Origin of the sequence: Bacillus sp. FSL W7-1354 (assembly GCF_038002405.1) — a bacterium.
GTDB classification, from domain to species: domain Bacteria; phylum Bacillota; class Bacilli; order Bacillales; family Bacillaceae; genus Bacillus; species Bacillus paralicheniformis.
In genome coordinates, this window is record NZ_JBBOCL010000001.1 from 397626 (window position 1) to 454436 (window position 56811).

Consider the following 56811-nt stretch of genomic DNA (forward strand, 5'->3'; position numbering starts at 1 on the left):
AAACGGTCGTCAGAATTGTCGTGTACAATGCCGGACCGATGGCCCCTGACACTTGATTGACCGTATTCATAATCGCCGAGCCATGTGGGTACAGCGGTTTGGGCACCTGGTTTAAACCGAGCGTCATAATCGGAGCCATCGTTAACCCGACGCCGAGTGTGAAGCCGGCGTACAGCATCATTCCCGCCGCCATCGGCGTATCGCTTGAAATATTCGTAAACAGCGAAAGGACGGCAATCACAATGATCAACCCGGTGATCAACAGCGGTTTAAAGCCAAGCTTATCAAACAGGCGTCCTGCAACAAGAGATGTCATCGCCAGGACAAGGCCGCCCGGCAGCATAAGAATGCCTGTATAAAGCGGTGACAGCTCAAGCGCCATCTGGAAGTAAAGCGGCAAAATCAGCATCATCGAAAACTGTAGCATCATCACGATCCACATCAGGATAACCGAGACGGAAAATATTTTTGACTGAAACGGCCTCATATCAAGCATCGGCACTTTCAATTTGAGCTGGCGCATGACGAACAATATTAATCCGATGACACCGGCTGCCAGTCCGATGATCACTTTCGGACTGCTCCAGCCTGCAGCTTCCCCGGCGTTGCTGAAGCCGAAAACGATTCCGCCAAACCCGACAGTCGATAAAAGAATAGATAATATGTCAATTTTCGGATACGTCAGTTCGGTTACATTTTTCAGGCGGAACGCCGCATAAAAAATCATGAAAACCGATACTGGCAGCATCATGAAGAAAACAACGCGCCATGAATAATGCTCGACAATATAGCCTGAGATGACCGGACCGATCGCCGGGGCAAATAAAATAACGAGCGTTAGGATTCCGGTCATCGTTCCGCGTTTTTGCGGCGGAATCAAAGTCAATATCACATTCATCACAAGCGGCAGTATCAAACCTGTACCTGAGCCTTGGATGATCCGTCCGGCGAGAACGAGCGGGAAGACCGGAGCGATTCCGGCCAGAAAGGTTCCCGCCGTAAATAATGTCATCGCAGACAGAAACAACTGCCTTGTCGTAAAGCGCTGCATTAAAAACGCAGTAATCGGCACGGCGATGCCGATCATGAGCATATATCCGGTTGACAGCCACTGGGCCGTATTCGCTGAAATGCCGAAATCGTCGATGATCTTCGGCAAAGCCACATTCATGACCGTCTCATTAATCAGAGCGAGAAAATTTCCGACGATTAAAATGGCGATAATCATGAAGGAGCCTTTTTTAGCATGTTCCATTTGCATTTCCCACCCTTTATGATCGTTTTAGTAAAAAAGGAATTTGTTCGGCGGCTGCACTGAGGGGCCGACCGTTTTTTTTCGTCACTGAGAGCACATACGCACCCTCAATCATCGCCTGTATCGCGACGCTCAGCGTCTCGGCCGTTTCCGGCGCGTAGCCTGACTGGAGCAGTTTATCCTGATAGACAAGCTGCCAGTCTTGATAAACCTGTTCACAAGTTTGGCGGAGCCTTTCGCTGAACGACCACGTTTCTACGGCGACGGATACGATCGGAATATCATCGTTTTCTTCCATGATGTATTCCTCGATTCCGTCAGCCATCATCTGGATATAAGATTGAAACGCCTTGACAGGATCAGCTTCTCGGCTGATCGCTGACAATATATACGCTTTGATTCTTTCCCCGGTTAATTGAATCGCCTCTTGCGCCAGTTCTTCTTTGCCGCCGGGAAAATAATAATAAAGCGATCCCCGCGGCGCTCCGCTTTCGGCTGTGATTTGGCTCAGACCTGTGGCATGGTAGCCTTGTTTGCGGAACAATCGTGAAGCCGCCCGCAATATTTTGTCGCGGCTGCTCATTTTTTCTGCCATCCTATCATTCCCTTATGATTTTATACTGATCGGTCTATATAATTTTAACGAAAAAAAAGACCTTTTTTGAAGGCCTGTTTTAAAAAAAGGACGATTTGTCCATATTCGGTTCACCGGGAATCCGCTGAAGGCTTAAGAAAGCCGGCAAGCAGCGGCGCCACAGCGATCACTGCCAAGATCGACAAAAGGCTGTCAGATATGAGGTGAACAAAAGTTGAATTGATGGTATAGAGTGCGAGCACCGTTAAATAAACGGCCAAAAAAACGTAGCCGAAGATTTTCTTGCGGAACGGTTTTTTGAGTTGAATAAAAAGAAACAATCCGGCCATTAAAATGATAAACGTCACAGTTCTATTCTCCCTTCGCGAATGTTTCTCAATCCTCGTATGTCCGGTTTCTTTCTTTGTTGTCTTCAAATGCCAGCTGAATGACGAATAAAAACAGACAGGCGATGATTTCCACATCCAGCGGGATGGTGATGCTGTCCATCAATTCATCAGCGAGATGGATGGCAAGCCACGTAAAAAAACATTCGATCATAAAGGTCAGAGCTTTATGACCGATCATAAAGCTCAAAATCTTTTCCGGGATTTCAAACAGCGCGCCGAGGCCAAAGGATAAAAGGATATACCAGAAGAGCGACCAGGGCGATTCGTATGTCACGCCGAAAATCGCGAAAAAGCCGGCAACGCCGAAATAATAAGACCCGAATAAGAGCGTAAACACAGTGAGGATCAACAGAAAGATCAGAGTCACTGCGAACATGGTACCGAGAGTTTTTTTAATCATTAAACATTCATTCCTAATCATGCAGTGTATATTCATGATATCAGAAAAATATCCGGTTGTGAGTTATTAATGAGATTTTGGGGTTAAAGTTTGTGTGGAAGGGGGGAGTGGAGAGAGCGTTCTGAAAAATTCCTAAGGTGTTTTTCGAGACCTAATTAATCGCCATATATCATATTTGGAGCGTTTTCATAAGGGCTGCAATCAAGAGGATAGGATCACAAATAAAAAAGGCTGCCAGCCGGCAACCTCACTTTGTTAAGCATATTTCGTATTTGCTTGTTCTAAAACCGACGTATTTACTAGAAGAATTATTTTCGTGCCTTAGGTGATTTTCGATTTTGGTTCAATTGCTTTAATCTTTTAAATCTCATAAAGAGATTTTTATTTTCCTAGAGGGAACATATTTACAACCGCTGCGACTCCCGGTACACTACATAAAAACAGGACAGGCAGGTGCAAAAAATCAAGAGATGAAGCAGGCTTTAACTGACCAATACGGCAGCTTTACAGAGATGGCAGAAAATGAAATAGAAGGAACCGATTATTCGGTGGCTGCGCGGGATGCAGGGAGCGCACTGCTTGTGATGGCTCCCCACGGGGGCGGGATCGAACCGGGCATCAGTGAAATTGTCAGGGCTTTTGCAGCGGGTTCTTCGGTTTATTTATTGGAAGGATTGAAAAGGCGCGGCAATAAGAGTCTTCATGTGACAAGCGCCCATTTTGACTGCCCGCTTGCCGTGCGAATGGCTGCAGGACATCGATACATACTGGCGTTCCACGGATATGACGAGCCTTTCCGCCGGCATACGCTCATCGGGGGGACAGATCGAAGGCGCGCCTTGTTGTTTGCGGAGACATTGGAGAAGCACGGATTTTCTGCGGAGCTGGCGGCTGAAAGGGGATATCTTTCAGGTACAAACCCTGCAAGCATCAACAATCGCTGCCAAACAGGGTTAAGCGTGCAATTTGAAATCAGCACTGCCCAGCGGAAGGCGATGTTTGAGCAATTCACATTAAAGGGCAGGCGAACGTCTCAAAATGAGGTGTTTTCCCGCTATGTCAAAGCTTTGAAGGCAGGAGCCCGCATCGCATATGGGCCGAGTGCAGCCGGGAGCTGAGCCGGCTGTTTTTTATTTTCTCAGCATATACGCCGGCCGGCTTTCTGCCGCGACCATTTTGCCGACGCCGTTTGCCGTTGTGTACGGGCGGCGGGTTTCCCGGCGGTAGCGTGCAAGTTCGTCTTCTTCTTTAAGGCGAGCAGCATTCGCTGATTCGCTCTCTTGGGAAAGGCTCGCCATCCATGCCTCATGAAACTGGATCCCGGCTTGCCGTTTTTCAAAGAGCTCGATCCGTTTGACAGCGAACGATTCCGTGACTTTAAAGAGGTCGGCGATCATTTTAGCGGCTTGGCATCGCAGCTGGGGAAAATCCATTTTTAAAAGCATAAAAGTAGGGACGCAAAAATGGTACATAAATTGATTGGCCTGGAATTCCTGCAGCTCCCTGAACATCTGATTCATATAAAGCTGGTTTCCCGCGTGCTTTAATACGTGGCATAACTCATGGGCAAAATCCTCCCACTGCTTTTCCTTTGAAAGGCTGCTGTTGAGAATGATGCTGTACATGCCGTCATGTTTAATCATCATGCTGTTGACATTTTCATAGTGAATCCAAATGTTAAAATGAGCGGCTATGCGATTCATATCAATGTGGTGGGGTTCAAAAAAACCAAACTTTTGAAACATATTTTTGACGTATTCTTCTAGGTGAGATAAGTAAAACTTCAATACGAGACACCCTTTCGAACAAATGTTCTGTTTTTAGCGGGAAAGAAAAGCCCGTCAAAGGGGCTGTCATGTTTTCATGCAGATCTATCATATACGATGAGCAGCCTCTTTAGCAAATCTTTCCCTTTTTTATCGTCTTAACTATTAAATCGGCGCTCACCAGGTAACGTTTAATAGAAATTCCTTTTTTATCCGTTTTGTTTATCTCCGGGCTTTCGTTTTTTCTCTTTTTCTTTTAAGTATTGAATGAACTCGATGGCCTGCTGTCTGCTTTCGGGGGAAAATTCCTGCATGTCTCGGTATGCAATTTGCAGATCCGGATCTGCGATTTCGTCTTCAATCGTTTTTTTCTTTTCCGTTCCTGTCAACAGATAGTCAATCGTCACTTTATAGTAATCGGCGAGTTTTTTTAATGTTTCATAGTCCGGCTCGCTTCTTCCGTTTTCGTAATGGGAGTAGCGGGCCCGCGATACACCGATCTGCTTTGCAACTTCTTCCTGTGTCCGTTTTCCTCTCAGGCTCTTCAGTCTGCCGCCTAACATAGAATGACCTCTCTTCCTCAATTCGGCATGTTTATCTCTATTATAGATACAAAATGTATCGAAATAAACATATGATAAAAAAAGTATCAAAAAAGTATTGATGATAAGAAGTGTATCATATATAATCAAATCATCAGATACGTATTGTATCAAAAACAGGGAGTGAGAACATGTGCGAAAACGGTTGATCGAAGAGCGTTGTAAGAGGGGATGGACCCAAAAGCAAGTGTCGGAAAGGCTTGGACTCTCCGAGGTTTATGTTCGCAAAATCGAAAGGGGAACACGCAATCCCGGCAGAGAAACGATGCTGAAATTCGAAACGCTTTACTCAGTGCCTGATCGATTGCTTTTTCCCGATCTTTTTCAGGTCTGTTTGGATACATATTGTATCAACGGAACTCTGTATGAAAGAAGGCGATGTCATGAATCTTGAACATCCGATGGTCACACACATTCGAACGCACGGCTATCCAAAGGAAGCCGACAGAGAGCAAATGCGAAGACATGGCGGACCCGCCGGATATCCACAAGGAGGCAGAATGGGTAAAATTGTGATTTCCTACAGCTCAGACCGTTTTGATCAATGGCGGCTCGGCGAAGCCGGGGGATTCATCGCTTTTACGAAAGACGGAAAGCCTGTATTCCAATTCGATCGTAAAGGCCAATACGAACGGTATCTCAGACTGAACCGCAGAAGGCACAAGGAAGGGGGAAAATGAATGTCCTGTCCTCTCGATCAAAGCTATCCCTTTTCCGTTTACTCAGGGCTTTTAACACCTGTGCACTACGAGAAAATAGGCAATGCCATTTGGCTGTTTTTATGGTGCATCAGTTCAACAACTAAGGAAATCGAACGCGATGGGATGACATGGGGCATCGTGCTCGGCAACAAACCGCTGAAAGCCGCAGAACTGGCTCTTCAATTCGGCGTCAACGAAAAAACGGTTAGAAGATGGCTCGCTCTTCTCGAACGAAACGGCTACATTGCAGTCACAAGAGCGCCTTACGGAATGATTTTGTCAGTCAGACATTCAAAGAAATTTGCCTATGCCAGCCATGTCCGGTCAGGCAGTTCTGTTCGGACAGAAGAGACTGGCCGTGCGGACATCCTTGTCCAATCCAATAAAGATATCACACAAATCAACACAAAACATAATATGACTTCCATAAAAACAATAGCAGACCGATTTGCCGCCCTTAGGTCTTTGCAGGAAGGAAAGCCTGTCCATCCCTCGTCAAAAGACTACCAGGCCATCGCCCGGATTGTCGCCCGCGGAGTGTCTCTTCCGCAAACAATCAAATGGCTTGAACAATGCTTTGAAGAGTATGAGGCGCGGCGCCGAAGCCGCAATGAAACGATCAAGGTCTTCAGCTACTGTGAAAAATATATAATCGGCCGGCTGGCTGAAGCGGAAGAGAAAATAACTGTCAGGAGGGAGAACAATGTCCAAAAGAACAATCGAAGAGATCATGGACGAACTGAGAAACAGGAGCTGTCTATCACAGGGGGACAAACCGGAAGAATCCGCCGCAAAACAGTATGACTGTCCGAAATGCAAAGATGAACTCGGATTTATCGAACGGCGCGGAACGATGGAAGTATGGGTATCATGCGCCTGCCGCGAATGGCGGAAAGCGCAAAAGCTGTTGAAATCGAGCGAAATCACCGAACAATTTAAAAACTTAAATTTTGCTCAGTTCAAGACGAAAGGAAAACACCAATCTGTAAAAGAGGCGTATGAATGCGCCGTTGAATATGTACAAGCTTACCGGGACATCCGGGAAAGCCGCAAAAACAGCATCGCGCTCTTGGGACGACCCGGTTCAGGGAAGACTCATTTGCTGACGGCCGCCGCCAATGAGCTGATGAGGAAGCATTTCGTACCCGTCCTTTATTTTCCTTTTGTCGAAGGATTCAACGATTTAAAACAGGATTTCTCATTGCTTGAGGATAAGCTGAACCGGATGAAGCGAGTCGAGGTGCTGTTTCTCGATGACCTGTTTAAACCGGTGGGAGGCAGGCCGCGGGCGACGGAATGGCAGATCGAACAGACATATGCTGTCGTCAATTACAGGTATTTGAACCATAAGCCGATCATGCTGTCCAGCGAGCTAAGCGTTGAAGAAATTGTCAGCATAGACGAAGCGCTCGGAACGAGGCTGGTTGAAATGTGCCAGGACTTTCTCGTCGTCCTGAACGGGAGCTCTTTCGGCATCAATCATAGACTGGAGGGGATGGTTTGATGTGCCCGCTATGTAACGGGAGAAAATCAGTCCACCAGGACGCAAGGATCGGAACGATGTTCTGCGCTTGTCCAAACTGCCGCTCTGAAAGCGGCGATTTGACGGATGTGATCAAACATCTGGAAGCGCTGATTGCAAAAATGAAAACAAGGGTGAAACAAGGTGCTTAAATGTTTAAAAGCGATGATTCTCATCATCTGGACAGCGGCAAAAAGAGACGCACAAATGAAACGATGGCACGAAGAAGACGGAAAGTGAGGAAGACAAACGTGAAGAACGAAAGTGCGACGTACAGCCCGTCACCATGGCGCGTTGTCAGAACAAATAGCGACCTGTACATTTATTCAGCTTACAGTAAAGCCGAAAAGAAACGGTTTCCTTATTCCAGCGGGCGGGTGATTGCCAAAGTCGCCAACTACAGCGCATATTCCAAGGAAAAAAATGCCCGCTTAATCGCCGCGGCTCCCGAACTTTTGACCGCAGCGAAGCTCACGCTTGCCTATTTGAAGCGAAAACGGCCCGCTCGCTCTAATTCAGTTGAGAATCAATTGATAAATATTTTAGAAAAAGTCGTCGCAAACGCGGAATTTGAAGAGGAGGAAAATAGATGAACCATCCGGCAAAGATACAAGATATCCACGATACGACGGTTGCAAGCCGCCTTAAAAAAGGAAAGGTGACAGTGATCGTTCTTGATGGAATGAACGGCACAGCTTGGCAGGCCGAGGCGCCTGAACACGGCAAAACCGTCATTGAAACGAGAAAGGGAGACCTCGCAAGGGTCGAATTTGAAATCGGCTATAAGCTATAGCTCTACAACTTGAATATTTGTCCAAGACGGAAAGCCTGCGGACGCTGATCAGATGCACATCTTACTGTGTGGCTGATTGGTGTCCTTTTTTATTACAAAAAAACGGAGGTACACCAAAATGGAAGATTTGCTTTTCGAATATAAAAGAGCGCTGAAAAACACGAAAAAACTGTATCGGGCCTATCAGGATGAACAAGGGCTGACTGCTGAACAATTGAAAGATAAAAAACTGATCAGAAACATGATGACCGATTTGGAATATGTGATCGACTGGCTTGAAAACGGAAGGGAGCCGGGAATCAGAAGGGCGATTGACAGGCGAGACGCTTATAAACGGATGCTACTGAAAGATCCGCTGATCATCGACACGTTCTCAGAACAGATTTCATTTGAACCGGCTCAAGAAGTGTCAGCGTACGATAAAGCCCGGATTGAAACCGCGCTGTCTGCCCTTACGGCACGCGAAAAAGAAATCTTCATTTTACATAAGGTCGAACAGTTTTCCTATGAGCGGATTGCCGCCATGCTCGGCATCAAAAAGTCTACTGTTCAAACCAATGTGAAACGGGCGCAGCTGAAAATCGCGAAACAAATCGAAAAGCCTCTCGATTGTATGGCATAACGATATATCTGTCTTTTGTCATACGTTTGCCACCTATAAGTGAAAAGAGAAAAAATATAACAAAACATACTGTTCTTAAATGGAAGATTCATATAGCGATGAAATATTACTGTTTCCGGGAATGAGAGGCGGTGAAGATGAACAATGCCAAGGAAAAGGGATCCAAAAAGGGATGAAGCTTTTCGTCTCTATCAACAATACGGGGGAAACATTACGAATCTCGCAATCGCAAGAGAACTCGGCGTTTCAAATCAAAAAGTCAGCGTTTGGAAAACCCGTGACCGCTGGAAAAAGGCTGTAAACGGGGAGGATACGAGCAGAGGAAAAGCAGATATCCGCAATGAAGGGCTGAATGAACGGCAGCGTCTGTTTTGCATCTATTATGTGAAAAGCTTCAATGCTACCCAAGCAGCGATAAAAGCAGGCTACTCCCCTGCCAGCGCTCATGTGACAGGCTGCCGGCTTCTGAAAAACGAAAAGGTGGCCGATGAGATCAGGCGGATCAAAAAAGAGATGGTAGGGGAGATATTCGTTGAGGCGATGGATGTTCTCCAAGTCTATGTGAAAATCGCATTTGCCGATATGACCGACTATGTAACTTTCGGCAAAAAAGAGGTACAGGCTGTCGGAAAGTCAGGACCGCTGTTTGATGAAGAAAACAATCCGGTTATGAAAGAGATCAGCTTTGTCGATGTGAAACATTCCGACCTCGTCGATGGTACAGTCATCACAGAAGCGAAACTCGGGAAAGAAGGAATCGCAATCAAGCTGGCCGATAAAATGAAGGCGCTCGAGAAGCTCTCACAGTATTTCGATCTTTTCCCTGATTCATTTAAGCGGAAAATTGAAAATGAGAAGCTGAAGCTCGCCAAACAAAAAGCCGACAAAGATGCGGAATCAGGACCCGTTGAAGTGATCATCACCAGAAAAGGTGATTCGGCTTGATTATAAAAGAAGTCAATCCGCATTTTGAAGATTATTTGTTTAACTGGGATCAGACGTTTCAATTTCTTGTCGGCGGATACGGTTCGTCAAAAAGCTATCATACCGCTTTAAAAGTTGTATTAAAGCTGCTGCAGGAAAAGCGCACCGCTCTTGTTGTAAGGGAAGTGTTTGAAACACACAGGGATTCGACTTTTTCTTTATTCGCAACCATTATCGATGAGCTGGGTGTTCAAACGGCGGCAGAGGCCGTTTCTTCTCCGATGCACATCAGGTTTGCAAACGGCAGCCGGATTATTTTTAAAGGGATGGACAACCCGGCGAAATTGAAATCCGTCAACAACATCTCGCTGATTTGGATCGAAGAATGTTCGGAAGTGAAGTATGAAGGCTTCAAGGAACTGATTGGCCGGCTGAGGCATCCTGATCACAGGCTGTATATGATATTGACGACAAACCCCGTCAGCCAGTCAAACTGGACGTACAGACACTTTTTCAAGGATGAGCGGAACAAGCGGTTTATTTTGGATGATGAGGTTTTGTATGAAAAGCGGGTCGCTGTCGTCGGTGATACGTTTTACCACCATTCCACAGCTGATGACAACCTGTTTTTGCCGAAAAGCTACCTCAAACAGCTTGATGATATGAAAGCATATGACCCTGACCTGTACCGGATTGCCAGAAAAGGGAGGTTCGGGGTAAACGGCATTAGGGTTTTGCCGCAATTTGAAGTGATGGAGCATGAGGAGGTCATGAGGCGGATCTCCGCCATTTCCAAGCCGCTGAAGAGAACCGGAATGGATTTCGGATTTGAGGCATCATACAATGCCGTCGTCCGGGCGGCCGTCGATCCCGACAAAAAATATCTCTATATTTATTGGGAGTACTACAAAAATAAAATGACAGACGACAAGACGGCCGAGGAGCTTAACGAATTCGCGGTTACGAAGGAGCTGATCAAAGCTGATCCCGCTGAGCCGAAAAGCATTCAGTTTTTCAGGCAGAACGGCTTCAACATGACAGCAGCCCGCAAGTTCCAAGGCTCGCGCCTGCAATATACGAAAAAAATCAAGCGGTTTAAAAAAATATTCTGTTCTGACCGATGTGCCAATACGATCTACGAATTGCAGCCGCTGACCTATGCGACGGATAAAGACGGCAATCTGAAGGAGGATCAGTTTACAATTGATCCGCACACACTTTCCGCGCTATGGTACGCGCTTGATGATTATGAAGTCACCGATTTGAAGGCTGAGCAGGAAGCGAGAAAACGGCCGAACAGGAAAAGGGGGAGATAGTGTATGTCCACTCAGCAAACGGTAAGAGCAAAAGTCATGAAATCCCGTTTTCACGAGCCTGTAACAAAACAAATATATGAAGATCAATTTTCGGAGATCTACGGAGATGAGATTATCGCACCGCCGTACAATTTGAAAGAACTGAAAGTCATTGCCGAATATTCTTCAATTCTCCAGCAATGCATTGACGCCTATAAAACGAATATTGCAGGGTTCGGGCTTGATGTCGAGTACGCTTTTGATTTTAATGGTGCGGATGTGACGCCCGATAAGAAAAAGGCTGCTGAGACCGATTGGACAAGGCTTGAAGATTTTTGCCGCCATCTTCATTTCGATGAATCGGCTGAAACGATTTTAAGCCATATGATAGAGGACCGCGAAAAAACGGGGAACGGCTTTTTGGAGGTGCTCAGAAACGGCACGGGGCAGCCGGCCGGAATTGAATATCTCGATGTCAAAAATATGCGCGTATGCGGATTGACAGAACCGATCGAAGTGGAATTCGCCTACATGGAAAACGGATCGCTAAAAAACATCAAAAGAGAAAAAAGGTTCCGTAAATACGTTCAGATGATTGATGGCAGAAAAGTGTACTTTAAAGAGTATGGCGATCCGCGCGTCATGGATATGACCACCGGAGCGTTTGACAGACAGACTCCGCCTGAACGAAGTGCGAATGAAGCGATCCATTTTAAAATCGGCAGCGGCGTCTACGGCGTTCCGCGCTGGATCGGAAATATTGTCAACCTGTACGGAGCGCGGAAAGCGGAAGAGCTGAATTATATGTATTTCAGACAAGGCCGGCACGTCCCGGCCGTCATTACGGTTGAAAACGGCATGCTCTCAGAGGCTTCGTACAGAGAGCTGCAGGAATACATGAACGACTTGGAAGGCGTTGAAAATGCACACAAATTTTTGCTGATCGAAGCGGAGGGGATCGCCCAGGAAAAAGACATTCACGGCAGCCAGGACATTACGCCGGTGAAAGTGGACATCAAATCCCTCGCCGAAATTTTGCAGGAAGATGCGCTGTTTCTTGAATATGACGAGAAAACCCGGAATAAAATCCGCTCTTCTTTCAGGCTCCCGCCTCTCTACACCGGTGATGCCCATGAATATAACAGGGCGACAGCCGACACCGCCCGCAAAATCACCGAAGAACAGGTTTTTGAACCGGAGCGGAAAATATTGATCGGCAAGCTGAATACGCTGTTTCTCCGTGATTTAAACATTTTCCACGCGAGGCTCCAGCTGAAAGGACCGGACTTTCGCGATCCGCTTGAGATTGCAAAAGTGCTCGGTCCTTTTATTCAAGCGGGAGCGGTATCTGCAAATGATTTGCGTGACCTGGCCGGCAGAGTGCTCGGCAAGACGCTCGATGAATGGCCGGAGGAAGAATTCAGCAGGCCGCTCGGTTACCAGCAAAGCGCAAAGCGTGCTGAAGCGGAAGCCGGAGCACTGCTGCCTGAACTGCAGGAAGCCGTCGAGACATTGAAACAGATCACTGAAAGGAGGTGAACACTTCGTGCCGAGAGAGCTTAAAAATGCCAAGATCAATTTCGTCAGTTATGTCGACAAAGCGGCGAACAAAAAGAAATTCTTTATGACGAAATCGAGTGAACCGCCGACATTTGAAAAGGAAGTCAAGCTGATTGCGAAAGCCGAGGATGAAAAGAAGCTCGTCTACGGCGTGGTCTACGAGCCGGACATTCAGGATGCCCACGGCGATTTTATGTCGGCTGACGAAATCCAAAAAGCCGCCCACGGTTTTCTGAAAAATGCCCGGAAGATCGACAAGGATCACAATTTCCAGGGAGGCGTCGGAGAAGTCGTGGAGTCCTATGTTGCGCCGGCTGATTTTGAAGTGAACGGCGAAACGATTGTGAAAGGCTCTTGGGTGCTGGTGACAAAAGCCGGCGATGAGATCTGGGAACAGATTAAAAAAGGAAGCATCACCGGCTACAGCATGGCGGGCACTGCCGAAACGGTCGAACACCCGCCCCGCGCCGGCTCTAAAACCGATGAGACCGGCAGTTTCTTTCAGCTGTTTAAGCAGTTTTTTGCCGGCGACAAACAAAAAACGGGAGAGGAAGAAAAAAAGATGAAACGATCAGAAGTTCAAGGAACGATTGAAGCCGTCTTGGTTCCGCTTCTCAAACGTCTTGACGATTTGGAAGGGGATAAAGCGGCGGAAGAAAAAGAGCAGCAGACAGACCAGGATGCACATGTGAAGGAAATCGTCGAGGACATGCTCGCCCCTCTGATTGCGCGCATCGAAGCACTCGAAAAGATGAGAGGTGCCTCAAAGCAGGCAGCGGCTGAAAAAGAAGGAGAAGAAGAAGTTAAAAAATCGATTTGGAGCGGATTGCTTTAATTTGGAGGAGGAAGAACATGAGAAATCAAGAGATTATTCGTAAAGCCGAGATGTCGCTTGCGACGTTGAAAAGCGGAGGATTAATGAATCCGGCGCAGGCTTCTGCATTTATTCGCATGGTGCAAAACACGCCGACAATTTTCAGCGAATCACGTGTGATTCAAATGGAAAACGACTCGCAAAAATTTGAAAAAATCGGTTTTGGCCAGCGGATTTTAAGAGCGGCTGATGAAGGTAAAGCATTGGCGAAGGACCAATTAACCGCACCGGTGACCAGCACAGTTGAACTGAATGCGAAAGAAGTCATTGCCGAAGTCAACATTACTTATGACACGCTCGAAAATAACATTGAAAAAGACGGCCTTCAACAGACGCTGATGCAAATGCTGGCGGAACGGGCCGCTGTGGATATTGAAGAACTGATCGTCAACGGTGATGTTGCGTCTTCAGATCCATACCTTGCTCAACTTGACGGAATCCGGAAGCAGTCCGTCTCTCACATCGTCGATGCAGGCGGGGAGCAAATCAGCCGACAGCTTTTCAAACAGGGACTGAAAGCTGTTCCGGCAAAATATATGCGCGTTCCGCAGGAATTCAGATTCTACACATCGCTCGGTCAGGAGATCGAATGGAAAGACCGCGTCGCAGACCGTCAAACCACTCTCGGGGATGCGGCTGTACAGGGCGGGCTTTCAACCGCTTTTGGCGTGCCTGTTAAAGGGGTCTCAAATATTCAGCCGTATGCGTACGGAGAAGGAGATGCAGCCGCCGAAGCATCAGACATTATTTTGACGCATCCGAAAAATATTATTCTCGGTTTCTCGCGCAATATCAGAATTGAAGTCGATAAAGACATTCGCGCGCGCAAATTTATCATTGTCCTGACGGCAAAACTGGACAGCAAATTCGAAGAAGAAGACGCGGTTGCAAAAATCGTCAATGTAAAAGAGTAAATGCCTGAGTCCGAACGTTTTCACTGAAAGCATCGCCAATCGGCGGGAAACGAGTCCGAGCACAAGCGAAAGCGCCCCGGACAACAGCTAAAAGCTCTGGAAGGATGTGATGAACATGCTGATCACGCCCGACGATATCATTCAATATTCCGTTATTGAAGCCGTGAAAAACCGGCCGCAGGAATTGCTGCGGCAGGATATCCTTGAAGCCGAAGCGGAAGCCGAGCAGATCACGGGGCATCGTTTTACAGATGAAAAATATGATCCGCTGCCGGAAAAGGCAAGGCTCGCTTTGCTGCAGCTGGCACAGTACTTTGCATTGAAAAACGGTGATGAATCGCTTTTGAAAGGCTACAAATCTGAGAAATTGGGTGACTACTCCTATACGCTCTCAAGAAGCGGTGGCCTGGCGAAGCCCGACGTCTATAAACTGCTCGAAGAATTTATTCTTGATTATGAATCTGTCCGATTCAAGGTGCGGCCGCTATGAGCTACAAAAGTCTATTAAGCGACCGTTGCGATATCTATCATTTAAAGGAAGATCATGCAGAGGAAGCAAGGTACGGCATTCCCGCGCCAAACCTGCAGCCGATTCGCACATACGGGGAAACACCCGATCTTCAAAACGTTCCCTGCTATTTTACGGAAAAAAATCAGTCGATCGTCCAGCAAGATCCCGAACAGGTCATTTATCATTCATATTTGGCCCATTTTCCGGCGGATGCAGATGTGCGCCTTCACGATCTTGCGGTCTGGAACGGTGTCAGCTACACGCTCCAGCAGCCGCGCAACATCAAAGGCCATCACCTGGAAGTCTTAGCGGTCAGGGATGAAAAACTATGAAAATCAAAGGATTGAAACAGCTATCGCGGACGTTGGAAAAAGCGGGGCAGAGCGGCTTTCGAACTGAAGCTGCCAAGTGGCTTGAACAGACGGGAACCGATTTTTTAGATCTGGTCCGCGACGAAATCGTACGCGCCGGATCGATTGATACCGGCAGCCTTATGCGCTCTTTCAAGCGAGGGGCTGAAGGGAACATATGGGAAATCGAAAAAGGCGGACTCACGCTTGAAGTCGGGACGGAGTTAGAGTACGCCTCATTCGTAAATGACGGCCATTGGACAGGCGGAAAAGAGGAAGTCAGGTGGATTCCGGGACAATGGCACAGCGGCCGATTTCAATACGATCCCGTTTCTTCGTCCGGCATGGTTTTAAAACGGCAATGGGTAAAGGGAACAGGCTATTGGGAGCATGCGCTTTACATATTTGAGCGTTTATTTGAAAAACGCCTGAATGAAGAGCTGCAAACATGGCTGAATTCCCTTTAAGGAGGTGAAGCTTTGAACGACGAAACGGGATCTGTTATGAATTTCTTTTATCAAGTCTTTCCTGTCGTCTGTTATGAAAAGGAAATACCCGACCATTTTCAAATACCGTCGCTATATTTTCCTCCCCCTTCTGTTTTTGATGAAAATGATACAGTTTCAACATTTAAAAAAGTCTTCACCCTGAATGTGAAACTGTTTCACCATGATTCACAGCAGGCCCACGATCATGCCGAGCGCATTGCAGACGCCGTAAGGGAAGCGCGACACATCATCCCGCTCATTGACCGGTCGGGTAAAGACACGGGAGACAGCTTGAGGATCAGCCGGATCGAGACGAGGATAGGGGATTCCGGCACCGCGTCCATTATTATTCAATGGAACAGCCGCTACTGGTACAAACGGGAAAACGAACTTTCTCTGGAAACAATCGATTTTACAAACGGGGTGAAATAATTGACAGTCAGCAAAAAAACAAAGACCGAAGCAAAAAAGGCGCCTCTTGAGGAACGAGAAGCGCTGTTCTACATCGAGGATCTGAGGGAGCACGCGAAAGAGCTTTTCGGCATTAAACCGGAAGTTCTCGACGGTGCTCTTTTTCATGTGAAAGAAGAGCAGATTTCAAAGCTTGAGGCAAGTCAGCTTATCCAAACATTTTTAGCCAAGGAGGTCATGAATTAATGAACGGCGGAACATTTACACCAGGCAAAGAAAAAGATCGTGCCGGCATTTATTTTAATTTTAAAACGACAGCAGAGGAGCGGGTTTCCATCGGGGACCGCGGCACAGTTGCCCTTCCTGTCGTCATGAGCTGGGGGGAGCCGAAATCATTCGTATCGATTTCCAGCATTGAAGATTTAAATAAAAAAGTGGGATTGAACATCGATGATCCGTCTCTTCTGCTTTTCCGCGAAGCGAAGAAAAACGCACAGACCGTTTTGCTGTACCGTCTGAACACAGGAGCGCCGGCGAAAGCCCAAATCGGCGAAACGCTGAGTGTAACGGCAAAATACGGGGGCGAGAAAGGGAACGACATTTCAATCCGCATTTCCGAAAATGTGCTCGATTCTAAAAAGTTTGATGTCACAACTTTTGTCGGAACAGATGAAGCTGACCGGCAAACCGTCAAAACGGCAGAAGAGCTTACCGCAAATGCGTACGTCGCGTTTCAAGGGGAAGGCGCGCTTGAACTGACAGCGGGCACAAAACTGGAAGGCGGAGAGAACGGAACAGCAAGCGTTGCCGATTACACCGCGTTTTTAGATGCGGCCGAAACGGAATACTTCAATACGATCGCACTTCCGGTTGCAGACAATGAACAGCTGAAAGCCACTTTTGCCGCTTTCATCAAACGCCTCCGCGATAAGCAGGGCCAGAAAGTCCAAGGCGTAGTCGCCGATTATGCCGGAGACGATGAAGGCATCATCAATGTAACGGGAGGCGTCGTGCTGGAAGACGGCACAGAAATCACGCCTGAAAAAGCGACGGCATGGGTTGCCGGAGCAAGCGCAGGCGCGACTTTTAACCAGTCGCTGACATTTGTCGAATACGAAGGAGCTGTTGATGTTCTGAACCGTCTGGATGAAGATCAGGTCATCGAACGTCTGAAAAAAGGCGAGTTTTTATTTACGTTTGATGCACGCGATCAATCGGTCAGTGTCGAAAAAGACATCAACTCTTTAACGAGTTTCACTGCCGACAAAAACAAAAAATTCTCGAAAAATAAAATCATCCGCGTCCTTGACGGAGTTAACAATGATTTGACCCGCGAATTAAAGGCTTTAATCAAAGCGCGAAAAGCAAGCGGCAGCGACATTCCTGCATCTGACGACGGTTTGCAGTACGTCAAAACGCTGATCATTCAGTATATGACGGCGCTTCAGGAAGCCGGCGGCATTACCGGTTTTGATTCTGAAAGCGATATTGCCATCACACTGAATGAAGACCGCGACGGGTTTTTAATCGATTTGGCCGTTCAGCCGGTTGATGCAGCAGAAAAATTCTACTTTAATGTGGAGGTAAAATAATATGGCATTAAAAGCGCAAAACACGATTTCCGGAAAAGAAGGCCGTCTTTTTCTCGACGGACAAGAGATGGCTCATATCAAAACATTTGAGGCAAACGTCGAAAAGAATAAAGCCGAAGTCAATATTATGGGCCGCCGCATGACGGGCCACAAGACAACAGGTGCAAACGGCACGGGGACGGCGACATTTTATAAAGTCACGTCTCAATTTGTCACATTAATGATGAACTATGTAAAAAAAGGCGATGATCCGTATTTCACGCTCCAGGCCGTCCTTGACGACCAGTCATCGGGCCGCGGAACGGAACGTGTCACACTGTATGATGTGAATTTTGACTCGGCCAAAATCGCAGGCCTTGACGTCGATTCAGAAGCGCTGGAAGAAGAAGTCCCGTTCACATTTGAAGATTTTGACGTTCCTGAAAAACTGAAAGATACGTTTTAAAAAAGAGCCCCGTATCCCGCTTTTCAAACCTAGATCGCAAAGGCTGGTCTTAAAGAAGGAAGCCGATTCAGTAGTCAGGACATATAACACCAAGCACTCTCGCCAAGCCGAGGGTGCTTTTTCATTGCCAATTTAAAAATTGAATGTTAAAGGAGCAAGCAGACATGAGCGAAAAACAAGAAGAAAAAGTATATGATTTATCCTTTTTTATGCCGGGACAAACCGTTGAAGCCGAGGAAATCAAAGTGCCGATCTCAAAGCGGTTCGTCGATAAAAAGGGCAATGTCATTCCGTTTGTGTTTAAGCCGATTACAACCGAGCGCATTGACGAGCTTGAAAAAGAAAATACGACTTATAAAAACATCAAAGGCAGGGGCCGCGTTGTCAAGGATCTCGACACCCAGCGCTTTTACGCCCGAATCGCCATTGAATCGACGATCTATCCTGATTTCCGTTCAAAGGAATTAAGGGAAGCCTATCAAACGGCCGATCCGGTCGAAGTAGCCAAACGCGTTCTGTCAGTCGGAGGGGAATATGCGAACTGGCTCAACAAAGCGATTGAAATCAACGGCTTTGAAGACGATCTTGAAGATCTGGAAGAAGAAGCAAAAAACTAATCAAGGATGGGAATAAAGAAGCGGTGTATCTCTATTTTGCGATGCACGAACTTCACTATTCTCCATCCCAGCTCCGGGAGCTGTACGAAGCCCCAAAACCGTTTAAGGCATTTTTATACGGACTCATCAGCTACAAACTTCAAATCTTGGAAAAAGAAGCGAGGAAAGGAGGTACATAATCCATGGCAAAACTGACGGCACGTTTTGAACTTGAAGACCGGGTATCTAAGAAGCTGCGAAGGATTCAGAAGGGGTTTAAAGACCTGGAAAAAAGACGAAAAAAACTCAGCCGCCCGTTCGCAATGAAAATAAAAACAAAAACAGCAGAGAAAACATTGAAAAAACTTAATGTTTTCTTAAAAGCCAACTTGAAATCATGGCAGCTAGAAATTTCAGCAGTTGATAAAGCCGGCAAAACAATTGACAATATTTCAAATCAGCTTAAGCAAAAGCTGCCTGGCAATTATCAATTTTCAATTGTAATAAATGATCAGGCAACACCGGGCATTCAAAAGATCAGAAGCATCATGTCTGATTTGTCATCAGCTGAATACTTCTTAACTGCAGCCGTTAATGACCGAGTCACCCCGGCTGTTCAAAAAATTTCCGGCTACATGAAGGGTGCATTGCAAAAAGGATACTCTGCAACGCTCTATGTCATTGATAAAATCACCCAGACAGCCAGCAGGATTTCCTCCTATTTGAAAAATCATTTAGCAAGGGAATATCAAGCCACCCTTACGATTAACGACCAGGCCACCGCGAAATTGAATGCCTTGCAAAAAAAGCTTAACAGCATCGAGGCCAAACGTATCCTTAAAATTGACGCAATTGTAAAAACGGAACAAAAAGAAGACAGCAAAGATTCGGATGGGAAAGCTGAGGCCGTATGGACTAAAATTCTAAAGTGGGGTAAAGAAAAATTTGGTAAATGGGTGGATGAGCTTCCAAAAAATATTTTGGACAAATCATTTGATGCCATCCTCGGTAAGCTGTTTAAAGGTGAAGAAAGTGGGGGCGGTTGTTGCTGCTGTGGGGGAGGCGGAGGTTCTATAATCAATGAACCTGCAACAAGCAGCAGGCCAGGAAGTGAAGAAACCTCCACTAATGGAGAAACAAGATCGGGAAGAAACAGATCCGGCGGCAAGTTTATGAAAGGTCTCCGAAAAGTGGGGAAAGTTGGAGGCAAAGCCCTCCCATATGCTGGAGCGCTTTTATCAGCAACTGAGTTAATGGATATGAACAAAGAAAACGCAGGCGAAAAAGTCGGTTCGGCAGGCGGAGGAATTGGCGGCGGTTTAGCTGGCGCAGCAGCAGGAGCTGCAATTGGCACAGCGATTCTCCCTGTGGGGGGAACGGCAATCGGCGGTGCCATTGGAGGTATGGTCGGAAGCATGGGCGGCTCAAGCATCGGTGAATATTTCGGGAAGATGTTCGATGACAATGGCGGTGTCGAGAAAGCATGGAATACGATAAAAGATAAATCGGCTGAGGCACTCGGAGCCGTTCAAGAAAACTGGTCGATGATAGCGGGATGGTTTACAGATAACGTTTGGAATCCTGTTGTCGGCAAGGTGGTCGAAGTGGCGACAGGGATCTGGAATCAGCTGACAACAGCCTGGACGATGATTCAGGAAACATTCATGACAGTTGCGGGCTGGTTTGCGGAAAATGTCTGGAATCCGGTTGTCGGCAAGGTGATCGAAGTAGCGACAGGGATCTGGAATCAGCTGACAACAGCCTGGACGATGATTCAGGAAACATTCATGGTTGTCGCCAGCTGGTTCGCAGAAAATGTCTGGGATCCGGTTGTCGGCAAAGTCATTGAAGTAGCGACAGGGATCTGGAATCAGCTGTCAACGGCCTGGACGATGATACAAGAGACATTCACGGCGGTCGCCGGCTGGTTTGCGGAAAACGTTTGGAATCCCGTAGTTTCAAAAGTCATTGAAGTAGCAACTGGAATTTGGAATCGTTTTCAATTTACATGGAACATGATCAAAAGAGTTTGGGGCGCGGTTTCCTCATGGTTTATAAATACGGTTTGGAATCCGATAAAAAATACGTTTTCAACCGTAAAAGAAGCCATTGGAGAAAAATTCCAAGCAGCCAAAAAAACGGTAACAGACATTTGGGAAGGTGTCGCCGGCTGGTTTGAGAAAAATATTCAAAAGCCAATTGTAAAGATTGCCGGATTGATCAGCGACGGTTTTGAGAAAGCATTTGGATGGGTAGGCAAAATATGGGATAAGGTTGGCGGCGGTATTGATGCCGTCATCAACTTCATGACAGGAGATAATCCTGATAAAAATGCAACAGGCGGCTACATCACAAAACCGACCATCTCCTGGATCGGTGAAGCCGGAAACGAATTTGTCATCCCGACGGAAAACAACCGGGGACGCGGGAAGATGCTGCTTGCCCAGGCCGCGACTAAGCTCGGCATGCGCGTTGTTGACGACATGGGGGCCGCGGCGGGAGACGGGGGAGCTTCTTCTCCGGTTTCAAGCACCGCTTCATATTCGGCTTCTGTGTCGCCTGCTGTCGGCGTCGGGAATATAACGGCAGAGGCGCAGGCTTTCGGTCGGGAATTCACCGGCGGCTTTGACAAAGGGATTGGCTCAAACGCTCCTTCCCTTGATCAATGGAAGCAAAAAAACATCAGCAAGCCGTTTAGCAGCCTGCCGGCAGAATCGTCTAATTACGGAAAACAGGCGGTCGCCGGGTTCGCTTCCGGGCAAAATGCTACCGCGACCGGAACGGGTGGTTTTCTTCAAGCAAAAGTAAATGCGCCTTATCAAACAACGGTGAAGACGTCATCTTCCTGGGGCGCAAATACAGTCAAAAACTTCGCTTCCGGGCAAAATGCAACACCGACCGGGACATCGCAGTATGTTGATAAAAATATCAACAAGCCGTTCCTTGATTCGAAACAGTCGGCTGCAGGCTGGGGATCAGGCATGGTCGGACACTTTATCAGCGGCATGAATGGAAAAGGCAGCGAAGTTTCTCAAGCTGCAAAAAACTTAGCGAAAAAAGTGGAAAAAGCGTTCCGCGAAGAGCTGGATATTCATTCTCCGTCCCGGGTCATGATGAATCTCGGGCGTTTTGCGTCGGTCGGGATTGTCAAAGGTTTAAGTTCTGTCGATGTCAAAAGTTTTGCGGAAAAACAAGCGGGCTCACTGGCTGCTGCGTTTTCCGGAATCGGCGCCGTCGGCGGAAATGTAAAGTCGTGGCTGATGCAGGCGATCATGGCTACCGGTTCACCGGCGTCGTGGCTGCAGCCGCTTTCTGTCATTGCTCAAAAGGAATCCGGCGGAAATCCGCGCGCCTCTAACGGCTGGGACATTAACGCCAAGCGGGGAGACCCGAGCAGAGGTTTGATGCAGACGATCGGCCAAACGTTTAATGCGTACAAAGGAAAAGGAATGAATGATATTTTCAATCCTGTTCACAACGCGGTAGCGGCCATCAATTACATCAAATCGCGATACGGGTCGCCATTTAACACGCCGGGGATTAAAAGCATGGCAAGAGGTGGAGCTTATAAAGGCTATGCCAACGGCGGCCTGATCACCAGCGAGCAGATCGCCCGCGTGGGTGAAGGCGGCAAGCGCGAATGGATCATTCCCGAAGAACGCGGCATCCGCGGCAGATATTTGCTTCAACGGGCTGCAGGCGCGCTCGGAATGGAAGTGCATAACCCCGCTGAAGGATCCGGTTCCATTTCAAGCGGTCAGGCGGCTGCAGCCACCGCAGGCGGGGCCCGATCCCGGCAGCCGGCTGGAAACGGCGCCAAAGAAGTCAACATCTATATTACCGGCGACAATCATTATCACAGTGAGCGCGACCAGGAAACATTGATTGCGAAAATCAAGCGCGCTCTTGTCGATGAGCTTGAACGGGATATTCATATTGGGACGAAAGGAAGCGTAGCTTATGACTAAATCCGTGTACGAATTTTGGCTGACACAAGGAAAGGAAAAGCTGCGCCTCCCTGTGCTTCCCGAGCAGCTTGACGTCAGCAATAATCTTGCGAACGAGTCTGTAAAGGTGTCAAAGTTCGGCGAGGTTACATTTATCAATGAACCGGGAGCAAAGACGATTTCATTTTCGTCTCATTTTCCGAAAAAGTATTCTCCGCTTGCGGAATATAAAGGGTTTCTTTCACCGGAGAACGCGATTCTCAAAATCGAGAAGTGGATAAAAGCAAAAAAACCGGTTCAATTTCTCGTCACGGGTACGAAGATCAATTTCACATGCAGCATCGAAAACTTTTCGCATCGTGAGGGTGAAAAGGATATCGGTGACCGGGATTTTGATCTCACATTAAAAGAGTATCAAACAGCATCACCTCGGAAGATCAAGCAAAAAAAGAAAACGAAGAAAAAACGGCCGTCCAAACCGGCTCCAAAAATATACACCGTCAAAAAAGGCGATACGCTCTGGCACATCGCAGGCCGTTTTTACGGAAACAGCCAGGAATGGCAGAAAATTTGGAACGCGAACAAACAGGCGATGATCAAACGAAGCAAGCGAAACATCAAACAGCCGGGGCACTGGATTTTTCCGGGGCAAAAGCTGAAAATACCATAAAACGAAGCGCCGGATGAACCGGCGTTTTTCTGTTAAATCAAAAGCAGGGGATAGCGATGATCGAATTATTTGTCATAAAAGAAAGCGAATGGTATGAACTTGTCACCGAAAGCGTCACCTTGGAAGGAGAAAGGTACCAGGCCCCTCGTTCGATCGAAGCGTCGATTGTGATCAAGCAGGGAAGCCATAAATATTACAGCGTGCAGGAAGGCGATACCGTTTTATTTAAATGGAAAGGAAAAGAACTGTTTCGCGGAATTGTGTTCAGCAGGGTGCCGAAAGAATATACGCTTACGTTTAAAGCGTACGACATGCTTCAGTACTTGGTGAAAAACCAGGATGTCTATGTATTCTCGAACAAAACAGCCGCTGACATTGTCAAACGAATTGCGAACGATTTTCAAATTCCCAAAGGCCCGATCACAAGCACCGGACATACGATTAAATCACTCGTCTTTAAAGACAATACGAGCCTGTATGACATCATCTTAAAAGCGCTGAGGGAAACAAAAAAGCAAACCGGAAAAAACTATCAGCTGTATGCCGAAAAGGGAAAGCTGTGTTTAAGAGCATGGCCCGAGCCGGAGGATATCTGGGTTTTGGAAACAGGTGTGAACATTACGGACTACGCTTACAGTACGTCAATCGATGAAACGGCAACCCGGGTGAAGCTGAGAAAGCAGAAAGATAACAAAACCTATACCGCATCAGCCAGTGATGAAGCCGGTATGAAAAGATACGGCATTCTCCAGTATACAGAAACGGTTTCGGATGATATTAACGAGGCGCAGCTGCGCGACCGGGCGAAGAAGATACAGGCTGAAAAGAAAGGCGTCAAAAAAGAGCTAAAAAGCATACAGGCGCTCGGTATACCGGAAGTCCAAAGCGGACTGCCGGTTTATATATCGATTCCGGAAGCGGGCATTAAAGAAACCTATTGGGTTGATAAAGATAAACACGATTTTGCAGGGACAAAGCATGTGATGACGATTGATGTCGTCGCGAAAAATACAATACCTGAAGGAGCGACTTCATGAAATTAAGCGATGCGATAAAAGAGCTGGCTCTTGGAGCCGTAAACGCTGAATCGCCTGTTGATGTCATGCCGGCTGAAGTCGTGTCCGCTTCTCCGCTCAAGCTGAAGCTCCGCAATCATGATAAATTGGTGATCCCCTCCGACTTACTGGTGGTGGCCAGGCATTTGACAGAACATACGGAACAGATCCGGATTGACGGAGAAGACAAAACGATTCGCTTTTACAGCCAATTGCATGCCGGCGACCACGTGATGATTGCCGCCATGCCTGGAGGGCAGTCGTTTTTCGTGATAGACAGAGTGTAGGAGTAGGAGGTGGCTCGGATGGCTCTTTCACCAGAAGTATCTTTTGAAGATATCGAGGATGACAGCGAAGTGATTGAGACTTCAAAAACGTACAAAATTGATTTTGAAACGGGCAGGATGACGGGTGATATGATTTCAGGACTCGAAGCGGTCGAACAAATGGTTTACATGGCGCTGAGAACTGAGCGCTACGCATACGCCGTTTACAGCCATAACATCGGAAATGAGCTGCAGGAAGTTCTTTCAGATCATGAAACGACCGACGCTTATAAAGAAATGGAGATACCGAGACTGATTGAGGAAGTCCTCATATATGACGACCGAATTTCTGCAGTAACCGATTTCGAGATTGAGCGTCAAGGTGATGCCTTCCATGTGTCTTTTTCGGTTGAAACCGATGAAGGGACATTGGAAATCGAGGAGGTGATAGGGGAAGATGTTTGAAAACCAGACATTTGAAGAGATTATGGAACGCATGCTTGAGCGGATTTCAGATGAAATTGACAAGCGTGAAAACAGCGTCATTTGGAATGCGCTTGCCCCGGCAGCTGCCGAGCTGGCGCTTTCTTATATTTGGCTTGATCAAGTGCTGAATTTGGTTTATGCGGATACGGCTGAGGCCGGTCTTGAGCGCTATCAAGCGTCCAAAGCCATTTGGGCAGCAGCCTTTACGGATGGCGTATCGGTTCCCCCCGGAACCCGCTTCTTTCTGGAAGACTTATATTTTACCATGCTCGAAGACGGCAAGCTTGAATGTGAAACGGCCGGGACAAAAGGAAACGCCAATCTGTCGGGGCGGCCTTTACTTCCGCTCGATACCATTCCAGGGCTTGAAAAGGCGGTTATGGGAAGTCTTGAAATTCCCGGCCGTGATGAGGAGACGGATGAATCGCTGTATGAAAGGTATTTGATCCGCGTCCGCCGCGAAGCGGTCAGCGCGAATCAGATGCATTACAAACAATGGGCCGAAGAAGTGGACGGCGTGGGCAAAGCGAAGGTCTTTCCGCTGTGGAATGGCGAGGGAACCGTAAAGGTTGTCATTACAAACGCGAAAATGGAACCTGCCTCTGATGCATTAATCGAAAGAGTCAAGCAATATATCGATCCCGATCCGGGAAAAGGGGAAGGTATGGCGCCGATCGGAGCTTATACTGCGGTTGAAAGTGCGGTCTGGAAAGACGTCAGCATATCTGCAAAAATCATTCCTGAATCAGGCCGGACGATCGATGAAGCCAAACAGGAAATTGCAGAAAAAATCACAGAGCTGTTTAAAGAAATGGCCTTTAAAGAAAGCGTCATCCGTCTCTCGCAAATCAACAACATGATCTATGAATCGTCCTCTGTCAGTGACTATTCGGAAGTCTTCATCAACGGGGAAGCGAAAAATCTGCAGTTGACAGAAACGGAAATTCCAAAGCTGGGGCAGGTGACCATCATTGAGCAAGATTGATGAAATGGCTTTTCATCTGCCGCCATACTTGACGGAAATCCGGGAGATCCAAGACATTTTAGCGGCCGAGGCGCCCGAATTTGAGAAGCAAAATCAAGAGATTTTCGATATAACAGACCAGCTTTTCGTCACGACGGCCACATGGGGGCTGGACAGGTGGGAAAAGATTTTGAATGTCAGACGCGAGGCTTCAGACGGCGTTGATATTCGAAGGGCACGACTGTTAACCAAGATGTCCAATATTCCGCCGATTACTGCGCGCTCGATCGAGCGCGCGGTTAATGCTTTTTTAAAACAGCCGTCCGCCTCCGTCAGACTGACGGCCGGACGGTATCATTTTTTGCTGAGCGTAAACGGTGAAGATCTGCAGTTTATACCTTCGATCATTCAAACCGTCAATCATATGAAGCCCGCCCATTTGGCTTATACATTCCGGGGCGGGTTTCATTATGAATATCGGCCGCCGAAAAGCATTCATAACAGACTCGTTTTAAGAAGCAAAAACGGATTTTTCGGTACGATACCGGTTTATTTGGACGGACAGTATCTGCTTGATGATTCATTCTACTTGAACGGTTTTCGAGAAATCGACGGTCTGCCCCGCAGGTTTAAACAGCAGCTCACACTGCGCCACAAGAAGCGGCAATACATCCGGTCCGCCTCGAGCTTGACGATAAAGGCGACCGCTGAAAACCGGCGGAAACAGCAAACAAAAGCAGGCATGAAAACCTGCATTAGCAATCAAAACAAACAGATCCAGTCCTTCAAAATCAGCTGCAAATGCGAGCATGAATTTAAGCAAGCAGGCTCGCTAGAAATGAGGGAGAAGTGGTGGACGTTAAACGGCGCATTTTTGCTCGACGGAACGAAGCAGCTGGCAGCAGCGGCGCAAAAAATCGCATTGTAAAGGAGAAATCAAAATGGCACAACAATTAACAGTGACAACGCTTTATGCGAGACAGCAAATGGCAAAAGCACGGGCTGAGGGGGGCAAGCTCACCAAAATCACAAAAATGGCTTTCGGAAACGGAGGTACAAACGATAAAGGTGAACCCGTTGCTTTACAGGGCAACGAACAGGCGCTGAAAAACGAACTCTTGCAAAAGGAAATCGACGGCTTTGTCTTCATGGAGCCGGCGAAAGTCCGCTATACATGCACTTTGGGAGAAAGCGAACTGGCAGGAGAGACGATCAACGAGCTTGCTCTTGTCGATGAAGCCGGAAAATTCACAGCGGTCAGAACGATGACAGACAAGCAAAAAGACGGCGACATCGAGTTCGTCTTCGAAATCGACGACATTTATTAAAGGAGCTGAAACAAGGTGGACATCCAAAAACCGAGACGCTTTGAAACGACAGACCGCGCCCATGCCGATTTGTTTAACGAAGCGATAGATCAGCTGAATGTGAACGATGAACGGATTGCAAAGCGGGCTGAAGAAGCTGAAGAAAAGGCTAAAACGTATACTGATGCACATGCCAGCGACCATTCGATTCACATCACTGACAAAGAACGGGAAAAATGGAGCGCAGGCCAGTTATATAAATTAACCGAAAATAATGGAAAAATCTTTTACAGAGGCAGTTCAGAAACAACAGATTTTAACACTTTAACAGAGACAGGCATGTATCTCATCTATAATGAAGGAATCAACTCACCACCTTCATCAAATCGGATATTTTTGCTTGTCATGAGCTTCGGCAATACTTTAGTTCAGGCTGCCTATGAATCGTACGAAGGGAAACAGTCGTATTTTAGATTTAGAAAATCCGATTCAACAACGTGGACGCCATGGCAGACCCATGAAACGACTAATGGTGCGCAAGCCAAGGTTGATGCTCATGAACGAAATACAAATCTCCATGTGAATGAAGATGAGCGGGAAAAATGGAACAATGCACAACTATATAAAATGACAAATGATAACGGAAAACGCTTAAAATTGGATGCCGGAACAGATGTGCTTGCGTTGCCCACGGGATTTTATTACGGCGTCAACAGTTCGCTCATTAATGTGCCAAACCCCAGTAATACAGGCTGGTTTAATTATGATGTTTTCGAAGGGGAATCGGGAAGGAAAACAATTGTTGTGACTGCAAGCTATCACTCGATCATGTGGTTTGGGATGGTTCATACAGACGGTCTGTTCCGAGGATGGAAGAGAGTAGTGACAGATGATGACTCAAACGTTGCTTGGCAGACCCCAACGTTGACAAATGGATGGAAACAGTATGGGTCACACAAAGTCCGGTTTTGTAAAAATGTTCTTGGTGAAGTCGAAATCATCGGATCAATAACGGGCGGGACGATTGGTTTTGATGTTCCTGCGTTTACGCTGCCTGAGGGGTTCCGTCCAATTCAAATGATGCACTTTGTTGGTGTTGCATCAAGTGTAGGTACGGGGTCAACACCCCAATATCACCGCACACTGATCGATACTGACGGAAGGGTATGCATTCAATCCAGTTCAAATACCGTAAATCCAAACGAGTTTATTACTTTCGGATTTAAGTTCAGGGCTGCACAGTAAAATCAATAGATTACTTTTTCAAAGAGGGGGGGTAATATAAATTGGATATCCAAAAACCGAAGCCTTTTCGGACGACGGACAAAGCCCACGCTGATTTGTTTAATCAGGTTATCGATCAGCTGAATACAAATGATGAGTCGATTGCACAGTTTGCCGCCGAAGCTGAACAACGTTCAACTGCCTATACAGACAGGCACACTTCGAAAAAGGATAACCCGCATGGTGTAACAAAAACCCAGGTCGGTCTGGGGGAAGTGATCAATAAAAGGCAGGCTACAAAAGATGAATTTGACTTGCATCATAACGATCAAACACGGCATGTTACTGAGGATGAAAGAGATAAATGGAACGGAAGCCAGATTTTTAATATTACCGGGGACGATGGACAAGCAAAGGTATATATAAGCGCTGAAGATGACTTTCAAACGGTTCTCCCACATTATACCGGGCTGGTACATTTTACGGCAGCTTCAGGAGCATCAAACGGACCAGGCGCGGCCGTTCGAGGAATTTGGACTTGCAACGCTTTAGGTAACTATGGTCAAGTGATCGCGTTTGACAATGCAAACAGAACCTATCGGAAAACAATATCCGGTGGCAACTGGACTGAGTGGACAGAATTAGTCTCCGTTGAGAGTCTTGAGGCAAAGCTGACGAACTTAACTTGGCACTTTCCAACGCTTTTAAATGAATGGGTTAACTATGCGGATAGCACGAAAGCCCGTTATACAAAAGATGCAACCGGCACGGTATTTGTAGAAGGTGCAATTGCAAAAGGAAAGATTGGTTTTAATATTCCTGCATTCGTGTTGCCGAAAGGTTATCGGCCGTCAGGCGCCTTTCAATTTGTAGGTGTAGCATCTCAACTGGGCATGTCCAATACTCCGCAGTATCATCGCTTACAGGTGAGTGTTGATGGTAATGTCGTGATCGAAAACTGCTCGAATACAGTAAATCCAAATGAATATATCAGTTTTGGATTTAGTTTTAAAGCCACATAGATTTTTAAAAAATCATTTAAACAATATGAGAGAGGGAATTAAAATGCTGGAAGCACCAGAACTGGATATCTTCCAAAAAGAAGTTCAGGAAATGAAAGCTGATCAAAAATCACTCGAACAGCGCGTCAGCACACTCGAACGAACATCAGACCGCCACGATCAGCAAATCATCTCGATTAACGAAAAGCTGAACAAAATCGAAGAGAATACAACTTGGATCAAGCGCAGCATCACAGGCGCGATCATTACAGCGGTCAGCACCGGCATCATCGGCGGAGCGATCGCTGTTTTTTATAATTTATTGCAGAAATAAGGGAGGACAAGATGATGAAACATATTGACAAAGGCACGGTCGTCAGGACGGTGCTTCTTTTTATTGCGCTGGTCAATCAGACGTTGATCATGTTTGGAAAGCCGGTTTTACCGGTCGCCGAAGATCAGATTCATACATTGGCGGATGCCCTGTATTCGGCAGGGTCTGCGGCTTTTACGATCGTTGCATCACTGGTTGCCTGGTATAAGAACAACTATGTGACGAGCAAAGGGAAAATGCAACAAGAGGTTTTACAGAAAAAAGGTTTAACGAAATGAAGCCGTCTTTGAGGCGGCTTTCTGAATTGAATGTGAAAAGGAATGATGAAGTTTGGTCAAAGTCATCAAGAACTTTGTAAAAGTCAATCAATACACCCGTCCCGGGCTGAAGCTTGCGGCAGTCAATGGAATTGTCATGCATTGGACGGCGACGCCCGGGGCTTCCGCTTTAAATGAGCGCAATTATTTCAATGGCACTTGCATTATTGACAAGCGTTATGCCTCGGCTCACTATTTTGTCGACCGCCATGAGGCACAGCATGTTATTCCCGATCAGGAAGTCGCTTATCATGCGCATGATCAAAACCGCTGCTATGTCAGCTTCCTGAAGCCGAATGCCAATACCATGGCGCTCGGGGTCGAAATGTGCGTGGAAAAAGACGGTACCATCCATGAGGAGACGATTCGCAATGCGGCGGAGCTTGTAGCGGATTTGTGCAAGACATACGGTTTGTCCACAGATCGGATTGTCCGCCATTACGATGTCACCAACAAAAGCTGTCCAACCCCGTGGGTGAAAGATGCCGGCCAATTGTCAGCTTTCCGTAAAAGAGTAGACGCCCTTTTGGGAACGAAAACCGTATCCGTGTCGGCTGCCTCCACCAGCAAAACAAGCTCATCGTCGGGCATTATACTCAAAAAAGGAATGTCAGGCGCTCATGTGAAAAAGCTGCAAACGCGCTTGATCGCGGCCGGTTTTTCGCTGCCCAAATACGGGGCGGACGGAAGCTACGGAAACGAGACGGTGCAAGCGGTTGCTTCTTTACAAAAGAAAGCGGGAATTAAAGCCGATGGCATTTACGGCCCGGCAACTGAAAAAGCCCTCACAGCCGCTGAAGCGTCAGCGGGAGGTAAGAGCAAGACATGGACTCTTCCCGCCGGCATTTATAAGGTGAAAAGCCCGCTGATGAAAGGAACGGCCGTCACACAAATTCAGACAGCCCTTGCGGCTCTTTATTATTACCCTGATAAAGGGGCCAAAAACCACGGGATCGACGGATACTACGGAGTGAAGACGGCAAACGCGGTGAAACGTTTTCAGTTGATGTACGGTTTGGGGGCGGACGGAATATACGGACCGAAGACAAAAGCGAAAATCCTTGCTCTCTTGAAATAAAGGAACTTTTAAAGTTCCTTTATATTTTTAAAATTTTCAAAAATATATATTCACAACCATGCTTGTATGGTAGTATGGCAGAGAGGAGGTGAGAGTCATGACAATGAAACAGTTAAACCCGCGGTCTGTCAGAGACCAAATCTATCAGATGCTGAAGGAAGAAATCATGAAGTTTCGGCTTGTGCCGGGTGAGCTGATATCGGAAAAAGAGATTTCAGAACGGTATGAAGTCAGCCGCACTCCGGTCAGAGAGGCTTTTTTGCAGCTGTCGAGAGAAGGGCTTCTCGAAGTCTATCCGCAGAAAGGAACCCGCGTATCGCTAATTGATCTTGATCTGGTGGAGGAAGCGAGGTTTATGCGGGAAAACCTGGAAAAGGCTGTAGCTGAACTGGCGTGTGAAGACTTTCCGGAGGAAGCTATGTTTAAGTTGGAGCAGAATGTGAAGATGCAGGAATTATCGATTGCACAGAAAAACTATGAAAGTTTGTTTGAATTGGATGAAGCTTTTCATCAGGCGATTTTTGAAGGCTGCGGAAAAGCGAATGTTTGGGCTGCGATTCAGCAGATGAACGTTCCCTTCCAAAGAATCCGTTTATTAAGGCTTGCCGCCGATTTTAACTGGAATACCATTCATCAGCAGCACGGGGCATTAACAGAAGCGATTCGAACAAAACAGAAGGCGAAAGCTAAGAAAATTGCCGAGGAGCATTTGCAGCTGGTCATCGTCGATAAACAGATGCTCATTAATGAGTTTCCCGGTTATTTCAAAAGTAAGCGCTTTTAAAGGAGTGGTGATGTGAAAGCTGCGGTGATGACGAAGCCATTTTCAATTGAATTTCGCGACGTTCCGCGTCCCGAACCGGCCAGCGGCGAAGTCCTTGTCAAGGTAAAGGCCGCCGGGATTTGCGGCAGTGATGTGCATTTTTACGACGGTTCAAATCCATATGCACAGTACCCTCAGATTTTTGGTCATGAGCTCGCAGGCATCATTGAAAAAACGGGGGCCGGGGTGAGGGAGCGATCCGCGGGCGAAAGGGTCGTAATTGAACCGGCTATTCCGTGCGGAGGCTGTTACCCTTGTCGGAAAGGGAGGACAAACGCCTGTGTGAACATCGATATGATCGGATCGGTTCGCAGAGGAGGCTTCGCTGATTTTATCATTGTCCCGGAAACGCATGTCCATCCGATTCCTGAGCAAATGGATTTTGCAGCCGCAGCGTTGTGCGAGCCGTTTTCCATCGGAGCGCAGGCGGTTCGGCGGGCAGCTATTCAAACAGGCGAAACGATTGTCATATTGGGAATGGGTCCGATCGGGTTAACGATTTTGGCACAGCTTAAAAAGCGCTTTGACTCCCGTGTAATCGCTGTCGATCCCGTACGGGAAAGGCTTGAGCTTGCCGAAGCATTCGGTGCGGATGCCGTTATACAGCCTGGTGAAGAGGATGCCGAGCAAATGATTCTGAAGCTGACAGACGGAGAAGGAGCGGGGATTGTGTTCGAAGCGGCCGGGATTCCCGCGACGATTGAGCAATCCGTCCATTTGGCAGCTGCCGCCGGGCGCATTGTCATTGTCGGCTTAACGGGGGAAAATGTGACGATTCCGGGTCTTCTTCTCACAAAGAAAGATATTGAAATTTACGGAACAAAACACAGTGTCAATCAATTTCCCGACGTCATTCAATTTTTGAATGAAAACCCCGAAATAGCCCGATCTTTTGTCACTGAGATCATGCCTTTTACAGAAATAGAAGAGGCATTGAAAAAAGCGAAAAACTGTCCCCATCAGGTCACAAAGATCATTTTATCTTATGGAATCGGTGAGGAGGAAGTGTGATGAAAATGGTTTTCAGATGGTATGGAGAAGGAAACGACTCCGTCACCCTTGAGCAGATCAGGCAAATTCCCGGTGTAGAGGGGATCGTTTGGGCGCTTCATCATCAGCCGCCAGGTGAAGAGTGGCCATTGGAAGAAATGTTAGAAGTGAAGCGGCAGTGTGAACAGCACGGTTTTCACATTGAAGTTGTTGAAAGCGTTAACATTCATGAGGATATTAAGCTCGGGCTGCCGACGAGAGATCTGTATATTGAAAAATACAAGCGAACGATTGAAAATTTGGCCAAAGCCGGCGTAAAAGTGATCTGCTACAATTTTATGCCTGTATTTGACTGGCTGCGGACCGATTTATACAAAAAAGCTCCAGACGGTTCCACCGCTCTGTTTTATGAGCACGCAAAGGTGCACACAATCGATCCTTTTGCGCTTGTCGATCAAATCGCCAAGCATCCCGAATTCACGATGCCGGGCTGGGAACCGGAGCGGCTGGAGCATCTGACAAGGCTGTTTGAAGCCTATCAAAATGTGACGGAGGAGGATCTGTGGAGCCATCTTCACTATTTTCTTGAACACATCATTCCAACTGCCGCACGCTGCGGAATCAAAATGGCGATCCATCCCGATGATCCGCCGTGGCCGGTTTTCGGACTCCCGCGCATCATGACTTCAGGAGAAAGCATCGGGCGGCTGCTACAGCTTGTCGATCATCCGGCGAATGGCGTGACACTGTGCAGCGGTTCATTGGGCGCAAATCCCGAAAATGATCTTACCGCCATGATCCATGCGTATGCCGACCGGATTCCATTTGCCCATATCCGAAACGTCAAAGTCTACGAAAACGGCGATTTTATCGAAACATCGCACAGAACAAAAGATGGCACAGTTGACATTTGCGGGATTGTCAAAGCCTATCATGAAACAGGTTTTTCAGGCTATGTGCGTCCGGATCACGGCCGCCACATCTGGGATGAAAAGTGCAGGCCCGGCTACGGACTGTATGACAGGGCGCTCGGTATCATGTATTTATGGGGCATATGGGATTCGCTTAATAGAGAAGAACAGGAGGCTTCAAAATGCTTGAAATCCATGAAAATTTAGCGGGAAAAACTGCGGTCATCACAGGCGGCAGCGGGGTGCTTTGCGGTGCGATGGCGAGAGAGCTCGGCCGGCAGGGTATGAATGTTGCCATTCTTAATCGAACCGTTGAAAAAGGAGAACTCGTGGCCGAAGCTATCCGAAAAGCCGGCGGCGCAGCGATTGCCGTTGAGTGTGATGTCATCAATCAACGAAGCGTTGAACGGGCGAAGCGCGTTGTGGCTGACCGATTCGGCGGCTGTGATCTATTGGTGAACGGGGCCGGCGGCAATCACCCCAATGGCACGACATCAGATGAAACATTCAACTCCGAGCATCTCTTCCAGGATAACATCAAGACATTATTTGATCTGAACTGCGATGATGTCGGTTCTGTTTTCAATTTAAACTTCCTCGGTTCTTTCATTCCAACACAGCAATTTGCAAAAATGATGCTGAACCAAAAAGGGGCATCCGTGATCAATATTTCTTCAATGAGCGCTCAAACTCCGATGACGAAAGTGCCTGCTTACAGCGCTGCGAAAGCGGGCATCGACAATTTCACGAAATGGCTGGCCGTCTATCTGGCCGAAACGGGGATTAGGGTCAACTCCATTGCCCCGGGATTTTTCCTAACCAATCAAAATGAACGGCTTCTTCTTGATCAAAACGGCGAATTTACCGACAGAGCAAAGAAGATCATCTCTCACACCCCGATGAAGCGTTTCGGCAGCCCGGAAGATTTGCTGGGGACGCTGCTTTGGCTGGCGGATGAGAATATGTCCGGATTTGTTACCGGTATAACAGTGCCGGTGGATGGCGGGTTTACGGCTTATGCCGGTGTCTAAACGATGCGATAAAGGAGGCCGATACATGAAGCAGATTGTGTGTGAAAAGCCTTATCATTTTAAAATGACGGATGTGAAAATACCGGAACTTAAGGATGGGGAAGCATTGGTCCGCATCAAACGGATCGGAATTTGCGGGACCGATTTTCACGCTTATTGCGGAAAACAGCCGTTTTTCTCTTATCCAAGGGTGCTCGGACACGAGCTGTCCGGTGAAATTGTCAGCATCGATGATACCGGCGGAACGCTTAAGCCTGGCGATCAAGTGTCAATTATTCCTTATTTGGAATGCGGAACATGCATCGCCTGCCGGAGCGGCCGCCCCAACTGCTGCGTGAATCTGAACGTCCTCGGTGTTCATACAGACGGGGGCATGCGGGAATACATAAACATCCCGGCAGACCACCTGTTAAAAACAGAAGGATTGACGCTCAGCGAAGCTGCTGTCATTGAATGTTTGAGCATCGGCGCCCACGCTGCAGAAAGGGCAAATATCAAAAAAGGGGAAGCGGTGCTTGTCGTTGGAGCGGGTCCTATCGGGCTCAGCGTGATGAAATTCGCAAAATTGAAGGGGGCGAAAGTCATCGCGATGGATGTCAGGAATGAGCGCCTCACATTTAGCCGTGAATGGGCTGAAGCCGATGAAGTTGTATTAGCGGGAGAACATGCGGCGGATGAGATCAAACGGTTGACGAACGGCGACTATCCGGCGGCTGTCTTTGACGCGACAGGGCACCTTGGATCGATGAACAGCGCTTATCAGTACGCCGCACACGGGGGCCGGCTGATCTATGTTGGGCTGGTTCACGGCCATCTGGTCATGCCCGATCCTGAAATCCACAAGCGGGAGCTGACCATTTTATCCAGCCGCAACGCATTAAGAAGCGATTTTGAGACGGTGATAAAAGCCGTCAGGGATGGCGGAGCGGATGCGAACCGGTTTGTTACCGGACAGATTGCGTTCCGCGATGTTGTTGACGGATTTCAATCAGCACTTGCTCCGGAAACCAATCCTGTGAAAGTGTTGATCCATCTGTAATACCACATAAAATGAAAGCGTTTTCTAAATTCCGGAAAGAGGGGGTTGCCCATGTTTTCAAACGGCCGCGGGTTTGTCATCGTGATGCTTTTTCTGGCGGGAGTGATTAATTATTTGGATCGTTCAGCATTGTCTGTCGCCGCTCCTTTTATTCAGGAAGATTTGAACATACGTCCGGCGCAGATGGGCATGCTGTTCAGCAGTTTTTTCATCGGATATGCCATCTTTAATTTTATCGGCGGCTGGGCATCAGATAAGTATGGAGCGAAACATACGCTGTCGGCTGCAATGGTCGTATGGTCGGTTTTCAGCGGGGCCATTGCACTGACATATAATTTCGTCTCACTGTTTATCATCCGCGTCATTTTCGGCATGGGGGAAGGTCCGCTGTCAGCTGCAACGAGCAAGTCGGTCAACAATTGGTTTCCGCAAAAAGAAAGAGCAAGGGCGCTTGGCATGACGATGTGCGGAACGCCGCTCGGCGGAGCCATTTCAGGACCGATCGTCGGATTGATCGCAATCCATTGGGGGTGGAAGGCTTCCTTTGTGTTGATCATGATCATCGGGCTTATCTGGACTTGGTTCTGGATGAAATTCATGAAAGATAAGCCGGACGACTCCCGCAGTTTGTCCCCTGAAAAAGAAGCGCGTCCGAAAAAGGATACCGGCATCCCGCTGTCTTTTTATTTGAAGCAGCCGACCGTGCTGTTTACGGCGTTCGCATTCTTTTCTTACAACTATATTTTATTCTTTTTCTTAACGTGGTTTCCGAGCTATTTAACGTCAGCCCGGGGGCTGAGCATACACGATATGAGCGTTGCAACGATGATACCGTGGGTTGTCGGATTTCTCGGTCTCGCACTTGGGGGATTTATATCGGATTATCTGTTCAAGCTGACGGGCAAACAGATGTTTTCGAGAAAAGCCGTGCTTGTGTGCTGCCTTTTGGCTGCGGCGGTATGCATTGGATTTGCCGGGCTTGTCACGACTGCGTTTGGAGCTGTTGCCCTTGTCGCACTATCGGTTTTCTTTTTGTATTTGACCGGCATCACATACTGGGCGATTATACAGGATATCGTTCATCCGGACAGGGTCGGGGGCGTGAGCGGATTCATGCACTTTCTTGCCAATACGTCCGGTATTATCGGTCCGACCGTTACAGGGTACATCGTCGAGTATACCGGGGCTTTCACAAGCGCTTTTTTGCTTGCGGGAGGGCTGGCGGTGGCAGGTTCTATTTGCGTCGCTTTGTTTGTGAAACCGATACGTTCTGAGAAGCTGCCTCAATCTGTTGCAGAAGGCGGACAGGGGCATCCTTTATGATGCACATACTGCTGAAGGCATAAAAAACCCCCTTCTCAGCAGGGAAGGAGGTTGAAAGTTCAGGCTTCACGGTTTGTTTTTTCTTTTGTTCAGCGTTTTAATGATTTTCTCGCTTCTTCTTCTGAGAAGAGAGGTATAGTCTGACAGGCCAAATTTTGCGAAATCGACGTGTTTGACTTGTTTTTTCAGTTTTTTCACAGCATCACCTAATTCAGCGCTTTTAGTTGATTGGTTTATTGTATGTATGAAACGGGAAAACGGAATAAGGACGGGAGAATTTTCCCGTCCTCGTTAAGCTTTTTTTCTTTTATACTCGCCGATCAGCCGTTCGTTTTGCCGGAAAATCCGTTCGGTATGGGGGCTGACTTCGTATTTCGCGATATTGGTTTTGGATTGCTTTTTAAACATTTTAAAGGCGAGGCGCTTTTTTGCGCTTTCATGGTCTTGCTGAAAAGCAGGCTCCATCAGTCGTCACCGTCCTCTTCGTTTGGTAGCAGAAGATCATAGATGCTTGTTAAAGAAGTAAACAGGAGGTAGTCAAATTCTGTGACAAGGTCTTCTGAGGTTAACTTCATGACATAGTCAAAATCGTGGATGGAAAAAGGAATGAGGACCATTTTTCCGTTTTCTTCATAATAAACGTCTTTGCGCTCAAGCTTTTCTTGAACATCGAAGCGGTTTTCCATATGCTCAAGCAAATGATCCTTGCTTTCTTCTGAATTATATTCGCAAAGTGCAGCGGATATATTCATTTTTTCGGCAAATCGTTTGATGAGCTTTTCGATCCCTTCTGCATATGCTTCTATATTTCCATAATAGATGTGGATCGGTTCGTTTTTCAATAGGTATTGAAACGTTTTCAGCCTGTTTTGATATGTGTGGAGGAGGTCGTTGTTTTCTTCGAGAAGCATTCTTGTGTCTGTCGCGAGTTCGGAGCTGCCGAGCTTTTTAAAGTAGGCGTTTAAGAAAATAAAAGCGTCTGTCAGCGTGAAAAAAACGGCAACGATCAAGTAATGAAGCGGGTTTGTGAAAATCGACTGCGGATCGTGCGTCCAATAAATCACGGCGCCGATAACATAAAGCAGGTACCATGTTTTTCGGATCGCGACCGTTTTTTCGGTGAGCTTTTTTTCAAAACGCCACACGGCAGCCACATACAGAGCCAGCGCCAATACAATGAGCCAAACAAGGAATTGATAAAATAGCAGCATAACTGGTTTCCCTCTTCCCGAGAAATAGTGCAGTTCCTATTCTATTGTTATGCCGGCTTTCTTTTAAACATGAAAACTCCCGTCCTGGATTCGGACGGGAGTGTGCTGATTAAAAGAATAAATCTAGTATGAAATAGGCAAATGCACCGATGGTTGCCGAAATGGGAAGGGTAATGACCCATGTGATCAACATCCGTTTTGCGGTGCCCCAGTTTACGCCTTTCACCCGGTGGGAAGCGCCTACGCCTAAAATGGATGAAGAAATGACGTGTGTCGTGCTGACAGGCAAATGGACGATCGTCGCACCAAAGATGATGAGGGCTCCCGTCAAATCTGCAGAGACACCGTTGACGGGACGGATCTTCATGATTTTTCCGCCGACGGTTTTGATGATTTTCCAGCCGCCGACAGATGTTCCGAGTCCCATGGCTGTGGCGCATGCAAGCTGCACCCAGAACGGGATGTCAGTTGTACTGTGCAAGTTACCCGCAATTAAAGCCATCGTAATGATACCCATCGCTTTCTGTGCATCGTTCGTGCCGTGTGTATAGGACTGTATGGCAGCTGTCGCGATTTGAACGCGCCGGAACCGCTTATTCGTTTTGGCCAGATTGCTGTTCTTAAAAATGACTTTGACGATGCTGTAGATCAAATATCCTAAAACAAACGCCAAAACGGGCGATAATATAAGTGCTTCGATAATTTTAATAAATCCGTGGTATTTAATCGCGGCGAATCCTTCCGATGCGATGACAGCTCCGGCAATCGCTCCGATGATCGCGTGGGATGAGCTGCTGGGAATGCCGAAATACCAAGTCACCAGGTTCCATGTAATGCCTGCGATAAGAGCTGCAAGGATCACGACCGATCCGTTTTCCAGTTTGAAAGGGTCGGCGATGTCGCTCGTAATGGTTTTCGCTACGCCTGTGAACGTCATGGCGCCGGCGAAGTTCATAACTGCCGCCATTATAATGGCGTGCCTTGGTTTTAACGCTTTTGTCGATACCGAGGTGGCGATCGCATTTGCCGTATCATGAAAACCGTTGATAAAGTCAAATGCCAAAGCAAAGATGACAATCAGTATGGTTAATACAAATAAAAGATCCATTATAATCCCTCGTTACGCATTTTTCATTATGATGGTTTCTAAATTGTTTGCTACACTTTGGCATGAATCTGCGATTTCTTCTAGCGTCTCATAGATTTCCCTGTACTGGATCACTTTAATCGGATCGGTCTCTTTCCCGAAAAGATTCTTCAGCGATTTGCGGTGCAGGTTATCGCAGTTATGTTCGTATTCTTTAATTTTAATGGCGTGCGGCTGAATTTCTGTCAGGCGATTTTCCGCCAGCAATTCAATTGTCAACAGAATTTCTTTTGCGCATTCTCTGATATAGCCGCTGAATTTATCAATATGCTCATCTGAAGATGTGATCGAGAAGATTTCCATCATGGCTGAAAAGTGTTCGATACCGTCGAGTACATCATCGAGGCTGTTTGTAAGCTGAAGGATGTCTTCGCGTTCGATCGGCGTGATAAATGCTTTGTTCAGCTCCTTAATCATCGTATGTACATAATTATCTCCTTTTGTCTCATACTCTTTTAAGGTATCCGCGAATTCTTTAAGGGTTGTCTGATTCGTCACTTTATAGTTAACAAAATACTCAGCTGTTTCGTCTAAATTTTTTGCAATTTCCGTCAAAAGCACGGAAAACTTGTCTTTTTTTCTTTTCAACATTTGTAACCCTCCATTGTTTAAATGAGACAATGCACACATCAAAATATTATATAACTTTTTGTCGAAAAAAAACAGGTGCAGTCGAAAAAAACCATTTAATTTTTAGATATTCACATCTTTTAGGTGGGCGCAAGCACCAGCTGCCATCCGGGATTTTATGATGATAATAGGCGTTTTCTCCTTTCGGCTCATTGTGTCAAAAGAACGAATGACAGGATTTTTTTGAGGAATTTGGGAGTTTGGGTTCAGAAAAATAGAAAATTGGGAGTTTTCCTTATTTTCAGTTCATTTTCCTGTTATAGTAGTAATAAACTGGAAAGGAAGGTGATCTGATGAGACGGTTAGCTTTCTTAGTTGTTGCGATGTGCTTGGCGGTTGGTTGCTTTTTCAGTCCGGTGTCAAAAGCAGAAGGGGTTATGAGCGGCGGAGATGGTGATAAAGTCGCCGTCGGGAAAGACGGTATGGTGGCTACGGCCCATCCGCTTGCATCAAAAATCGGAGCCGAAGTGTTGAAAAAGGGCGGGAATGCCATTGATGCAGCAATTGCGATTCAGTATGCTCTGAATGTAACGGAGCCGATGATGTCGGGAATCGGCGGCGGTGGATTCATGATGGTCTACGATGGCGAGACGAAGGAAACGTCGATCGTCAACAGCAGGGAGCGTGCTCCACAGGGTGCCGAACCTGACATGTTTTTGGATGAAGACGGAAAGGTGATTCCTTTTTCAGAAAGGTCGAGACACGGAAATGCGGTCGGTGTGCCGGGAACGCTGAAAGGGCTCGAAGCGGCGCATAAAAAGTGGGGAACGAAGAAAATGGAAGACTTGATATCGCCTTCCGTTAAGCTTGCAGAAGAAGGGTTCCCGATCGATTCGGTTTTGGCCGATGCGATAAAGGACCATCAGGACAAGCTCAGCAAAACGGCCGCAAAGGATATTTTCCTTCCCGACGGTGAACCTTTGAAAGAAGGTGATATCCTCGTACAAAAGGATTTGGCCAAGACGTTTAAATTAATACGGAAAGAAGGGTCAAAAGCCTTTTATGATGGAGAAATCGGCCGGGCGATAGCAGATGTCGTGCAGGATTTCGGGGGTTCGATGACACCTGATGACCTGTCCCGCTATGAGGTCACAACAGATAAGCCGATCTGGGGCGAGTACCACGGCTATGATATCGCAAGCATGCCTCCTCCAAGTTCAGGCGGAGTGTTCATGCTGCAGATGCTGAAATTGATTGATGATTTTCATTTATCCCAATACGATCCAAAATCATTTGAAAAATATCATCTGCTCGCGGAAACGATGCACCTCGCCTATGCGGACAGGGCTGCATATGCGGGCGATCCGGAATTTGTCGATGTTCCGCTCTCAGGGCTGCTCGATCCCGATTATATTAAGGAGCGGCAGCAGCTGATCAGCCTTGATTCGATGAACCGCGATGTGAAAGCAGGCGATCCATGGAAATACGAGGCGGGAGAGCCGAATTATGAGATCGTGCCTCAGCCTGAAGATAAGACGATCGGGGAGACGACGCATTTTACCGTCACGGACCAGTGGGGCAATGTTGTCTCTTATACGACTACGATTGAACAGCTTTTTGGAACGGGGATTTTAGTGCCCGGGTACGGACTGTTTTTAAACAATGAACTGACCGATTTTGATGCGGTTCCAGGCGGAGCGAACGAAGTTCAGCCGAATAAAAGGCCGCTTTCAAGCATGACGCCGACGATCGTTTTTAAAGACGAAAAACCGGTGCTGACTGTTGGTTCCCCGGGAGGAACGACGATCATTGCTTCCGTTTTCCAGACGATCTTGAATTATTTTGAGTACGGCATGAGCCTTCAGGATGCGATTGAAGAGCCGAGAATCTATACGAACAGCCTGACTTCTTACCGCTATGAATCGGGAATGCCGGAGGATGTCAGACTGAAGCTCAATGACTTCGGCCACAGATTCGGTGCGAATCCGGTTGATATCGGCAATGTCCAAAGTATTTTCATTGACCGGGAGAACAGAACGTTTATGGGGGTTGCCGATTCAAGCAGAAACGGGACGGCGGTCGGCGTCAACATTAAGACATCGGCTAAATAGCGGAAGCAAGGGCTTGGTCTAAGGCTTTTAGATCAAGCCTTCTTCCGTCTGTCAGCGGGGAAAAGAGGATTTTTTTCGAAAGAAGAGAAATATATTTTTTGTAAGCGTTTACTAAGTTGCGAAGGAGGGAGACCATGATTCACACGTTGGCAAATGGATTTTACCGCTTTTGCGAGTGGGTGATGCGGCTCGCCTATTTGAATCTGTTGTGGATCGGCTTCACGCTGGCGGGAGCGGTCATCTTCGGTTTAGCGCCGGCGACTGCCGCGATGTTCGCTGTGACAAGACAGTGGGCGCTGGGAAAGATGGATATCCCGGTGTTTCAGACGTTTTATCAGGCGTTTAAAAAGAAATGGGCCAAAGCAAGCGTTCTCGGTTTGATATTGGGTCTGGTCGGTTTATTGCTGATTGTTGATTTTCAAATTGCGGCCGTCTATTTTCACGATCAGCCGGTTGTCTTAAGTCTGTTCATCAGTTTGTTTATCATTTACGCCATCATCCTCTTTTACGCTTTTCCAATTGATGTCCACTACGATTTAAAACGGATTGCAGTGCTGAAATACAGCTTTATCATCGGCTTTTCCCGTCCGCTCACCTCGTTTTTCATGCTGATCAGCGCGTTTGGCATGATTCTGCTCGCTTTATTTCATGTCACATTTCTTCTATTCTTCAGCGGCAGCGCTTTAAGCTTCATTTTGACGAAGCTCTCGTTTCAGGCGTTCCGCGCAATAGACGGGCGCCGGACAGATAAACAGGCTGCCGTCACACGCTTGAAATGAAGGTGTTCGTTCGGTGAACCGGTATCATCATTTAAAAATTAAAGATCAATTGTTTATCTTGATTTCATTGATCATGGCTGTTTCGCTCATCCTGATCTTGAGCGGCGTTCAATACGCGTTCCGTGTCTATGACCAGCAGATTTACAGGAAGTCGTCACAGGTGCTGATGTTATCATCAAAAAGCATTGAAGATGAATTGAAAAAGATTGAGGATGTGTCATATCAACTGACCACTGACGCCGCCATCCAAGCAAACCTTCTAAAAGCCGGCCGCGGCCAAAACAAATACGTGACCTACCGAATGAAAAGCAAAATCTGGGATAAGCTTGCCGAATATACCGGCTCTAAGCGGTACATTAAATCGATTCATTTGTTTGATGCTTCCGGCACCGAGTATTCCGCAGGGGCGAATTTATCCGAAGCATTGCGGGGGCAAAAAAATGCGCTGATCGAAAAAGCGTCGCGCCAAAAAGGCAGCAACACGTGGGAGCCTATGCCGGGTGAAACCGGCGAGCTGTTATCCGTCCGGGAAATTCGCTCCTATGAGCGTTTAAACCTTGACCATCTGGGAACAGTGGTGATTGTCGCCGATTTAAAACGGGTCATCGGCGATCTTCCGAAAGACTGGGGGGAAGGCGCAGGCAAGATTGCGATGTCGGACGGGCAGGAGCTGTTTTTTTCTGAAATGCCTTTCAGCCAAACCGATGGACTACGTTTATCTTCTCACGCAGAAAACGGATATGACATTGTGGAGGAAAACGGCCAGCGCTTTTTCGTTTCATATGTCAAATCAGCGTATAAGAATTGGACGTATTGGAGCCTGATCCCTTTTGACGCGATGTTTTCGAAAATCTCTGCGATGAAGACGATCCTGATTTCCCTTTTTATTCTCTTCTTTCTGATTGCGGTTCTCTTTGGAAGGAAAATGGCCAGGGGCATTACGAGTCCGATTGAGAAGCTGGTGGCAGCCATGAAAAATGCCCAAACCGGCGATTTTAAACTGGCGCCGCTCACTCGTGCTCCTTCAGACCGGCAGGATGAAGTCAGCGTCTTAAACCGCAACTTTTTTACAATGGTTGAACGGATCAATGAACTGATTGCCGAGAACTACGAGAAGCAGCTGATGCTGAAAGAGACGGAATTCAGAGCGCTCCAAGCGCAAATCAACCCCCACTTTTTATACAACACGCTCGAGTCGATCAACTGGCTGGCAAAAACGAACCGTCAGCCGCAAATTTCAAAGATGACGGAATCCCTCGGGTTTTTGCTCAGGAATGCCATCAATATGAAAAACGACGTGGTGACGATCGAGGAAGAAGCTGAAATTGTGCTCCACTATTTTACCATTCAGCGTTTTCGCTTTGAGGAGCGGCTCGTTTTTGAACTCGACATTGAGCCGGCGGTGAAAAAATGCCGCGTGCCAAAGCTTGTCCTCCAGCCTTTGGCTGAAAATGCGATTACATACTGTCTCGAGCCCTTCATTGAACCTTGCCATATTCACATTAAAGCATATAAAAAAGGCGGGTTTGTATATTTAACGGTTACCGACAACGGACCGGGCATGGATGAAGACTTTTTGGAAAAAGCGAGAAAAGAGCTTGTCCGGACAAGAGGCAGAGGAATCGGACTGCAAAATATCGATGAGCGCATTCAGCTGATGTTTGGCAAAGGGTACGGCTTGACGATTTCAAGCGAAAAGAACAAGGGAACCGAAATGTTAATTAAAATACCATTTCAAAGCGGGGTGTGATGATGTATAAAGTGCTGTTGGCGGACGATGAACGGATTATTCTCGACGGCATCTCCAGCATGATCGAGTGGAGTTCGTTCGAAACGTCTTTGATCGGAGCCGCACAAAACGGGATTGACGCTTACCGCCTGATTATGGAAGAGCGGCCGGACATTGTGATCAGCGATATTAAAATGCCCGGGATGGGAGGACTCGAACTGATCGAGAAAGTGTCCCGCGACTACCCGTCAATCCGGTTTATTTTGCTGACGGGCTTCGGCCAGTTTGAATATGCAAAAAAAGCGATGTCATACGGAGTCAGACATTATTTGCTCAAACCCTGCAATGAAAACCACATTACAGATTCGCTTCAAAGCGTGATCGGCGAGCTGAAAAAAGAGGAATCGGCGCAAAAAGTAAAAAATGATCTGGAGATGATGAAGCCGCATCTTATGAAGCAAATGTTAAAAGAGCTGGTCACGGGCAGCCGCATCGAGGATGAAACGTGCCTGCGCTTTTTTTCAGAGCAAAAGGTCATCAGACTGATCCTGTTTTCCGTCCGGGACGGGGATGACAAAGACTATGCCCAAGGTGTTGAGTCCATTGCGGATGAGGTGCTGAACGGTTCTGTCATCACTTCGGCCTGCGTTCAACAAGTGCTTGTTTGTGCAGTTGACGGAAAAGTCGCTCCTGCCGTACTTGAGGAAAAAATGAAAAGCGTCCAAGAACTTTCACGCCATCTGCTTCAATTTGAACCTGAAGCATCACTCAGCGAAAGCGGCAGTATCAGCGAAGCCTCCGCTATGTACGAAAAGGCATACGCACAGATCGTCCAACATGAAGGAGAGACATCGGTTTTAATCGGGAGGATGCTCGATCTCATCGAAAAGGAGGCCTCAAATCCGAAGCTTTCGCTGAAATGGGCAGCCCGCAACATGCTGTACATGAATCCGGATTATCTCGGCAAGCTGTTTAAACAGGAAACCGGTGAAAGGTTTTCAAGCTATGTTGCAAAGGTGCGCATCGAAAAAGCGATCGCGAAGATGAAGAAGTCTAAAAACACGGCCATCGGCGCACTGGCAGAGGAGCTGGGGTTTGGCCACAATCCGAAATACTTCAGCCTTGTTTTTAAAAAATACACAGGACTCACCCCGTCAGAATTTCGAAAAAAAGAAGAAAACACGTTTTAATGCCGCCGGTATATTCGGCGGTTTTTTGCGTATTGACGGAATCTCTGTTTTTTTAACATTCTTCTCTGTTTTTTGAGTTTCTGGGACAAAAAGTTGAATTTAAAATGAAATGTAAGCACTTACAAAATAAGGAGGGGGAATGTTGATGAGAAGATTTGTGTTTTTCTCATTTTGCGTTTTGCTGACGCTCGGCCTGTTCGGATGCAGTTCAAACACTGAAGAGGCGGCCGGTGCGGACGGCAAAAAGAAGGTTACCTTGAGGGTCGCGTGGTGGGGCGGACAGCCTCGGCATGATTATACATCAAAAATCATCGAGCTGTATGAAAAGGAACACCCGCATGTCAAAATCGAAGCGGAGTTTGCGAATTGGGACGATTATTGGAAAAAGCTTGCCCCGATGTCTGCGGCGGGTCAGCTGCCAGATGTGATTCAGATGGATATGGCGTATTTATCCCAATACGGCAAGAAAGGCCAGCTTGAAGACCTGACTCCGTACGTCAAGGACGGGACCATCAATACCGAATCGATTGATGAAAAGACGATCAAAGGCGGCAAAATCGGTGATCAGTTATACGGCTTCCCGCTCGGTGTGAATGTGCTGTCGGTGATTACAAATGATGACATGCTAAAAGAAGCGGGCGTTGAAATTGACGACGGCAGCTGGACGTGGACCGATTTTGAAAACCTGGCGCTAGAGGTCGAGGAGAAGACGGGGCAATACGGTTCAAACGGCATGCATCCGCCTGATGTCTTTTTCCCTTATTACTTGAGGACGAAGGGCGAGCGCTTTTATAAAGAGGACGGCACAGGCCTTGCTTATTCAGACGACAAGCTGTTTGTCGATTACTTCAAGCGTCAGGTGAAGCTCGTTGATGAAAAAGCATCGCCGACACCTGATGAAAGCGCGCAAGTGAAGGGAATGGAGGACGATTTTATCGTTAAAGGCCGAACGGCTGCAACATGGAATTATTCAAATCAGTTTTCGGCATTCGCACAGCTGACCGATGCACCTCTGACATTAAAACTGCCTCCTGAACAGGCGAAAGAAAAGGCGCTGTTTTTAAGGCCGAGCATGCTGTTTTCAATCCCGAAAAGCTCCGAGCAAAAAAAAGAAGCGGCTGCATTCATCGACTTCTTTATTAACAATGAAAAAGCCAATGCCCTGATCAAAGGAGAAAGAGGCGTGCCGGTTTCCTCCAAAATTGCGGAAACGGTGAAGAAAGAACTGAGTGAAGAGGAGAAAAAGATTTTCGAATATGTCGAACGGGCTTCGGAGTCCGCGGGGGAAGTGGAACCGCCTGAACCGATCGGCAGCGCCGAAGTTATCAAACTGCTAAAAGACACATCAGACCAGATTTTGTTTAAAAAGATCACGCCTGAAGAAGGAGCCGCGAAGTTCAGAAAAGAAGCGGACGCGATACTGAAAAGAAATCAACAATGATAAGCGGGACAAGTGGAGGAAGGCCGCTCATCAAATGCAGGAGGAAGTGAACGTGAAGCGAAAAAATAGAATTGACAATTTGGCGGGTTACGCCTTTATTTCCCCGTTTATTATCGGATTTTTATGCTTTACCGTCATTCCGATGGGAGCCTCGCTGTTTCTGTCTTTTACAAGCTACGATCTGTTCACCCCGCCCAAATGGGTCGGCCTTGACAACTATAAGGCGATGCTGACAGATGATGAAAAGTACTGGGGCTCGCTGAAAGTGACGTTTTATTACGTGCTCGCGGGTGTTCCGCTGCGCCTCGCGTTTGCGCTTTTCATTGCGGTGATTTTGAACAGAGCCGAAAAAGGTGTCGGCATTTACCGGACGCTCTTTTATCTCCCGTCCATTATCGGCGGCAGCGTGGCGGTCGCGATTATGTGGCGAAATGTATTCGGCAATGACGGTGTTATCAATGCGCTTTTGTTCTTCCTCGGATTTGACCAGAAGATTCTTTGGTATCAGGATCCGACAAGCGCATTGTGGACCTTGATTCTTTTGTCGGTGTGGCAGTTCGGCTCTTCCATGCTGATCTTTCTTGCCGGATTGAAAAATATCCCGCCGATGTATCAGGAAGCGGCAAGCGTCGACGGTGCAAACAGATTTCAGCGTTTTTTTCTCATTACGCTCCCGCTTCTCAGTCCGATCATCTTTTTTAACCTGGTGATGCAGACCATTTCAGCCTTCATGACCTTTACGCCGGCCTACATTATTTCAAAAGGGGAAGGCGGTCCGCTTGACGGGACGCTTCTATATTCTCTCTATTTGTTCCAGCGGGCCTTCAACTTTTTCCAAATGGGCTACGCATCGGCGATGGCATGGGTGATGCTCATCCTGATCGGCCTTGTCACATTCATATTGTTCAAAACTTCATCCTTATGGGTGCATTACGAATCGAAGGAGGGGTAGCTGGTGGAGCCGGTAAAAGACATTTCGGGGCGGGCGGCGCCTGCCCCGCTTCCCGCAGGAACGGGAAAGAAAAGAGCCGGGCAGCTCGTGTTCCATATCGCGACTGCCGGTCTTGCGATCATCCTTTTGTATCCCGTTATCTGGCTGATCGCAAGCTCGTTTAAAGAAAGTGCGAGCATATTCGCTACATCCCATTCGCTCATCCCGGATCCTTTGATCCTGTCCAATTACACGGAGGGCTGGAAAGGGATCGCCGGACAGCCGTTCATCACATTTATTAAAAATTCGCTTATCATCGTCGGCCTCTCGACGGTCGGTGCGGTTTTGTCCTCAGCGTTCATCGCTTACGGATTCGCACGGATTCCATTTAAAGGGAAGGCATTTTGGTTTAGCTGCATGATGGTGACGATGATGCTGCCGCACGAGGTGCTGATGATTCCGCAATACATCATTTTTGCAAAATTGGATTGGCTGAATTCATTCAAGCCGATCGTTGTTCCACAATTTTTCGGGCACGCGTTTTTTATCTTTTTGATGATTCAGTTCATCAGGACGATCCCGGTAGAACTCGATGAAGCGGCAAAAATTGACGGCTGCAGCCGTCTCGGCATCTTTTTCAGAATCATTTTGCCATTGATCGCACCGGCGCTCGCGACGTCCGCCATCTTCTCGTTTTACTGGAAGTGGGAGGAGCTGATCAATCCGCTTCTTTACTTGAACAAGCCGGAGCTTTACCCGGTTTCTCTGGCACTAAAGCTGTTTTTAGATACGGAAACGGCGTCTAACTGGGGGGCGATGTTTGCGATGTCAGTCGTCTCACTCGTCCCGGTGATCCTCGTGTTTTTCGTCTTTCAAAAATCGATCGTCCAAGGAATCAGCATGAGCGGATTAAAATAAAAAGGGAGAGAAGAGTGCATGACAAAGCTTGTTTTTGATGAAGAAAAACTGAATGAAGTGATCGACAGAATCGTCAAGCGGACATTTCAGATGGATTTCGAATGGGATTGGCCGGGCGGCGTCGCGTTTTACGGCGTCGCTGAGGCGTATGAAGCAACCGAAAATGACGAATACCTCGAACTTTTGAAAAACTGGACGGATGAAAAGCTTGAAGACGGCTTGCCTAAGCTGTCGATCAACGGGGTATCCATCGGCCATACCCTTCTGTCGCTCTACCAGGCGACAGGAGATGACCGTTATCTTGACACCGCCCGGCAAATGGCGGACTATGTGCTCCGCGAAGCGCCCCGGTTCGCAGATGGGATTTTGCAGCACACCGTCAACTCAGAGAAACATGTATTCCCTGAACAGGCATGGGTCGATACGATGATGATGGCGGGCTTGTTCCTTCTCCGAATCGGCAAAACTGTCGGCAGCGAGGCATATTTTGAAGACGGGCTGCGCCAGTATCACGGCCATGAGGAATTTTTGCAAGACATGGAGACCAATCTCTATTATCACGGATGGGACCATGTGGCCAAAAACAATCTGTCAGGCATATTTTGGGGAAGGGGAAACGGATGGGCCGCTTTGACAATGGCTAAAGCGCTCCCTTTGATCGATGTTACGCATCCTTCATACATGATCATTGACGGTTCACTTCGAGACTTGTTGAGCGCGCTTGTCAGGCTTCAGCATCCTTCTGGTTTATGGCACACCGTACTGACGGATCCTGATTCATATCTTGAAGTGTCGGGATCTGCGGGGATTGCTTCCGGCCTGCTGTCCAGAGGCTCGCTATACCACAAATCCGTTCAGAAGGCGCTCACAGCCATAACAGATGCGGTCGCGCCTGACGGAAGGGTGGAACGCGTTTCAGCGGGCACAGCAGTGATGCGGGATGCGCAGGGATACAAAGACGTTCCGTATAAACGGATTCAAGGCTGGGGACAGGGGCTTGCCCTGACGTTTTTGGCAGACGTCGTCCGCTCCAAGTCGCGCGCGTTCCAATAGAAATTGAAAAAGAAACATTCTTTTCATTGCAGTGGGGGGAGAGGGATGAAAAAGCTGCATCAAAGATATGTTTCACGGCGAAAAGGAAGTTTTTTTAAAAAAAGCTTTGTGCTGATTCTGCTGATTGCGTGTATTCCCGGCTTATTGACGGGTGCAGGAATCTATTTGTTTTCCGCTGCAAAAATTGAAAAAGAGCTCCAACAAATGCACGAGAACCAGGTGAAACGCCAAATCAGCCAAATCGATGACAAGCTGGAAGGGCTTGAGATCATGCTCTCCCAGCTTGCATATGATCCGCGCCTGATGAACGGTCTGGCCGATGCCGATCTGCAAACGGATTTTCAAACGACGTACAGGCTCTCAAAATCGCTGTTTGTGCTTCAGGATCAAAATCCGCTCATTCACAAGGTTGAACTGTTTATTCAAGGGAAAGAGCCGATTCTTTTAAATCCGGAATACAGCGGAATGACCGACCGGAACATCTTAAAGGCCTATCATTCGTTGCTTGAAGGCTGTCAAAACGTTTATTGGAAAGACATGAGCGCCGCTCCTTACGGAATGGCGCTTGTCCACAAAATTCCGGGAGGCATCTCAGAGCCGTTCGGCGCGCTGATTTTAACGATTGACGAAAAAGAAATGGGGCATTTGCTGGAAAGCCTTTCACCGTATTCAAAGGGAACAGCGCTTCTTTTTCATCATAATCAAAAGCCTGTTTTTTCCGGGAGCAAACGCGGCAAAGCCAATTTTGAAAGCGTTTTAAAAGGGATGCTTGAGAAACAAAAAAATCAACAGGGCTCCTTTGTGATGGATTGGGACGGAGGGGCGTATTCCGTTTCATACGGACGAATGGACAGATTAAACCAGGAATGGACCTATGTCTCGGCTTCACCGATGTCGGCGATTACGGCTCCGGTGTTGTTTTTATCGAAGCTCGTCGCGTCGGTCAGCATCGCCGGGATCGTTCTTGCTTTCATTCTGTCATGGTATGCGTCACACAAAATTTATTCACCTGTCGCAAGGCTGATCAAGCTCTGCTCAGGAGAGGGTAAGGCCGCTCATTTTCCGGATGAATTTCATTGGCTCGAGAAGCGCTGGGAAGACCTGACTGAGGAAAGCGGCAGACTGAAAAAGGAAATGCCCCAGGCTGCAAACGTTTTTTTTCAGCGCCTTCTCGGCGGATACTTTGCAGATGAATCAGAGAGGAATTTGAGAGATCGTCTGAAAAGGTGGGGCTGGGAAGCGAAAGACAATGTGTTTACCATCATCGATATCCAGCTGACGGGACTTTACGAAGGGAACGGAGCTTTTACAAAAAAGGATGAAAGTCTGACGGGTTTTTTGCTGGGCAACATTACGCGCGAACTGGCTGGTAGGACTTTCAAACATATTTATATGACCGATGTCCGTTCGTTATCGCTTGCTGTGCTGCTGATGAGCGGCAGGAAAACAGCCTTCAAGGAAGAAACCGCCCAATTTGTCCGTGAGCTGACGGATGTGATCTGCGGCATATCAAGACTCCACGTCACAGTGACGGTATCAAAAACCGCTCACATGTTAAAAGACATTCCCGGCATGTATGAAGAGGTGAAAGAAGGCAGGCATTACAGACAGTTCGAAAACGCCAGCCAGGTGATCGATTTAAGCCGGAAGGAAGACATGACTCCCGTTGAATCATACTATCCGTTCACCCTTGAAAAAGAGGTCGTTAGGGCGTTACGGCTTGAAGAAAGGGATGAAGTCGAAAGGCGGATCAGGCTGTTCATCCGGGAACTGTCCGAAAAAGGAAAGACGGAAATCCGCATCCAGCCGGGCATGATGCAGCTGTTGGCAAAGATCCAGGAAGAGATCTTTCATTCCGGCCTTCACCCTTATGAATTGTTCAGCCGAAAAAATCTGCTGCAGGAGCTTTCAGAGCTGAGGGAGCCGGAAAGGGCCGTCGGCTGGATGATGGAGCGTGTCGTAAGCCCGTATCTTAAAGAAATGGAAGGCAGGAAAAACAGACAGCAAAAACGGCTTGTCGAACAGGTGCTTGAGATGATTCATCAGCATTATATGAACGATATCTCGCTTGAAAGCTGCGCTGATCAAGCCGGGACGAATTCGTATACGCTGAGCAAAGCTTTCAAACAAGTAACCGGCATCAATTTTATCGACTATGTTACCCGTCTCAGAATCGAAAAAGCGAAAGAGCTTCTTCTTGAAACGAATAAAAAAATCCATGACGTTTCTGAAGAAGTCGGCTACAGACACAGCTATTTCAACCGGATTTTCAAGAAGCAGGTCGGCATTCCGCCGAGCCGCTACAGGCAGATTCATCAGGAATCTTCGTGAAAGGGAGAGTGTTATGAAACGAACAGACGAAAAGCCAAAAGTGTCAGTATATTTGGCCGGGGATTCGACCGTCGCAGACTGTCCTCCGCATGAAGCGCCGATGGCCGGCTGGGGACAGATGCTTCCGCTGTTTTTCTCAGATGAGGCTGTGGTCGTGAATATGGCAAAAGGCGGGGCCAGTTCGAACAGCTTCATTGATGAAGGCCGGCTCGATGACATTACGGAGCGGCTTGGGCCTGATGATTATGTGTTGATCCAGTTCGGCCACAACGATCAAAAACCGTACGGAACAGACCCGTATACAACCTATCAGGAGCATCTTGTCCGCTATGTTGAAGCGGTTCGCGAAAAACAGGCGACTCCGGTTTTGATCACTTCCGCAGAGCGCAGACGCTTTGATCAAAACGGAAAGCCTGCCGACACACTCGGAGATTTTCCGAAAGCGATGAAGGCGCTCGCTGACCGCTTCGAAGTTCCGCTCATCGATTTATGGTCCAAAACAAAAGCGCTCTATGAATCTCTCGGAACGGAAGACTCAAAACGGCTGTTCGTCCACTTTCAGCCGCATGAACATCCTCATTATCCAAATGGAATTGAAGACAATACCCATTTTTCCGAGGCGGGGGCCCGTCAAGTCGCCTGGCTGGTAACAGAAGGAATCAGAGAGCTCGGCCTGCCTCTAGCGGCTTATCTTCATTGTGAAAGGAGCGACTTCCGTGCCGAAGTGTAATGCAAGAGAAGGAAGCCTGATTTATCAAAACCCTTTATCGTCTCCTGAAGATCTCCGCGGCTGGGTGATGGAAGGAAAAGGAATCGTTCGTTTTCCGAACGGCCGCCTGCATATGGAGAATGAACTCGATGCTGAGCAATATGGAGACGATGCCCATTTTGTTTACTGGTGTCCAGAGACATTCCCTGATGGAATAGTTGTGAAGTGGGATTTCTATCCTGTGCGGGAGCCCGGCTTATGCATGATATTTTTTGCAGCCACCGGGATCAATGGGGAAGATTTATTTGACGGGCGGCTGGCGGAGAGAACAGGGAAATATCCGCAATATCATTCAGGGGACATCAACACATTGCACCTGTCGTATTTCAGACATAAGCATGCTGATGAAAGAGCATTCCGAACATGCAACCTCAGGAAAAGCCGCGGTTTTCACCTCGTCTGTGAGGGAGCCGACCCGCTTCCGCCCGCTAATGACGCTTTGCCTCCCTATCGGATGAAGCTCATAAAAGACGGGGCATCCGTTCATTTTTCAATCAACGGGCTGCCCATTTTGGAATGGGAGGATGACGGCAGGCGTTTCGGCCCGGTTTACGGAGGAGGAAAAATCGGCTTCAGGCAAATGGCTCCGCTGAAAGCAGCCTACGCCAACTTTGAAGTGCGCAGGCTGCTGCGCGACTGAAAGGGGGATCGGACATGCGGGAAAAAGGCGTGATGGCGATGATGTACGGCGCTTGTGAAGCGATCATGAAAATCGCCTGGCTGAACGCGCTCTGGGTTTTATTCACGCTGGGAGGAGGCGTTGTTTTCGGCTGGGCTCCGAGCACGGCCGCGATGTTCACGGTCGTGCGCAAGTGGCTGCTCGGCCGGACGGACGCACCGGTATTCAAAACGTTTTATCAAACGTATAAAAAAGAGTTTTTCAAAACAAACGGACTTGGCCTCATCCTCCTCGCCGCCGGCACAATTTTATTAGTAAACTATCAATTTTTCCGCCTCCGTGAGGATTTATTTTCAATCATCATCAGCTATGCCACACTGATGGCCGGACTCATGTATGTCGTAGTTTTCGTGTATATTTTTCCGCTTTACGTTCACGTTCAGCTACCGTTTGCCCGCTATTTTTCACAGGCTGCACTGATCGGTCTCGTTCGTCCTTTGACGACGGCCGGAATGGCTGCTGCTGGAGGTTTTGTCGTTTATGTGCTGTTGACGGTTCCGGGACTGATCCCATTTTATGGTGTCAGTTTGTTTGCTCTTGTATTAATGTTCATTGCACATCGCTGTTTTTTGCGTCTGGAAGGCTAGCTGAACCGTGCAAAAATGAGAAAAGTGAGCAAAAAAGTATCAATTGAAAAAGGAGAACCGCTTTAAATCGGACTTGAACACATCTTTTCCCTTCGGCAAAAAAGTGCAATTGAATAAAAATGGAAGCCATAATAGAATCCCTTTTAAGTAAGCGCTTACAAAAAAGGCGAAGGGAGAAGATGATGAAAAAAGGAAAGAAAAGGTGGAAGAAACTGTTGGCCGCGTCATCTCTTTTATTCATTACGCTTGTGACCGGCTTCTCGGAACAAGCGGAAGCAGACGGGCGGACGGCTGCGCAGGCAAGGCAAATGGAGTCGCTGAACCGGGGGCTTGTCGCTGTTAAAACGGGGAACGGTGTCTTTGTGAGCTGGCGGCTGCTCGGAACCGAGCCCGCTTCTGTTTCATTTAATGTGTATCGAAACGGAGAGAAGCTGAACGGTTCCCCGATTACATCGAGTACAAATTATCAGGATGCAGGCGGGGATTCGAATGCCGTTTACCAGGTGCGCGCCGTTTTGAACGGCGTGGAGCAGGCTCCTTCTGAAACCGCCGGAGTTTGGAATAAACCATACAAATCTGTTCCGCTGCAAAAACCGGCCGGGGGAAAAACGCCTGATGGGGTGTCATTCACATACAGCGCCAATGATGCGAGCGTCGGCGATCTTGATGGAGACGGCGAATATGAAATCATTCTCAAGTGGGATCCTTCCAATTCAAAGGATAATTCACAGGACGGATACACGGGAGACGTGCTGATTGACGCATACAAGCTTGACGGGACCATGATGTGGAGAATCAACCTTGGCAAAAACATTCGCGCCGGCGCCCATTATACACAGTTTCTCGTCTATGACTTTGACGGCGACGGAAAAGCGGAAATCGCCATGAAGACAGCCGACGGGACGAAAGACGGCAAGGGAAAGGTGATCGGAAATGCAAACGCCGATTATCGCAATGCCCAAGGCCGAATTTTGTCAGGGCCTGAGTATTTGACGGTTTTTAAAGGCGATACAGGCGCTGAGCTTACAACGGTCAACTACGAACCTGCCCGGGGAAATGTAGCCGATTGGGGAGACAGCTACGGCAACAGGGTTGACCGCTTTCTGGCCGGTGTCGCATACCTTGACGGGGAGCGGCCGAGTTTTGTCATGGCACGCGGTTATTACACGAGAACAGTGCTTGTCGCTTACAACTTTAGAGGCGGAAAGCTGACCAAACTGTGGACGTTCGATTCGGACGCTCCCGGAAATGGCGCCTATGCCGGTCAAGGCAACCACAGTTTGAGCGTCGCTGATGTTGACGGAGATGGAAAGGACGAAATCATATACGGAGCGATGGCTGTCGATCATGACGGTAAAGGCCTTTATTCAACCGGATGGGGACATGGGGATGCCATGCATACAGGAAACCTGGACCCCTCAAGACCGGGACTCGAAGTCTTTCAAGTGCATGAAAACAGCAATTCTCCCTATGGATTGTCTTTCCGGGACGCGAAAACGGGAAAGATCATCTGGGGAGTGCACGCAGGCAAGGATGTCGGACGCGGGATGGCTGCTGATATCGATCCGCGCTACGAAGGAGCGGAAGTATGGGCGAACGGCGGTCTTTATACGGCAAAAGGCGTAAAAATCGGGAGCACATTGCCTTCATCAACGAACTTCGGCATCTGGTGGGACGGCGATCTCCAAAGAGAGCTTCTGGACAGCAACAGAATTGATAAATGGGATTATCGAAATTCGCGAACCGTTAACTTGCTGACAGCATCTGGAGCTTCGGCAAATAACGGAACAAAAGCGACGCCGTCCCTGCAGGCTGACATTCTCGGAGACTGGCGCGAAGAAGTGATCTGGCGAGCAGATGACAGCAGCGAACTGCGCATCTACACGACGACAGATATGACGGAACACCGCTTGTATACGCTGATGCATGATGCCGTCTATCGCCTCGGAATCGCCTGGCAGAATGTCGGCTACAACCAGCCGCCGCACACCGGC

At 47.7% G+C, this 56811-nt stretch carries 66 protein-coding genes (2 of these 66 running past the window's edge); 55 read left to right on the top strand and 11 right to left on the bottom strand.

Annotation, left to right across the window (positions count from 1 at the left end; genetic code table 11):
* The 4 genes from MKZ04_RS02125 to MKZ04_RS02140 form a co-directional block, all read right to left on the bottom strand.
* Window positions 1-1255: the 5' portion of a DHA2 family efflux MFS transporter permease subunit gene (locus MKZ04_RS02125; RefSeq protein ID WP_026579875.1), read on the bottom strand. The gene continues 170 nt to the left of window position 1, outside the view; only the first 1255 of its 1425 coding nucleotides appear in the window; the start codon lies at window positions 1253-1255; its stop codon lies beyond the left edge, outside the window.
* 16 nt (window positions 1256-1271) lie between these two features.
* Window positions 1272-1850: a TetR/AcrR family transcriptional regulator gene (locus MKZ04_RS02130; RefSeq protein ID WP_341045190.1), complete on the bottom strand. Its 579-nt coding sequence runs from the start codon at window positions 1848-1850 to the stop codon at window positions 1272-1274.
* A 110-nt stretch (window positions 1851-1960) separates the two neighbouring features.
* Window positions 1961-2197, bottom strand: a complete 237-nt coding sequence (locus MKZ04_RS02135; protein ID WP_020451001.1) for a hypothetical protein — start codon at window positions 2195-2197, stop codon at window positions 1961-1963.
* Window positions 2198-2225: 28 nt separating this feature from the next.
* On the bottom strand, window positions 2226-2639 hold the full coding sequence (locus MKZ04_RS02140) for a regulatory YrvL family protein (RefSeq protein ID WP_128822748.1): 414 nt from the start codon (window positions 2637-2639) through the stop codon (window positions 2226-2228).
* A gap of 470 nt (window positions 2640-3109) precedes the next feature.
* Between MKZ04_RS02140 and MKZ04_RS02145 the strand changes: the two genes are divergently transcribed.
* A complete protein-coding gene (locus tag MKZ04_RS02145) occupies window positions 3110-3757 on the top strand; it encodes a poly-gamma-glutamate hydrolase family protein (RefSeq protein WP_020451003.1) in 648 nt (215 codons plus the stop codon).
* Window positions 3758-3769: 12 nt separating this feature from the next.
* On the opposite strand, the gene MKZ04_RS02150 is transcribed toward MKZ04_RS02145, so the two are convergent.
* Window positions 3770-4426 (bottom strand): ImmA/IrrE family metallo-endopeptidase, encoded by a 657-nt coding sequence (locus MKZ04_RS02150; RefSeq protein WP_128822743.1) that lies wholly within the window; start codon window positions 4424-4426, stop codon window positions 3770-3772.
* Window positions 4427-4614: 188 nt separating this feature from the next.
* Window positions 4615-4968 (bottom strand): HTH-type transcriptional regulator Xre, encoded by a 354-nt coding sequence (gene xre / locus MKZ04_RS02155; protein ID WP_020451005.1) that lies wholly within the window; start codon window positions 4966-4968, stop codon window positions 4615-4617.
* Between the two features lie 172 nt (window positions 4969-5140).
* Between xre and MKZ04_RS02160 the strand changes: the two genes are divergently transcribed.
* The 41 genes from MKZ04_RS02160 to MKZ04_RS02360 all read left to right on the top strand — a co-directional run bounded on the left by MKZ04_RS02160 (window position 5141) and on the right by MKZ04_RS02360 (window position 37371).
* Window positions 5141-5401, top strand: coding sequence for a helix-turn-helix transcriptional regulator (locus tag MKZ04_RS02160; protein WP_026579871.1), 261 nt, complete (start codon window positions 5141-5143; stop codon window positions 5399-5401).
* The gene (locus MKZ04_RS02165; protein ID WP_145654202.1) at window positions 5391-5687 is read left to right on the top strand and encodes a hypothetical protein; all 297 of its coding nucleotides are present in this window, start codon (window positions 5391-5393) and stop codon (window positions 5685-5687) included. Before MKZ04_RS02160 ends, MKZ04_RS02165 begins: the two co-directional genes overlap by 11 nt.
* On the top strand, window positions 5688-6512 hold the full coding sequence (locus MKZ04_RS02170) for an Rrf2 family transcriptional regulator (RefSeq protein ID WP_145624462.1): 825 nt from the start codon (window positions 5688-5690) through the stop codon (window positions 6510-6512).
* Window positions 6412-7212, top strand: coding sequence for an ATP-binding protein (locus MKZ04_RS02175; RefSeq protein ID WP_145624464.1), 801 nt, complete (start codon window positions 6412-6414; stop codon window positions 7210-7212). Before MKZ04_RS02170 ends, MKZ04_RS02175 begins: the two co-directional genes overlap by 101 nt.
* Complete coding sequence (locus MKZ04_RS02180; RefSeq protein WP_165768809.1) at window positions 7212-7382, top strand: hypothetical protein; 171 nt, start codon at window positions 7212-7214, stop codon at window positions 7380-7382. The genes MKZ04_RS02175 and MKZ04_RS02180 overlap by 1 nt, the downstream gene beginning before the upstream one ends.
* A 99-nt stretch (window positions 7383-7481) precedes the next feature.
* Window positions 7482-7823: a hypothetical protein gene (locus tag MKZ04_RS02185; protein WP_341045194.1), complete on the top strand. Its 342-nt coding sequence runs from the start codon at window positions 7482-7484 to the stop codon at window positions 7821-7823.
* Window positions 7820-8023 carry an XtrA/YqaO family protein gene (locus MKZ04_RS02190; RefSeq protein WP_020451011.1) on the top strand — a complete coding sequence of 68 codons (204 nt, stop codon included), beginning with the start codon at window positions 7820-7822 and terminating at the stop codon, window positions 8021-8023. Before MKZ04_RS02185 ends, MKZ04_RS02190 begins: the two co-directional genes overlap by 4 nt.
* Window positions 8024-8141: 118 nt before the next feature.
* Window positions 8142-8645 (top strand): sigma-70 family RNA polymerase sigma factor, encoded by a 504-nt coding sequence (locus MKZ04_RS02195; protein ID WP_080131330.1) that lies wholly within the window; start codon window positions 8142-8144, stop codon window positions 8643-8645.
* A 144-nt stretch (window positions 8646-8789) separates the two neighbouring features.
* Window positions 8790-9590: a terminase small subunit gene (locus MKZ04_RS02200; protein ID WP_145624466.1), complete on the top strand. Its 801-nt coding sequence runs from the start codon at window positions 8790-8792 to the stop codon at window positions 9588-9590.
* Window positions 9587-10885 carry a PBSX family phage terminase large subunit gene (locus MKZ04_RS02205; protein WP_103749043.1) on the top strand — a complete coding sequence of 433 codons (1299 nt, stop codon included), beginning with the start codon at window positions 9587-9589 and terminating at the stop codon, window positions 10883-10885. The genes MKZ04_RS02200 and MKZ04_RS02205 overlap by 4 nt, the downstream gene beginning before the upstream one ends.
* A gap of 3 nt (window positions 10886-10888) precedes the next feature.
* A complete protein-coding gene (locus tag MKZ04_RS02210; RefSeq protein ID WP_103749042.1) occupies window positions 10889-12403 on the top strand; it encodes a phage portal protein in 1515 nt (504 codons plus the stop codon).
* Window positions 12404-12410: 7 nt separating this feature from the next.
* Window positions 12411-13259 carry an XkdF-like putative serine protease domain-containing protein gene (locus MKZ04_RS02215; RefSeq protein ID WP_145624468.1) on the top strand — a complete coding sequence of 283 codons (849 nt, stop codon included), beginning with the start codon at window positions 12411-12413 and terminating at the stop codon, window positions 13257-13259.
* A 17-nt stretch (window positions 13260-13276) separates the two neighbouring features.
* Window positions 13277-14212 (top strand): phage major capsid family protein, encoded by a 936-nt coding sequence (locus MKZ04_RS02220; RefSeq protein WP_020451017.1) that lies wholly within the window; start codon window positions 13277-13279, stop codon window positions 14210-14212.
* Between the two features lie 115 nt (window positions 14213-14327).
* Window positions 14328-14702, top strand: coding sequence for a protein YqbG (gene yqbG, locus MKZ04_RS02225; RefSeq protein ID WP_023856716.1), 375 nt, complete (start codon window positions 14328-14330; stop codon window positions 14700-14702).
* Window positions 14699-15055 carry a YqbH/XkdH family protein gene (locus MKZ04_RS02230; RefSeq protein WP_026579862.1) on the top strand — a complete coding sequence of 119 codons (357 nt, stop codon included), beginning with the start codon at window positions 14699-14701 and terminating at the stop codon, window positions 15053-15055. The genes yqbG and MKZ04_RS02230 overlap by 4 nt, the downstream gene beginning before the upstream one ends.
* Window positions 15052-15540, top strand: coding sequence for an HK97 gp10 family phage protein (locus MKZ04_RS02235; protein WP_026579861.1), 489 nt, complete (start codon window positions 15052-15054; stop codon window positions 15538-15540). Before MKZ04_RS02230 ends, MKZ04_RS02235 begins: the two co-directional genes overlap by 4 nt.
* A 12-nt stretch (window positions 15541-15552) precedes the next feature.
* Window positions 15553-15993: a hypothetical protein gene (locus tag MKZ04_RS02240; protein ID WP_020451021.1), complete on the top strand. Its 441-nt coding sequence runs from the start codon at window positions 15553-15555 to the stop codon at window positions 15991-15993.
* The gene (locus MKZ04_RS02245; protein WP_020451022.1) at window positions 15994-16218 is read left to right on the top strand and encodes a hypothetical protein; all 225 of its coding nucleotides are present in this window, start codon (window positions 15994-15996) and stop codon (window positions 16216-16218) included.
* Complete coding sequence (locus tag MKZ04_RS02250) at window positions 16218-17564, top strand: phage tail sheath family protein (RefSeq protein WP_341045200.1); 1347 nt, start codon at window positions 16218-16220, stop codon at window positions 17562-17564. Before MKZ04_RS02245 ends, MKZ04_RS02250 begins: the two co-directional genes overlap by 1 nt.
* Before the next feature lies 1 nt (window position 17565).
* The gene (locus tag MKZ04_RS02255) at window positions 17566-18009 is read left to right on the top strand and encodes a phage tail tube protein (protein ID WP_003180830.1); all 444 of its coding nucleotides are present in this window, start codon (window positions 17566-17568) and stop codon (window positions 18007-18009) included.
* 164 nt (window positions 18010-18173) lie between these two features.
* A complete protein-coding gene (locus tag MKZ04_RS02260) occupies window positions 18174-18626 on the top strand; it encodes a phage tail assembly chaperone (RefSeq protein WP_341045201.1) in 453 nt (150 codons plus the stop codon).
* 41 nt (window positions 18627-18667) lie between these two features.
* The gene (locus MKZ04_RS02265; RefSeq protein ID WP_095290311.1) at window positions 18668-18805 is read left to right on the top strand and encodes a hypothetical protein; all 138 of its coding nucleotides are present in this window, start codon (window positions 18668-18670) and stop codon (window positions 18803-18805) included.
* 3 nt (window positions 18806-18808) lie between these two features.
* On the top strand, window positions 18809-22573 hold the full coding sequence (locus MKZ04_RS02270; protein WP_341045203.1) for a transglycosylase SLT domain-containing protein: 3765 nt from the start codon (window positions 18809-18811) through the stop codon (window positions 22571-22573).
* The gene (locus MKZ04_RS02275; RefSeq protein WP_095290092.1) at window positions 22566-23222 is read left to right on the top strand and encodes a LysM peptidoglycan-binding domain-containing protein; all 657 of its coding nucleotides are present in this window, start codon (window positions 22566-22568) and stop codon (window positions 23220-23222) included. Before MKZ04_RS02270 ends, MKZ04_RS02275 begins: the two co-directional genes overlap by 8 nt.
* A gap of 56 nt (window positions 23223-23278) precedes the next feature.
* Window positions 23279-24259 carry an XkdQ/YqbQ family protein gene (locus tag MKZ04_RS02280; protein WP_020451029.1) on the top strand — a complete coding sequence of 327 codons (981 nt, stop codon included), beginning with the start codon at window positions 23279-23281 and terminating at the stop codon, window positions 24257-24259.
* Window positions 24256-24564: a DUF2577 domain-containing protein gene (locus MKZ04_RS02285; RefSeq protein ID WP_023856723.1), complete on the top strand. Its 309-nt coding sequence runs from the start codon at window positions 24256-24258 to the stop codon at window positions 24562-24564. Before MKZ04_RS02280 ends, MKZ04_RS02285 begins: the two co-directional genes overlap by 4 nt.
* Window positions 24565-24582: 18 nt before the next feature.
* Window positions 24583-25008, top strand: a complete 426-nt coding sequence (locus tag MKZ04_RS02290) for a DUF2634 domain-containing protein (protein ID WP_145624478.1) — start codon at window positions 24583-24585, stop codon at window positions 25006-25008.
* Entirely contained in the window at window positions 25001-26014 is a 1014-nt protein-coding gene (locus MKZ04_RS02295; protein ID WP_341045207.1) for a baseplate J/gp47 family protein, read from the top strand. Before MKZ04_RS02290 ends, MKZ04_RS02295 begins: the two co-directional genes overlap by 8 nt.
* Window positions 26001-26921, top strand: a complete 921-nt coding sequence (locus tag MKZ04_RS21775) for a YmfQ family protein (protein ID WP_103749037.1) — start codon at window positions 26001-26003, stop codon at window positions 26919-26921. Before MKZ04_RS02295 ends, MKZ04_RS21775 begins: the two co-directional genes overlap by 14 nt.
* 13 nt (window positions 26922-26934) lie before the next feature.
* Complete coding sequence (locus tag MKZ04_RS02305) at window positions 26935-27321, top strand: phage tail-collar fiber domain-containing protein (protein ID WP_020451034.1); 387 nt, start codon at window positions 26935-26937, stop codon at window positions 27319-27321.
* 15 nt (window positions 27322-27336) lie between these two features.
* A complete protein-coding gene (locus MKZ04_RS02310; protein WP_035338933.1) occupies window positions 27337-28545 on the top strand; it encodes a pyocin knob domain-containing protein in 1209 nt (402 codons plus the stop codon).
* Between the two features lie 41 nt (window positions 28546-28586).
* Window positions 28587-29546 (top strand): hypothetical protein, encoded by a 960-nt coding sequence (locus MKZ04_RS02315; RefSeq protein WP_035338931.1) that lies wholly within the window; start codon window positions 28587-28589, stop codon window positions 29544-29546.
* Window positions 29547-29589: 43 nt separating this feature from the next.
* A complete protein-coding gene (locus tag MKZ04_RS02320) occupies window positions 29590-29859 on the top strand; it encodes a hemolysin XhlA family protein (RefSeq protein ID WP_026579850.1) in 270 nt (89 codons plus the stop codon).
* A 14-nt stretch (window positions 29860-29873) separates the two neighbouring features.
* Window positions 29874-30137 (top strand): phage holin, encoded by a 264-nt coding sequence (locus tag MKZ04_RS02325; protein ID WP_026579849.1) that lies wholly within the window; start codon window positions 29874-29876, stop codon window positions 30135-30137.
* A 52-nt stretch (window positions 30138-30189) separates the two neighbouring features.
* Complete coding sequence (locus MKZ04_RS02330) at window positions 30190-31254, top strand: peptidoglycan recognition protein family protein (RefSeq protein ID WP_035338923.1); 1065 nt, start codon at window positions 30190-30192, stop codon at window positions 31252-31254.
* A 97-nt stretch (window positions 31255-31351) separates the two neighbouring features.
* A complete protein-coding gene (locus MKZ04_RS02335; RefSeq protein WP_023856728.1) occupies window positions 31352-32038 on the top strand; it encodes a GntR family transcriptional regulator in 687 nt (228 codons plus the stop codon).
* Between the two features lie 12 nt (window positions 32039-32050).
* Window positions 32051-33088 (top strand): zinc-binding alcohol dehydrogenase family protein, encoded by a 1038-nt coding sequence (locus tag MKZ04_RS02340; RefSeq protein WP_203086163.1) that lies wholly within the window; start codon window positions 32051-32053, stop codon window positions 33086-33088.
* On the top strand, window positions 33088-34185 hold the full coding sequence (uxuA, locus tag MKZ04_RS02345) for a mannonate dehydratase (RefSeq protein WP_341045215.1): 1098 nt from the start codon (window positions 33088-33090) through the stop codon (window positions 34183-34185). The genes MKZ04_RS02340 and uxuA overlap by 1 nt, the downstream gene beginning before the upstream one ends.
* Entirely contained in the window at window positions 34161-35009 is an 849-nt protein-coding gene (locus MKZ04_RS02350; RefSeq protein WP_023856787.1) for an SDR family oxidoreductase, read from the top strand. The genes uxuA and MKZ04_RS02350 overlap by 25 nt, the downstream gene beginning before the upstream one ends.
* 25 nt (window positions 35010-35034) lie before the next feature.
* A complete protein-coding gene (locus MKZ04_RS02355) occupies window positions 35035-36048 on the top strand; it encodes a zinc-binding alcohol dehydrogenase family protein (protein ID WP_341045217.1) in 1014 nt (337 codons plus the stop codon).
* Window positions 36049-36099: 51 nt separating this feature from the next.
* Window positions 36100-37371: an MFS transporter gene (locus MKZ04_RS02360; protein ID WP_026579844.1), complete on the top strand. Its 1272-nt coding sequence runs from the start codon at window positions 36100-36102 to the stop codon at window positions 37369-37371.
* 66 nt (window positions 37372-37437) lie between these two features.
* Here the strand turns inward: MKZ04_RS02360 and MKZ04_RS02365 are convergent, their stop codons facing one another.
* The 5 genes from MKZ04_RS02365 to MKZ04_RS02385 form a co-directional block, all read right to left on the bottom strand.
* Window positions 37438-37569, bottom strand: a complete 132-nt coding sequence (locus MKZ04_RS02365) for a hypothetical protein (protein WP_023856733.1) — start codon at window positions 37567-37569, stop codon at window positions 37438-37440.
* A gap of 93 nt (window positions 37570-37662) precedes the next feature.
* On the bottom strand, window positions 37663-37836 hold the full coding sequence (locus tag MKZ04_RS02370) for a type II toxin-antitoxin system SpoIISB family antitoxin (protein WP_023856734.1): 174 nt from the start codon (window positions 37834-37836) through the stop codon (window positions 37663-37665).
* The gene (locus MKZ04_RS02375) at window positions 37836-38582 is read right to left on the bottom strand and encodes a type II toxin-antitoxin system SpoIISA family toxin (RefSeq protein ID WP_023856735.1); all 747 of its coding nucleotides are present in this window, start codon (window positions 38580-38582) and stop codon (window positions 37836-37838) included. The genes MKZ04_RS02370 and MKZ04_RS02375 overlap by 1 nt, the downstream gene beginning before the upstream one ends.
* A gap of 109 nt (window positions 38583-38691) precedes the next feature.
* Entirely contained in the window at window positions 38692-39690 is a 999-nt protein-coding gene (locus tag MKZ04_RS02380) for an inorganic phosphate transporter (RefSeq protein ID WP_023856736.1), read from the bottom strand.
* 12 nt (window positions 39691-39702) lie between these two features.
* Window positions 39703-40320, bottom strand: coding sequence for a DUF47 domain-containing protein (locus tag MKZ04_RS02385; protein WP_023856737.1), 618 nt, complete (start codon window positions 40318-40320; stop codon window positions 39703-39705).
* A 332-nt stretch (window positions 40321-40652) separates the two neighbouring features.
* Here MKZ04_RS02385 and ggt point away from each other — a divergent pair, with 332 nt between their 5' ends.
* From ggt to MKZ04_RS02450, 13 genes are all read left to right on the top strand, one after another.
* On the top strand, window positions 40653-42410 hold the full coding sequence (ggt, locus tag MKZ04_RS02390; RefSeq protein WP_025811589.1) for a gamma-glutamyltransferase: 1758 nt from the start codon (window positions 40653-40655) through the stop codon (window positions 42408-42410).
* 134 nt (window positions 42411-42544) lie between these two features.
* Window positions 42545-43189: a YesL family protein gene (locus MKZ04_RS02395; RefSeq protein ID WP_003180888.1), complete on the top strand. Its 645-nt coding sequence runs from the start codon at window positions 42545-42547 to the stop codon at window positions 43187-43189.
* Window positions 43190-43202: 13 nt separating this feature from the next.
* A complete protein-coding gene (locus MKZ04_RS02400; RefSeq protein WP_341045221.1) occupies window positions 43203-44939 on the top strand; it encodes a sensor histidine kinase in 1737 nt (578 codons plus the stop codon).
* Window positions 44940-44941: 2 nt separating this feature from the next.
* Window positions 44942-46108, top strand: a complete 1167-nt coding sequence (locus MKZ04_RS02405; protein ID WP_003180892.1) for a response regulator transcription factor — start codon at window positions 44942-44944, stop codon at window positions 46106-46108.
* Window positions 46109-46253: 145 nt separating this feature from the next.
* Window positions 46254-47549, top strand: a complete 1296-nt coding sequence (locus MKZ04_RS02410) for an ABC transporter substrate-binding protein (RefSeq protein ID WP_445662240.1) — start codon at window positions 46254-46256, stop codon at window positions 47547-47549.
* 34 nt (window positions 47550-47583) lie between these two features.
* The gene (locus tag MKZ04_RS02415; RefSeq protein WP_101560756.1) at window positions 47584-48501 is read left to right on the top strand and encodes a carbohydrate ABC transporter permease; all 918 of its coding nucleotides are present in this window, start codon (window positions 47584-47586) and stop codon (window positions 48499-48501) included.
* An 87-nt stretch (window positions 48502-48588) separates the two neighbouring features.
* Window positions 48589-49398 carry a carbohydrate ABC transporter permease gene (locus MKZ04_RS02420; RefSeq protein ID WP_243941130.1) on the top strand — a complete coding sequence of 270 codons (810 nt, stop codon included), beginning with the start codon at window positions 48589-48591 and terminating at the stop codon, window positions 49396-49398.
* Between the two features lie 18 nt (window positions 49399-49416).
* Entirely contained in the window at window positions 49417-50451 is a 1035-nt protein-coding gene (locus MKZ04_RS02425; RefSeq protein WP_023856745.1) for a glycoside hydrolase family 88/105 protein, read from the top strand.
* 45 nt (window positions 50452-50496) lie between these two features.
* Entirely contained in the window at window positions 50497-52782 is a 2286-nt protein-coding gene (locus MKZ04_RS02430; RefSeq protein ID WP_065643298.1) for an AraC family transcriptional regulator, read from the top strand.
* Between the two features lie 13 nt (window positions 52783-52795).
* Window positions 52796-53512, top strand: a complete 717-nt coding sequence (locus tag MKZ04_RS02435) for a rhamnogalacturonan acetylesterase (RefSeq protein ID WP_065643299.1) — start codon at window positions 52796-52798, stop codon at window positions 53510-53512.
* Window positions 53499-54191, top strand: a complete 693-nt coding sequence (locus MKZ04_RS02440; RefSeq protein ID WP_035338906.1) for a YesU family protein — start codon at window positions 53499-53501, stop codon at window positions 54189-54191. Before MKZ04_RS02435 ends, MKZ04_RS02440 begins: the two co-directional genes overlap by 14 nt.
* A 14-nt stretch (window positions 54192-54205) precedes the next feature.
* The gene (locus MKZ04_RS02445; RefSeq protein ID WP_035338904.1) at window positions 54206-54817 is read left to right on the top strand and encodes a YesL family protein; all 612 of its coding nucleotides are present in this window, start codon (window positions 54206-54208) and stop codon (window positions 54815-54817) included.
* A 182-nt stretch (window positions 54818-54999) separates the two neighbouring features.
* Window positions 55000-56811, top strand: the 5' portion of a protein-coding gene (locus tag MKZ04_RS02450; protein WP_035338902.1) for a rhamnogalacturonan lyase. It continues 57 nt past the right edge of the window; 1812 of the gene's 1869 nt are visible here — the first part of the coding sequence; it begins with the start codon at window positions 55000-55002; its stop codon lies beyond the right edge, outside the window.

Bases quoted from the DNA above. Each gene is read 5' to 3' on its own strand.
- MKZ04_RS02435 (WP_065643299.1), top strand. From the start codon at position 52,796: ATGAAACGAACAGACGAAAAGCCAAAAGTGTCAGTATATTTGGCCGGG.
- yqbG (WP_023856716.1), top strand. From the start codon at position 14,328: ATGCTGATCACGCCCGACGATATCATTCAATATTCCGTTATTGAAGCC.
- MKZ04_RS02375 (WP_023856735.1), bottom strand. From the start codon at position 38,582: ATGCTGCTATTTTATCAATTCCTTGTTTGGCTCATTGTATTGGCGCTG.
- MKZ04_RS02295 (WP_341045207.1), top strand. From the start codon at position 25,001: ATGTTTGAAAACCAGACATTTGAAGAGATTATGGAACGCATGCTTGAG.
- MKZ04_RS02275 (WP_095290092.1), top strand. From the start codon at position 22,566: ATGACTAAATCCGTGTACGAATTTTGGCTGACACAAGGAAAGGAAAAG.
- MKZ04_RS02325 (WP_026579849.1), top strand. From the start codon at position 29,874: ATGAAACATATTGACAAAGGCACGGTCGTCAGGACGGTGCTTCTTTTT.
- MKZ04_RS02285 (WP_023856723.1), top strand. From the start codon at position 24,256: ATGAAATTAAGCGATGCGATAAAAGAGCTGGCTCTTGGAGCCGTAAAC.
- MKZ04_RS02355 (WP_341045217.1), top strand. From the start codon at position 35,035: ATGAAGCAGATTGTGTGTGAAAAGCCTTATCATTTTAAAATGACGGAT.
- MKZ04_RS02335 (WP_023856728.1), top strand. From the start codon at position 31,352: ATGACAATGAAACAGTTAAACCCGCGGTCTGTCAGAGACCAAATCTAT.
- MKZ04_RS02200 (WP_145624466.1), top strand. From the start codon at position 8,790: ATGCCAAGGAAAAGGGATCCAAAAAGGGATGAAGCTTTTCGTCTCTAT.
- MKZ04_RS02305 (WP_020451034.1), top strand. From the start codon at position 26,935: ATGGCACAACAATTAACAGTGACAACGCTTTATGCGAGACAGCAAATG.
- MKZ04_RS02195 (WP_080131330.1), top strand. From the start codon at position 8,142: ATGGAAGATTTGCTTTTCGAATATAAAAGAGCGCTGAAAAACACGAAA.
- MKZ04_RS02250 (WP_341045200.1), top strand. From the start codon at position 16,218: ATGAACGGCGGAACATTTACACCAGGCAAAGAAAAAGATCGTGCCGGC.
- MKZ04_RS02415 (WP_101560756.1), top strand. From the start codon at position 47,584: ATGCAGGAGGAAGTGAACGTGAAGCGAAAAAATAGAATTGACAATTTG.
- MKZ04_RS02260 (WP_341045201.1), top strand. From the start codon at position 18,174: ATGAGCGAAAAACAAGAAGAAAAAGTATATGATTTATCCTTTTTTATG.
- uxuA (WP_341045215.1), top strand. From the start codon at position 33,088: ATGAAAATGGTTTTCAGATGGTATGGAGAAGGAAACGACTCCGTCACC.
- MKZ04_RS02280 (WP_020451029.1), top strand. From the start codon at position 23,279: ATGATCGAATTATTTGTCATAAAAGAAAGCGAATGGTATGAACTTGTC.
- MKZ04_RS02320 (WP_026579850.1), top strand. From the start codon at position 29,590: ATGCTGGAAGCACCAGAACTGGATATCTTCCAAAAAGAAGTTCAGGAA.
- MKZ04_RS02230 (WP_026579862.1), top strand. From the start codon at position 14,699: ATGAGCTACAAAAGTCTATTAAGCGACCGTTGCGATATCTATCATTTA.
- MKZ04_RS02175 (WP_145624464.1), top strand. From the start codon at position 6,412: ATGTCCAAAAGAACAATCGAAGAGATCATGGACGAACTGAGAAACAGG.
- MKZ04_RS02395 (WP_003180888.1), top strand. From the start codon at position 42,545: ATGATTCACACGTTGGCAAATGGATTTTACCGCTTTTGCGAGTGGGTG.
- MKZ04_RS02170 (WP_145624462.1), top strand. From the start codon at position 5,688: ATGTCCTGTCCTCTCGATCAAAGCTATCCCTTTTCCGTTTACTCAGGG.
- MKZ04_RS02165 (WP_145654202.1), top strand. From the start codon at position 5,391: ATGAATCTTGAACATCCGATGGTCACACACATTCGAACGCACGGCTAT.
- MKZ04_RS02430 (WP_065643298.1), top strand. From the start codon at position 50,497: ATGAAAAAGCTGCATCAAAGATATGTTTCACGGCGAAAAGGAAGTTTT.
- MKZ04_RS02255 (WP_003180830.1), top strand. From the start codon at position 17,566: ATGGCATTAAAAGCGCAAAACACGATTTCCGGAAAAGAAGGCCGTCTT.
- MKZ04_RS02235 (WP_026579861.1), top strand. From the start codon at position 15,052: ATGAAAATCAAAGGATTGAAACAGCTATCGCGGACGTTGGAAAAAGCG.
- MKZ04_RS02350 (WP_023856787.1), top strand. From the start codon at position 34,161: ATGCTTGAAATCCATGAAAATTTAGCGGGAAAAACTGCGGTCATCACA.
- MKZ04_RS02220 (WP_020451017.1), top strand. From the start codon at position 13,277: ATGAGAAATCAAGAGATTATTCGTAAAGCCGAGATGTCGCTTGCGACG.
- MKZ04_RS02425 (WP_023856745.1), top strand. From the start codon at position 49,417: ATGACAAAGCTTGTTTTTGATGAAGAAAAACTGAATGAAGTGATCGAC.
- MKZ04_RS02410 (WP_445662240.1), top strand. From the start codon at position 46,254: ATGAGAAGATTTGTGTTTTTCTCATTTTGCGTTTTGCTGACGCTCGGC.
- MKZ04_RS02370 (WP_023856734.1), bottom strand. From the start codon at position 37,836: ATGGAGCCTGCTTTTCAGCAAGACCATGAAAGCGCAAAAAAGCGCCTC.
- xre (WP_020451005.1), bottom strand. From the start codon at position 4,968: ATGTTAGGCGGCAGACTGAAGAGCCTGAGAGGAAAACGGACACAGGAA.
- MKZ04_RS02140 (WP_128822748.1), bottom strand. From the start codon at position 2,639: ATGATTAAAAAAACTCTCGGTACCATGTTCGCAGTGACTCTGATCTTT.
- MKZ04_RS02270 (WP_341045203.1), top strand. From the start codon at position 18,809: ATGGCAAAACTGACGGCACGTTTTGAACTTGAAGACCGGGTATCTAAG.
- ggt (WP_025811589.1), top strand. From the start codon at position 40,653: ATGAGACGGTTAGCTTTCTTAGTTGTTGCGATGTGCTTGGCGGTTGGT.
- MKZ04_RS02130 (WP_341045190.1), bottom strand. From the start codon at position 1,850: ATGGCAGAAAAAATGAGCAGCCGCGACAAAATATTGCGGGCGGCTTCA.
- MKZ04_RS02360 (WP_026579844.1), top strand. From the start codon at position 36,100: ATGTTTTCAAACGGCCGCGGGTTTGTCATCGTGATGCTTTTTCTGGCG.
- MKZ04_RS02180 (WP_165768809.1), top strand. From the start codon at position 7,212: ATGTGCCCGCTATGTAACGGGAGAAAATCAGTCCACCAGGACGCAAGG.
- MKZ04_RS02145 (WP_020451003.1), top strand. From the start codon at position 3,110: ATGAAGCAGGCTTTAACTGACCAATACGGCAGCTTTACAGAGATGGCA.
- MKZ04_RS02265 (WP_095290311.1), top strand. From the start codon at position 18,668: ATGCACGAACTTCACTATTCTCCATCCCAGCTCCGGGAGCTGTACGAA.
- MKZ04_RS02190 (WP_020451011.1), top strand. From the start codon at position 7,820: ATGAACCATCCGGCAAAGATACAAGATATCCACGATACGACGGTTGCA.
- MKZ04_RS02380 (WP_023856736.1), bottom strand. From the start codon at position 39,690: ATGGATCTTTTATTTGTATTAACCATACTGATTGTCATCTTTGCTTTG.
- MKZ04_RS02405 (WP_003180892.1), top strand. From the start codon at position 44,942: ATGTATAAAGTGCTGTTGGCGGACGATGAACGGATTATTCTCGACGGC.
- MKZ04_RS02290 (WP_145624478.1), top strand. From the start codon at position 24,583: ATGGCTCTTTCACCAGAAGTATCTTTTGAAGATATCGAGGATGACAGC.
- MKZ04_RS02210 (WP_103749042.1), top strand. From the start codon at position 10,889: ATGTCCACTCAGCAAACGGTAAGAGCAAAAGTCATGAAATCCCGTTTT.
- MKZ04_RS02445 (WP_035338904.1), top strand. From the start codon at position 54,206: ATGCGGGAAAAAGGCGTGATGGCGATGATGTACGGCGCTTGTGAAGCG.
- MKZ04_RS02385 (WP_023856737.1), bottom strand. From the start codon at position 40,320: ATGTTGAAAAGAAAAAAAGACAAGTTTTCCGTGCTTTTGACGGAAATT.